This window comes from Trinickia diaoshuihuensis, assembly GCF_003390925.1.
GTDB lineage: Bacteria > Pseudomonadota > Gammaproteobacteria > Burkholderiales > Burkholderiaceae > Trinickia > Trinickia diaoshuihuensis.
This window is the reverse complement of sequence record NZ_QUBS01000075.1, coordinates 1-56742: the sequence shown is the minus strand read 5'-3', so window position 1 is coordinate 56742 and position 56742 is coordinate 1. Positions and strand designations below refer to the sequence as shown.

At 62.6% G+C, this 56742-nt stretch carries 51 protein-coding genes and 4 pseudogenes (1 of these 55 only partly in view); 18 read left to right on the top strand and 37 right to left on the bottom strand.

The features are described from left to right. Nucleotides 1-354 carry the 5' end (the start) of a YVTN family beta-propeller repeat protein gene (locus DXT59_RS15485; protein ID WP_338065175.1) on the bottom strand. Its footprint begins 675 nt before the window's first position, so only the first 354 of its 1029 coding nucleotides appear in the window; it begins with the start codon at nucleotides 352-354; the stop codon falls past the left edge of the window. 137 nt (nucleotides 355-491) lie between these two features. Beyond that, nucleotides 492-4556: an ATP-dependent RNA helicase HrpA gene (hrpA, locus tag DXT59_RS15480; protein ID WP_116137762.1), complete on the bottom strand. Its 4065-nt coding sequence runs from the start codon at nucleotides 4554-4556 to the stop codon at nucleotides 492-494. A 22-nt stretch (nucleotides 4557-4578) separates the two neighbouring features. On the opposite strand from hrpA, the gene argA reads away from it, so the two are divergent. Beyond that, entirely contained in the window at nucleotides 4579-5961 is a 1383-nt protein-coding gene (gene argA, locus DXT59_RS15475) for an amino-acid N-acetyltransferase (protein WP_116137793.1), read from the top strand. 51 nt (nucleotides 5962-6012) lie between these two features. Further along, a complete protein-coding gene (locus DXT59_RS15470; RefSeq protein WP_116137761.1) occupies nucleotides 6013-6288 on the top strand; it encodes an oxidative damage protection protein in 276 nt (91 codons plus the stop codon). 97 nt (nucleotides 6289-6385) lie between these two features. Here DXT59_RS15470 and DXT59_RS15465 read toward each other — a convergent pair whose 3' ends face one another. The 11 genes from DXT59_RS15465 to DXT59_RS15415 form a co-directional block, all read right to left on the bottom strand. Beyond that, nucleotides 6386-6856 carry a metallophosphoesterase family protein gene (locus DXT59_RS15465; RefSeq protein ID WP_116137760.1) on the bottom strand — a complete coding sequence of 157 codons (471 nt, stop codon included), beginning with the start codon at nucleotides 6854-6856 and terminating at the stop codon, nucleotides 6386-6388. After that, on the bottom strand, nucleotides 6853-7050 hold the full coding sequence (locus DXT59_RS15460; RefSeq protein WP_116137759.1) for a hypothetical protein: 198 nt from the start codon (nucleotides 7048-7050) through the stop codon (nucleotides 6853-6855). The genes DXT59_RS15465 and DXT59_RS15460 overlap by 4 nt, the downstream gene beginning before the upstream one ends. 135 nt (nucleotides 7051-7185) lie before the next feature. Then, nucleotides 7186-7809: a glutathione S-transferase family protein gene (locus DXT59_RS15455; protein ID WP_116137758.1), complete on the bottom strand. Its 624-nt coding sequence runs from the start codon at nucleotides 7807-7809 to the stop codon at nucleotides 7186-7188. 385 nt (nucleotides 7810-8194) lie between these two features. Further along, nucleotides 8195-8527 carry a DUF3579 domain-containing protein gene (locus DXT59_RS15450; RefSeq protein WP_116137757.1) on the bottom strand — a complete coding sequence of 111 codons (333 nt, stop codon included), beginning with the start codon at nucleotides 8525-8527 and terminating at the stop codon, nucleotides 8195-8197. A gap of 6 nt (nucleotides 8528-8533) precedes the next feature. Further along, nucleotides 8534-10150 (bottom strand): methyl-accepting chemotaxis protein, encoded by a 1617-nt coding sequence (locus DXT59_RS15445; protein ID WP_116137792.1) that lies wholly within the window; start codon nucleotides 10148-10150, stop codon nucleotides 8534-8536. Nucleotides 10151-10288: 138 nt separating this feature from the next. Then, nucleotides 10289-11476, bottom strand: a complete 1188-nt coding sequence (locus tag DXT59_RS15440; RefSeq protein WP_116137756.1) for a porin — start codon at nucleotides 11474-11476, stop codon at nucleotides 10289-10291. Between the two features lie 154 nt (nucleotides 11477-11630). After that, on the bottom strand, nucleotides 11631-12305 hold the full coding sequence (locus DXT59_RS15435; protein ID WP_116137755.1) for a response regulator: 675 nt from the start codon (nucleotides 12303-12305) through the stop codon (nucleotides 11631-11633). A 4-nt stretch (nucleotides 12306-12309) separates the two neighbouring features. Continuing rightward, nucleotides 12310-13680: a sensor histidine kinase gene (locus DXT59_RS15430; RefSeq protein WP_116137754.1), complete on the bottom strand. Its 1371-nt coding sequence runs from the start codon at nucleotides 13678-13680 to the stop codon at nucleotides 12310-12312. A gap of 103 nt (nucleotides 13681-13783) precedes the next feature. Then, on the bottom strand, nucleotides 13784-14644 hold the full coding sequence (locus tag DXT59_RS15425; protein ID WP_116137753.1) for an ABC transporter permease: 861 nt from the start codon (nucleotides 14642-14644) through the stop codon (nucleotides 13784-13786). Nucleotides 14645-14676: 32 nt separating this feature from the next. After that, nucleotides 14677-15474 carry an ABC transporter ATP-binding protein gene (locus DXT59_RS15420; protein ID WP_116137752.1) on the bottom strand — a complete coding sequence of 266 codons (798 nt, stop codon included), beginning with the start codon at nucleotides 15472-15474 and terminating at the stop codon, nucleotides 14677-14679. A 118-nt stretch (nucleotides 15475-15592) separates the two neighbouring features. Continuing rightward, nucleotides 15593-16606, bottom strand: a complete 1014-nt coding sequence (locus DXT59_RS15415) for an ABC transporter substrate-binding protein (RefSeq protein WP_116137751.1) — start codon at nucleotides 16604-16606, stop codon at nucleotides 15593-15595. Nucleotides 16607-16845: 239 nt separating this feature from the next. On the opposite strand from DXT59_RS15415, the gene DXT59_RS15410 reads away from it, so the two are divergent. Further along, nucleotides 16846-18171, top strand: coding sequence for an APC family permease (locus DXT59_RS15410; RefSeq protein ID WP_116137750.1), 1326 nt, complete (start codon nucleotides 16846-16848; stop codon nucleotides 18169-18171). 44 nt (nucleotides 18172-18215) lie between these two features. Here the strand turns inward: DXT59_RS15410 and DXT59_RS15405 are convergent, their stop codons facing one another. Next, nucleotides 18216-19607: an alkaline phosphatase family protein gene (locus DXT59_RS15405; RefSeq protein ID WP_240324527.1), complete on the bottom strand. Its 1392-nt coding sequence runs from the start codon at nucleotides 19605-19607 to the stop codon at nucleotides 18216-18218. A gap of 273 nt (nucleotides 19608-19880) precedes the next feature. Between DXT59_RS15405 and DXT59_RS15400 the strand changes: the two genes are divergently transcribed. Genes DXT59_RS15400 through DXT59_RS15390 form a run of 3 tightly spaced genes read left to right on the top strand, consistent with a single transcriptional unit; the run spans nucleotide 19881 to nucleotide 24344 of the window. Further along, nucleotides 19881-21911, top strand: a complete 2031-nt coding sequence (locus DXT59_RS15400) for a TonB-dependent receptor plug domain-containing protein (protein WP_420823393.1) — start codon at nucleotides 19881-19883, stop codon at nucleotides 21909-21911. Nucleotide 21912: 1 nt separating this feature from the next. Then, nucleotides 21913-22449: a YfiR family protein gene (locus DXT59_RS15395; protein WP_116137749.1), complete on the top strand. Its 537-nt coding sequence runs from the start codon at nucleotides 21913-21915 to the stop codon at nucleotides 22447-22449. Next, nucleotides 22446-24344: a putative bifunctional diguanylate cyclase/phosphodiesterase gene (locus DXT59_RS15390; RefSeq protein WP_116137748.1), complete on the top strand. Its 1899-nt coding sequence runs from the start codon at nucleotides 22446-22448 to the stop codon at nucleotides 24342-24344. Before DXT59_RS15395 ends, DXT59_RS15390 begins: the two co-directional genes overlap by 4 nt. 15 nt (nucleotides 24345-24359) lie before the next feature. Here DXT59_RS15390 and DXT59_RS15385 read toward each other — a convergent pair whose 3' ends face one another. Further along, a complete protein-coding gene (locus DXT59_RS15385; RefSeq protein ID WP_116137747.1) occupies nucleotides 24360-25685 on the bottom strand; it encodes a hypothetical protein in 1326 nt (441 codons plus the stop codon). Between the two features lie 267 nt (nucleotides 25686-25952). On the opposite strand from DXT59_RS15385, the gene DXT59_RS15380 reads away from it, so the two are divergent. Then, nucleotides 25953-26198: a DUF3820 family protein gene (locus DXT59_RS15380; protein WP_116137746.1), complete on the top strand. Its 246-nt coding sequence runs from the start codon at nucleotides 25953-25955 to the stop codon at nucleotides 26196-26198. On the opposite strand, the gene DXT59_RS15375 is transcribed toward DXT59_RS15380, so the two are convergent. Next, entirely contained in the window at nucleotides 26170-27267 is a 1098-nt protein-coding gene (locus DXT59_RS15375) for an aldose epimerase family protein (protein ID WP_116137745.1), read from the bottom strand. The genes DXT59_RS15380 and DXT59_RS15375 overlap by 29 nt on opposite strands. Nucleotides 27268-27713: 446 nt before the next feature. Here DXT59_RS15375 and DXT59_RS15370 point away from each other — a divergent pair. Together DXT59_RS15370 and DXT59_RS15365 are read left to right on the top strand one after the other, a co-directional pair. After that, nucleotides 27714-28196: pseudogene (locus DXT59_RS15370) on the top strand (ComEA family DNA-binding protein); the annotation flags it as partial. 100 nt (nucleotides 28197-28296) lie between these two features. Next, nucleotides 28297-28746 carry a YidB family protein gene (locus DXT59_RS15365; protein ID WP_116137743.1) on the top strand — a complete coding sequence of 150 codons (450 nt, stop codon included), beginning with the start codon at nucleotides 28297-28299 and terminating at the stop codon, nucleotides 28744-28746. A 91-nt stretch (nucleotides 28747-28837) separates the two neighbouring features. Here DXT59_RS15365 and DXT59_RS15360 read toward each other — a convergent pair whose 3' ends face one another. Together DXT59_RS15360 and gntR are read right to left on the bottom strand one after the other, a co-directional pair. Beyond that, nucleotides 28838-29509, bottom strand: a complete 672-nt coding sequence (locus DXT59_RS15360; protein WP_116137789.1) for a ProQ/FinO family protein — start codon at nucleotides 29507-29509, stop codon at nucleotides 28838-28840. Nucleotides 29510-29651: 142 nt separating this feature from the next. After that, nucleotides 29652-30722: an HTH-type transcriptional regulator GntR gene (gene gntR / locus DXT59_RS15355; RefSeq protein WP_116137742.1), complete on the bottom strand. Its 1071-nt coding sequence runs from the start codon at nucleotides 30720-30722 to the stop codon at nucleotides 29652-29654. Between the two features lie 161 nt (nucleotides 30723-30883). Between gntR and DXT59_RS15350 the strand changes: the two genes are divergently transcribed. After that, nucleotides 30884-32173 carry an ABC transporter substrate-binding protein gene (locus DXT59_RS15350; RefSeq protein ID WP_116137788.1) on the top strand — a complete coding sequence of 430 codons (1290 nt, stop codon included), beginning with the start codon at nucleotides 30884-30886 and terminating at the stop codon, nucleotides 32171-32173. Between the two features lie 43 nt (nucleotides 32174-32216). On the opposite strand, the gene DXT59_RS15345 is transcribed toward DXT59_RS15350, so the two are convergent. The 4 genes from DXT59_RS15345 to DXT59_RS15330 all read right to left on the bottom strand — a co-directional run bounded on the left by DXT59_RS15345 (nucleotide 32217) and on the right by DXT59_RS15330 (nucleotide 36360). Next, nucleotides 32217-33005, bottom strand: coding sequence for an ATP-binding cassette domain-containing protein (locus DXT59_RS15345; RefSeq protein ID WP_116137741.1), 789 nt, complete (start codon nucleotides 33003-33005; stop codon nucleotides 32217-32219). Next, entirely contained in the window at nucleotides 33005-34012 is a 1008-nt protein-coding gene (locus DXT59_RS15340; RefSeq protein WP_116137740.1) for an ABC transporter permease, read from the bottom strand. The genes DXT59_RS15345 and DXT59_RS15340 overlap by 1 nt, the downstream gene beginning before the upstream one ends. Then, a complete protein-coding gene (locus DXT59_RS15335; RefSeq protein WP_205417434.1) occupies nucleotides 34009-35115 on the bottom strand; it encodes a sugar ABC transporter substrate-binding protein in 1107 nt (368 codons plus the stop codon). Before DXT59_RS15335 ends, DXT59_RS15340 begins: the two co-directional genes overlap by 4 nt. Nucleotides 35116-35373: 258 nt before the next feature. After that, entirely contained in the window at nucleotides 35374-36360 is a 987-nt protein-coding gene (locus DXT59_RS15330; protein ID WP_116137739.1) for a response regulator, read from the bottom strand. Nucleotides 36361-36606: 246 nt separating this feature from the next. Between DXT59_RS15330 and DXT59_RS15325 the strand changes: the two genes are divergently transcribed. Further along, a complete protein-coding gene (locus DXT59_RS15325; RefSeq protein ID WP_116137786.1) occupies nucleotides 36607-37104 on the top strand; it encodes an acyl-CoA thioesterase in 498 nt (165 codons plus the stop codon). Between the two features lie 10 nt (nucleotides 37105-37114). On the opposite strand, the gene DXT59_RS15320 is transcribed toward DXT59_RS15325, so the two are convergent. The 6 genes and pseudogenes from DXT59_RS15320 to DXT59_RS15295 all read right to left on the bottom strand — a co-directional run. Beyond that, entirely contained in the window at nucleotides 37115-38554 is a 1440-nt protein-coding gene (locus DXT59_RS15320; protein ID WP_116137738.1) for a sensor histidine kinase, read from the bottom strand. A gap of 402 nt (nucleotides 38555-38956) precedes the next feature. Continuing rightward, nucleotides 38957-39790, bottom strand: a complete 834-nt coding sequence (locus tag DXT59_RS15315; RefSeq protein WP_116137737.1) for a methyltransferase domain-containing protein — start codon at nucleotides 39788-39790, stop codon at nucleotides 38957-38959. A gap of 91 nt (nucleotides 39791-39881) precedes the next feature. Further along, on the bottom strand, nucleotides 39882-40136 hold the full coding sequence (locus DXT59_RS15310) for an acyl carrier protein (protein ID WP_116137736.1): 255 nt from the start codon (nucleotides 40134-40136) through the stop codon (nucleotides 39882-39884). 54 nt (nucleotides 40137-40190) lie between these two features. Continuing rightward, a complete protein-coding gene (locus DXT59_RS15305; RefSeq protein WP_116137735.1) occupies nucleotides 40191-40937 on the bottom strand; it encodes a polyketide synthase in 747 nt (248 codons plus the stop codon). A gap of 1 nt (nucleotide 40938) precedes the next feature. Next, nucleotides 40939-41756 (bottom strand): annotated as a pseudogene (locus DXT59_RS15300) (enoyl-CoA hydratase/isomerase). After that, nucleotides 41753-42172 (bottom strand): annotated as a pseudogene (locus tag DXT59_RS15295) (hypothetical protein); the annotation flags it as partial. The pseudogenes DXT59_RS15295 and DXT59_RS15300, both read right to left, overlap by 4 nt. 414 nt (nucleotides 42173-42586) lie before the next feature. Here DXT59_RS15295 and DXT59_RS15290 point away from each other — a divergent pair. After that, nucleotides 42587-43879: a glycosyl hydrolase gene (locus DXT59_RS15290; protein ID WP_240324526.1), complete on the top strand. Its 1293-nt coding sequence runs from the start codon at nucleotides 42587-42589 to the stop codon at nucleotides 43877-43879. Nucleotides 43880-43965: 86 nt separating this feature from the next. On the opposite strand, the gene DXT59_RS15285 is transcribed toward DXT59_RS15290, so the two are convergent. Both DXT59_RS15285 and DXT59_RS15280 read right to left on the bottom strand, forming a co-directional pair. After that, entirely contained in the window at nucleotides 43966-44538 is a 573-nt protein-coding gene (locus tag DXT59_RS15285) for an ester cyclase (RefSeq protein ID WP_116137732.1), read from the bottom strand. Between the two features lie 129 nt (nucleotides 44539-44667). Beyond that, a pseudogene (locus DXT59_RS15280) lies at nucleotides 44668-45591 on the bottom strand (LysR family transcriptional regulator). Nucleotides 45592-45757: 166 nt separating this feature from the next. Between DXT59_RS15280 and frmR the strand changes: the two are divergent. Next, nucleotides 45758-46033 carry a formaldehyde-responsive transcriptional repressor FrmR gene (frmR, locus tag DXT59_RS15275; protein ID WP_116137731.1) on the top strand — a complete coding sequence of 92 codons (276 nt, stop codon included), beginning with the start codon at nucleotides 45758-45760 and terminating at the stop codon, nucleotides 46031-46033. Nucleotides 46034-46098: 65 nt separating this feature from the next. Further along, a complete protein-coding gene (locus tag DXT59_RS15270) occupies nucleotides 46099-47208 on the top strand; it encodes an S-(hydroxymethyl)glutathione dehydrogenase/class III alcohol dehydrogenase (RefSeq protein ID WP_116137730.1) in 1110 nt (369 codons plus the stop codon). Between the two features lie 28 nt (nucleotides 47209-47236). Here DXT59_RS15270 and DXT59_RS15265 read toward each other — a convergent pair whose 3' ends face one another. The 5 genes from DXT59_RS15265 to DXT59_RS15245 all read right to left on the bottom strand — a co-directional run bounded on the left by DXT59_RS15265 (nucleotide 47237) and on the right by DXT59_RS15245 (nucleotide 52256). Then, entirely contained in the window at nucleotides 47237-47602 is a 366-nt protein-coding gene (locus DXT59_RS15265; RefSeq protein WP_116137729.1) for a hypothetical protein, read from the bottom strand. Between the two features lie 11 nt (nucleotides 47603-47613). Beyond that, entirely contained in the window at nucleotides 47614-48285 is a 672-nt protein-coding gene (locus tag DXT59_RS15260) for a hypothetical protein (RefSeq protein WP_116137728.1), read from the bottom strand. A gap of 155 nt (nucleotides 48286-48440) precedes the next feature. Further along, nucleotides 48441-49739, bottom strand: a complete 1299-nt coding sequence (locus DXT59_RS15255; RefSeq protein WP_116137727.1) for an MFS transporter — start codon at nucleotides 49737-49739, stop codon at nucleotides 48441-48443. Nucleotides 49740-49886: 147 nt separating this feature from the next. Next, nucleotides 49887-50777 carry a LysR substrate-binding domain-containing protein gene (locus DXT59_RS15250; RefSeq protein WP_116137726.1) on the bottom strand — a complete coding sequence of 297 codons (891 nt, stop codon included), beginning with the start codon at nucleotides 50775-50777 and terminating at the stop codon, nucleotides 49887-49889. 318 nt (nucleotides 50778-51095) lie between these two features. After that, entirely contained in the window at nucleotides 51096-52256 is a 1161-nt protein-coding gene (locus DXT59_RS15245; protein WP_162878096.1) for a branched-chain amino acid ABC transporter substrate-binding protein, read from the bottom strand. A gap of 91 nt (nucleotides 52257-52347) precedes the next feature. Here DXT59_RS15245 and DXT59_RS15240 point away from each other — a divergent pair, with 91 nt between their 5' ends. The 3 genes from DXT59_RS15240 to trhA all read left to right on the top strand — a co-directional run bounded on the left by DXT59_RS15240 (nucleotide 52348) and on the right by trhA (nucleotide 54281). Continuing rightward, complete coding sequence (locus tag DXT59_RS15240) at nucleotides 52348-52599, top strand: hypothetical protein (protein WP_116137724.1); 252 nt, start codon at nucleotides 52348-52350, stop codon at nucleotides 52597-52599. Between the two features lie 72 nt (nucleotides 52600-52671). Further along, a complete protein-coding gene (locus DXT59_RS15235; RefSeq protein WP_116137723.1) occupies nucleotides 52672-53541 on the top strand; it encodes an alpha/beta hydrolase family protein in 870 nt (289 codons plus the stop codon). 119 nt (nucleotides 53542-53660) lie between these two features. Beyond that, nucleotides 53661-54281, top strand: coding sequence for a PAQR family membrane homeostasis protein TrhA (trhA, locus tag DXT59_RS15230; RefSeq protein WP_116137784.1), 621 nt, complete (start codon nucleotides 53661-53663; stop codon nucleotides 54279-54281). Nucleotides 54282-54290: 9 nt separating this feature from the next. Here trhA and DXT59_RS15225 read toward each other — a convergent pair whose 3' ends face one another. Together DXT59_RS15225 and DXT59_RS15220 are read right to left on the bottom strand one after the other, a co-directional pair. After that, nucleotides 54291-54992: a hypothetical protein gene (locus DXT59_RS15225; protein ID WP_116137722.1), complete on the bottom strand. Its 702-nt coding sequence runs from the start codon at nucleotides 54990-54992 to the stop codon at nucleotides 54291-54293. A 123-nt stretch (nucleotides 54993-55115) separates the two neighbouring features. Then, nucleotides 55116-56243 (bottom strand): AAA family ATPase, encoded by a 1128-nt coding sequence (locus DXT59_RS15220; protein ID WP_116137721.1) that lies wholly within the window; start codon nucleotides 56241-56243, stop codon nucleotides 55116-55118. A gap of 181 nt (nucleotides 56244-56424) precedes the next feature. Here DXT59_RS15220 and DXT59_RS15215 point away from each other — a divergent pair. Then, on the top strand, nucleotides 56425-56742 hold a 318-nt coding region (locus DXT59_RS15215), incomplete at its 3' end, for a hypothetical protein (RefSeq protein ID WP_116137783.1).

The window sequence follows — 56742 nt, the reverse complement described above, 5'->3', positions numbered from 1 at the left end:
ATCCGGCGAAAAACCGAGTTGATACGGATCTTCGATGTTTTCGAGGCGCTTTTGCAGCTTGCCCGTTTTCGGATCGACGAACATCAGATCGTTCGAAACCGAATCGGCCACGATCAGCGAGCGTCCGCCGGGGGCCAGCATCAAGTGGTGCGGCTCCTTGCCAGTCGGGATCTTGCCGCCGAGCACTTGCTGCGTCGCTTGGTCGATCAGCGAGAGCGTGGCCTCGCCCGAATTGAGGATCACGACGTCGTTCGCGCGTGCGGCGGGAGAGGCCGCCGCCATCAAGCAGGCGGCCGCAAACGCGCCGGCCAAGCGAGCGGCGTGGCGGGCGCGGGAAAAAAATGAGGTAAGCATGAGAACTCGTTCGAAAAAACCGCTGCCATCATAAAACGTTTGCGGGCAGGCGCGGTTGACGGGCGTCTAAAAAACATCGGCATATTAGATTGCAGCGGCGCGATCGATATAGGGCGCCATCGCGCCGCCCTACCCGCTTATCGCTGCATCGACTCCCACACTTTGTGCAGGCGCTTGACGGAGACCGGCATCGGCGTGCGCAGTTCCTGCGCGAAGAGCGAAACGCGCAATTCTTCGAGCAGCCAACGAAATTCGGCCAGCCGCGCATCGAGCACCCCGCCGCGCGCCGATTGCGCGCGCTGATACTGCACCAAAAGCGGCTGCATCTCGGCGAACGAGCGCGCATCGCGCGCCGGATCGGCCTTGAGTTTGTCGATGCGCTGCGCGATCGCCTTCAGATAGCGCGGAAAATGCACGAGCTGCGCGTAGGGGGTATCGACGATGAAACGCTTGCCGATCAACGCTTGGAGTTGCTGCTGCATGTCCGCGTAAGCCTGCGCGAACGGCTTGGCCTGCGCGAGCTTTTTCGTGACGGTGGCGTACTCCGTCAGGATTTGACCGGCCAGCCGGGCGATTTCCTGGGCGAGCAACGAGAGCCTGCCCTTGCCTTCGTCGCGACGGGCGTGGAAACTCGCGTCGTCGGTGGGTAGAGGATCTTGCAGACACGCGCGCTCGAGCGACGTCTCGATCAACTGGTCGCGCAGCGCCTCTTGGGTACCGAGCGGCATGAACTGCATCGCCATTTCGCGCAAGCCGGGCAGGTTCTTCTCCAAGTACTTGATCGGTTCGCGCAGTTGCAGCGCGAACAAGCGCCGCAGCCCCGCGCGATGAATGCGCGCCGCTTGCTCGGGCGAATCGAACACTTCCACGTCGCAGTGCGTCGTACGATCGACGAGCGCCGGGTAGCCGAACAGCGTTTGTCCGCCGCGCCGAATCTCGAGCAGCTCCGGCAGTTTGCCGAAATTCCAGGTCGTCAAATTGTCGTAGAGTGCCGTGGCAGCCTGCTCAGCCGGCGCTTCGTTCGGGGCGGCGCCCTTTTCCTCGCGGCCGGCGGCCCCCACTCGCGCCGGGCTCGGCGCAGCCGCGCCGTCCTGAGCGGAGCGCGCCGCGCCCGCGCCGGCCAGCGCAACGCCCGCGGCAAGCTTCTGGAAGTGCCGCTGTGCGTCCGCGCCCAATTCCGAGCGCAATTGCGCCAGGTTTCGGCCCATCGCCAACTGACGGCCGTGCTCGTCCACGACCTTGAAGTTCATGAACAAGTGCGCGGGCAGCGTTTCGAGCTTGAAATCGGTCGATTTCAAGGCGACCTGCGTTTGCTCGCGCACGTCCGCGATCAGCGCCTCGACCAGCCCGCCCTGACCGAAGAGTGGCTCTCGGCGCGCGGCGAACGCGGCCGCGTATTCGGGCAACGGCACGCAATGACGGCGCAGCTTCTGCGGCAGCGACTTGAGCAGTAGCTGCACCTTCTCCTTGAGCATGCCCGGTACGAGCCATTCCGCGCGGCGCGGATCGATCTGATTGAGGGCGTACAGCGGCACCGTCAACGTCACGCCATCGCGCGGCGAACCGGGCTCGAAGTGGTACCCGAGCCCCATTTCGCTGCCCGCCATCGCCATCCGTTTAGGGAACAGATCGGTCGTGACGCCCGCCGCCTCGTGACGCATGAGGTCGTCGCGCGACAAATAGAGCAGACGCAGCTTGTCCTCGGGCTGTCCGCTCTTTTTCACTTCGTCGCGGTACCAGCGTTCGAACGCCGCCCCGGTGTGGATGCCCGCGGGGATCGCTTGATCGTAAAAGCCGTGGATCAATTCGTCGTCGACGAGCACATCCTGCCTGCGCGATTTGTGCTCGAGTTGCTCGATGTCGTGCAACAGCTTGCGGTTATGCGCGAAAAAGGCCAGCTTCGTATCGAACTCGCCCTCGACGAGCGCGCCGCGGATGAATAGCTCCCGGGCCCGCGCCGGGTCCTGCTTGCCGAACGCCACCCGGCGCCGGTGGTAGACCGGCAGCCCATACAGCGTGGCGCGCTCGAACGCCGTCACTTGCGCCGCCCGCTTCTCCCAGTGCGGCTCGGACAGTTGTTTTTTCAGCAGATGTCCGGCCACCTTTTCGATCCATTCGGGCTCGATCTTGGCGAGAGCCCGCGCGTAGAGCCGGCTCGTTTCGACGAGCTCCCCGGCCATGACCCAGCGCCCCGCCTTCTTCACGAGCGTCGAGCCCGGCCACAGGAAGAACTTGATCCCGCGCGCGCCGAGATAGTGCGGCTCGTCGTCGGCCTTCAGACCCACGTTGCCGAGCAACCCCGTCAACAGCGCCAAATGGACTTGTTCGAACGTCGCCTCGCTCTCGTTCAAGCGCCATCCGTGCTCGCGCACGACGGTCAGCAATTGCGAATGGACGTCGCGCCATTCGCGCAATCGCAAGTGCGACAGGAATTGCGCACGGCAGGCGTCGATCAGTTGCCGGTTCGATTTTTTGTGCGCGACGGCTTCGCCGAACCACTTCCAAATACGCAGCCACTGCAGGAATTCGGAACGCTCGTCGGCGAAGCGCCGGTGCGCTTCGTCGGCTTGCTCTTGCGCGTCGGCGGGCCGCTCGCGCGGATCTTGCACCGATAGCGCACTGGCAATGATCAGTACTTCGCTCAGCGCTTGCTGCTCGCGCGCCGCCAAAATCATGCGTCCCACGCGGGGATCGAGCGGCAAGCGGGCCAGCTCGCGCCCGAGCGGGGTGAGCGCATTGTCGTCGTCGACGGCGCCAAGCTCGGCCAGTAGCTGATAGCCGTCCGCGATCGCGCGGCCCGGCGGCGGCTCGATAAACGGGAACGATTCGATCTCGGTCAGATGGAGCGATTTCATCCGCAGAATCACCGCGGCCAGCGACGAACGCAGGATCTCGGGATCGGTGAAGCGCGGCCGCGCCTGGAAGTCGGTTTCGTCGAACAGGCGGATGCAGACACCGTCGGCCACGCGGCCGCACCGCCCCGCGCGCTGATTCGCGGCAGCCTGCGAGATCGACTCCACCTGCAACTGCTCGACCTTGTTGCGGTACGAGTATCGCTTCACGCGCGCGAGCCCGGTATCCACGACGTAGCGAATGCCCGGCACCGTCAGCGACGTTTCGGCGACGTTCGTCGCGAGCACGAGCCGCCGCGCGTTCGATGCTTTGAACACGCGCGACTGCTCCTCGGCCGAGAGGCGCGCGAATAACGGCAGGATTTCGGTATGCGGCGGGTGGTGCTTGCGCAGCGCTTCGGCCGCTTCCCGGATTTCGCGTTCGCCGGGCAGAAACACGAGCACGTCGCCAGGCCCTTCCCGGCACAGCTCGTCCACGGCGTCGACGATCGCCTCCATGAGATCGCGGTCGGCATCGCGGGCGCTCTTCGCGCGCTCGGGACGGTCGGCCCGCTCGCGCCCCGTCGTCCCCTGCGCGGACTTGACCGCCGCGCTGAGTTCCTCGACGGGCCGATACCGGATCTCCACGGGATACAGACGCCCGCTGACCTCGATCACCGGGGCGGGCCGCGACTCGGTGCCGAAATGACGCGCAAAGCGCTGGGCATCGATCGTGGCCGACGTGACGATCAGTTTCAGATCGGGCCGCTTGGGCAAGATCTGCTTTAGATAACCGAGCAAAAAGTCGATGTTCAGACTGCGCTCGTGCGCCTCGTCGATGATCAGCGTGTCATAGGCGCGCAGCAGCGGATCGGTCTGCGTCTCGGCCAGCAAGATCCCGTCGGTCATCAGCTTGACCGATGCGCCGGGCGCCAGGTTGTCCGTGAACCGAACCTTATAGCCGACGACCTCGCCGAACGGCGTACCGAGTTCCTCGGCGATACGCCGCCCCGTGGCGGAGGCCGCGATCCGGCGCGGCTGCGTATGACCGATGAGCCCTGTGCCGCCGGCGCCGAGCCCGCGGCCGAGCGACAAGCAAATCTTCGGAAGCTGCGTGGTCTTGCCCGAGCCCGTCTCGCCCGACACGATCACGACCTGATTGTCGCGAATCGCGCGCGCGATCTCCTCGCGCCGTCCCGAGACGGGCAGCGCGGGCGGAAAATCGATCGGTGGAACGGGATTGGGCGGGACGGCGGGGCGGCGCGCGCCATCGGGCTTTCTTTGCGCGGCGGCCGGGCGCCCGTTCTCGCTGCGCGGCGCGCGCGGCCCTCGGACCTCACCGGCGGCCGGACTTTTAGATACGTTCGACATGGGGGCGCATTATAATCCCGGGATGAATTCTCGAACCGACCTCGCCCCCATGCCAGAGAGCGCCCCGGCGCGTTCCGCGGCGCCCGAATCCGACGCCGTCTCGCACGCCCAGTTCGTCGACTGGATGCGATCGGTCGCGCCTTATATTCATGCGTTCCGAAACAAGACGTTCGTCGTCGGGTTCGGCGGCGAAGTCGTCCACGAAGGGCTGCTGAGCGCGCTCGTGTCCGACATCGCGCTCTTGCAGGCCATGGGGATCCAGATCGTGCTCGTGCATGGATCGCGCCCGCAGGTCGAGGAACAGATGAATCTGCATGGCGTACAGTCGGAGTTTTCGCACGGCATGCGCATCACCGATGCGCGCGCGCTCGAATCGGCCAAGGAAGCGGCCGGCGAAGTGCGGCTCGATATCGAAGCGGCGATCAGCCAGGGGCTGCCGAACACGCCGATGGCGCACGCGCATATCAGCGTCGTCTCGGGCAATTTCGTCACGGCGCGGCCGGTCGGCATCCTCGACGGCGTCGATTTTCAGCATACGGGCATCGTGCGCAAGGTGGACGCCGAGTCGATCAAGCACTCGCTCGCGAGCCGCAAGCTCGTCCTGCTCTCGCCGCTCGGTTTTTCGCCCACCGGCGAGGCCTTCAATCTGTCGATGGAAGATGTCGCCTCCGCGGCGGCGATCGCGCTGCGCGCCGACAAGATCATCTTCCTGACCGAGACGCCGGGCCTCATGAACGATGCCGGCGAACTCACGCAGGAGCTTTCGCTCGACGACGCCTACAAGCTGCTCGACAGCGGCGAGGTCAAGGGCGACTCCGCGTTTTACTTGAAACACGCCGTGCGCGCATGCCGGGGCGGCGTGCCGCGCGCGCACATCATTCCCTATTCGCTCGACGGCAGCTTGCTGCTCGAACTGTTCCTGCACGACGGCGTCGGCACGATGATCTCGTACGAGAACCTCGAAAGCTTGCGCGAGGCCACGCCCGACGACGTCGGCGGCATTCTCACGCTGATCGAGCCGCTCGAATCGGACGGTACGCTCGTCAAGCGCGGGCGTCACCAGATCGAGCGCGATATCGACCATTTCTCGGTCATCGAGCACGACGGCGTGCTGTTCGGCTGCGCGGCACTCTACCCTTACCCGCAAGAACGAATCGGGGAAATGGCGTGCCTCACGGTTGCCCCGGATGCCCAAGGCGCGGGAGACGGCGAGCGGTTGCTCAAGCGAATCGAGCAGCGCGCGCGCGCGCGCGGGCTCACGCGTATTTTCGTGCTTACCACGCGGACCGAGCATTGGTTCCTCAAGCGCGGCTTCGTCAAGGCCACCGTCGACGACCTGCCGGAAGACCGCCGCCGCTTCTATAACTGGCAGCGCAAATCGCTCGTGCTGATGAAGCAGCTTTGAGCGACCTAGCCGCGCCGAATACCGCAATATCGACTACAGGAGAAATTCACGATGGCCCGCATGATTCAATGCGTCAAACTCGGCAAGGAAGCCGAAGGACTCGATTTTCCGCCGCTGCCCGGCGAACTCGGCAAGCGGATTTATGAAGGGGTCTCGAAAGAAGCTTGGCAGACGTGGCTCAAGCAGCAGACGATGCTCATCAACGAAAACCGCCTGAATATGGCCGATCCGCGCGCGCGCCAGTATTTGATGAAGCAAACGGAAAAATTCTTCTTCGGCGAAGGCGCCGATCAAGCGTCCGGTTACGTGCCGCCGGCGCAAGGCTGAACGCCCCCGCTGTTCCCCGCATTCGCCTCAGCCGCCGGCTACTCGCAACACGAGGGCCGGCGCGACATCCGCCTCGACACCCCGGTTGCTGTCTCGCTCAAAGTGTCGCCAACGTGTGAAACTCGACGTGGACGCGCCCCTGGTCGATGATCAGTTCGGCCGCCGACACGGGCAGTTTGAAGCGTCGCGGCCCAGCACTTCCCGGATTGACGAAAAGCACACCGTCGCGCGTCGCGGCCGACGGCTTGTGCGAATGTCCCGTCACGACGACGCGCGGCGGGGGCGCCGACGGATCGAGGGACAAATCGGCGATGTCATGAACCACATGGATCGAGATGCCGCCGAAGGCGACCGTCGTAGCCGCCGGTAGCGCGTCGGCCCAGCTACCGCGGTCGTTGTTGCCGCGCACGGCGGTAACGGGCGCAATCCGCGCCAGTGCGTCGAGTACCTCGGGCTTGCAAATGTCACCCGCATGCACGATCGCCTCGACACCGGCGAGCCACGCCAGCGCCTCGGGCCGCACGAGGTTGTGCGTGTCGGAAATGAGGCCGATGCGGACCGACTTCAAGCGGAAACCGCCGCGACCTGACGATGCGCGAGCAACCCGCGCGAGCGATGCAATGCCGCGCGCGCGCCGCGCGTCGCCATGACGGCGCCGACCTGCCCGAGATTGAAATCGAGCGACACCATCAATTCCATCAGTTCGACCATCGGCAAAACGATGGTCGGGTTGTACAGCCCTTGTTCGATGAGCTTCTTCATCGCGACTCTCCTGCGAGCGGAGCAGCCTATGCCCCGTCGTGCAATCTGAGTGCCATTGTAGGGATGCCCACGAACCCGATAAATGCAATAAATCGAAAGTCAGAAGTCGCGAGAAACGAACAATCGCCGCGGCGGTTATTCGAGCGGCGCGCCGGCGAATGGGGCCAGCGCCTCCGCCCGGTCGGACAATGCCGCGAGGGCCGGATATCGGCTCGGATCGATTTCTCCCGGCACGATGTATTGGGTGAAGCGCCAGGACACGGCCACGGTGATATCCGGTTGCATGAGGCGATCGCCGCATAACCAGGCCCCGGCGCGGGCCGCGCCGGCCACGTCGCGCTCGAGCGTGTCGAAGGCCGCCACGAGTTGGCTTCGAACGCGTTCGAGCCACGGGGCGTGACGCTTCTCCTCGGGCCTCAAATTCTGCTCATAGGCGATCTGCACGGTCTTCTCACAAGCCGCGAGCGCGTATCCGATCAGATGCAGCGCATCGCGGCGCGCCGCGAGCGCTTGCGGCATCAACCGAGCCTCGGGCGCGACGCGCTGGTCCAGGTAGTCGAGGATCAGCGTCGAGTCGATCAACTGCGTGCCGTCGTCGTCGATAAACGTGGGCGCTTTGACGACCGGGTTGATCTCGCGGAATCGGTCGAAATGCCGGAAAACGGAGACGGGCCGATGTTCGAACGGGATGTCGAGCACGGCCATGGAAACGGCCACGCGACGTACAAACGGAGAATCCATCATGCCGATGAGCTGCATCGATGCCTCTTTCTTTTTCGTGTAACGGGGACAGGGAAAACGTCGCCAGTTTGCCGGCTCGGGCCCGCGCCAGCAAGCACAGGCATGCAAATCGGCAGAAATAGAACGCTACGCGGGCGTCGCATGCTCGCGCGCGCGCGAACCGATAGGAAGGAAAGTCTCTTCCGCAACACAGCCGTCCTAGGCTAGTCAAACGGAGAACGGATTCCAATGGAGGGTGCCGGCGCAAGTGCTGGCGACGCAAAGGCCGCGGCTTCTGAGCGGCCCGTACTCGGACTACCCCACGCCCTGCACGGCACCCATCGTCCGTTGCAGGTCCGCGAGGTGACGCGCTCGATCGTGCTGGGAGGAACCGTCCCGCGCCATGGTGGTGACCTATCGCTCACTAGTACGTCTGGATCCGCAGTTCGTTGTCCTGGGCGAACCGCATGACGAATTCGAAAGCCTCGGGGCAAATCTGCGCAAGCTCGCCCGAGATCTTCAAGCATCTCACGCCATCTTCGACGAACGGCATCGCAAGCCAAGTGGATGCGGCGCGATAGCCCGGCCGACGCTCCTGGACGAACAGTGCGATGACGCCCGCCAACCGCTCCGCCCAGTCGCCTGGGCGAAACGTCTTGCCGCAGTAAGTGATGCCAACGATCCTATGGGCAGGGCTGCGATCAGCCGGGCTGCGATCCGCGGCGCTTCGATCCGCCCCGTGTTCGATAGTCGTCATACAAGGCTAAAGCGAGTGCGCCGGCAGAAGGCCATGCGATAGCGGCGTGCGCGTCGAAGCCGGGCGCTCGTGCGCGCGAAGCCGGAACGCCGCGACCGTTTCGTCGAGCATGCGGGCCTGCTCTTCGAGCGACGTCGCCGCCGCGGCTGCCTGTTCGACGAGCGCGGCGTTCTGCTGGGTCGTGCGATCCATGTGCGACACCACGGCGTTGATTTCGTCGATGCCCGACGATTGGCGCGTTGACGCCGCGCTGATCGCCGCGATGACTTCAGTCACTTCGCGCGCCGCATCGACCACCTCCGCCATCGTCGCGCGAGCGCGCTCGGCCACCTGCGTGCCGCTTCGCACTTTCGCGACGGACGCCGTCATCAGTTCGCGAATCTCTTTCGCGGCGACGGCGGAGCGCTGAGCCAGCGCCCGCACCTCGCCCGCGACGACGGCGAATCCCCGCCCCTGCTCTCCCGCGCGCGCGGCCTCCACAGCCGCATTGAGCGCGAGAATGTTCGTTTGAAACGCGATGCCCTCGATCGCACCAATGATGTCGACGATATGCTCGGAATCGGCCGACATATCGGCCACCGCGGCGACGATCTCGCTCACCGCCTCGCCGCCGCGCCGCGCCGTGGTAGACGCCGTCTCGGCCAATGCGCTTGCCTCGCTCGCATGGCGCGCGTTTTCCGCGACGGAGGCCGTGAGCGCCTCGAGGCTCGCGGCCGTCTGCTGGAGCGCCGCGGCCTGACGCTCGGTTCGCTCGGATAGATCCGCATTGCCCGTTGCCATATCGTGCACGCCGTGCCGAATTCGAGCCGTGCCCTCGCGCACGCGCGTCACCGCGGCGGCCAGGCTCTGCTGCATGCGCGCAAGCCCCGCCATGAGCCGGCCCATGTCGCCGCTGCCCGAGGTGTCGATCGTCGTCGTCAAATCGCCCTTGGCAATGCGCTCGAAATGATCGATGGCCGCCCCGATCGGCGCGATGATGGCCGCGCGCAAAAACGTACGCGCGAGCACGGCGAAGGCAACGGATGCGAGACCCACGACGGAAAATAACCACAGCAACGCGCGGAAACGATCGTGCATGGCCGTAAAGTGCCGGCTTTGCGCCTGCACCTCGAAATCCATCAATTGCCGCGCCGCTTCCTTGTAACCCGTGAAGATCGCCTCGGGCGCCTGCCGCTCGGTCATTCGGAACGACGCGAAGTCGTCCTGATCGAGCGCCGAGACCTCGGGCCTGATCACTTCCTTCATCAGCTTGCCGCGCGCCGCGTGAAATGCCGCCGCAAGCGAGACCTCCGCATCGTTCAACCGAGGCAGCGTATTGTACGTCGCAAGCGCACGCTCGCCGGCCGCCAGGGCGGCATGCACACGCTCGAGCGTCGGCCCCGTCGGCTTGCCCTGCGCGACGAGCGTCTCGTAGCCGCCGAGGTCGATTCGCGCCTGGGACAAGTTCTCGGTACTGTCGAGCAGTGCCGTCAATGCGGCGGTCTCGCCGTGATACATCTTCTCGAACGCGACGTTGGCCGATTGGAGCACCGCGATCGACGCGGCGATGACGAACACGAGCGCCCCGGTATAGCCTACGATCGTGAAGGTCAACGCAGCACGAATGTTGATCGTCCTTACCATGCTGTCTTCCTCGCTTTGCATGGGGCCGCAGTCAGTGCTGAAGCACCCGCTCAGGATGGAAAAAAAGGCGGCAAGCGAAGTGGCTCGCCGCCGCCTTTGAATGGCCGACCGCAATCGGCAACGTCGTGGAGCAGGGGATCAGAACCGGGTGCGGATGCCCGAAGTCAGTTCGAGCTGATTGGTCGCCCCAAACGTCGAGCCGACCGTGTATCCGCCGTGCAGCTTCATGTAGTCGCCGGCCACGTAAAGCTCCGTGCGCTTGGACAGGTGGTAGAACACCGACCCGTACAACGTTTCTTTGAAGCCGTTGTGCACGCCCTGCGTAGGATCGAACACGCCGCCGAGGTTGGCGTTCGGGATGTTGCCGTCCGCGTTGTACGCCGCATTGTGTACGCGCATTTGCTGATAGCCGAGCTCGTAATCGAGCGCGCCCTTCGGCGCGAGCTTGAACGAGACCGTCCACGCGTTGTCTTGACGCTGGCCGAGCGCGCCTTGATTGCCGAGATAACGGAAGTAGCCCGCGTTCAGGCGTGCAATGCCGAACGTATAGTTGCCGCCCACCGACCACGTTTGATCGGTGTTGCCGCGGTTGTTCACGTGATTGTAGAAACTCGACACGTTGAACGGACCGCCGTTGTAGCCGATGGCGGCCTGGTACGTGCTGCCCGTTGCGAACGCCGTCGAGTTGCTGAACGCGTAACCGGCGCTCAAGAACAGGCCGTTGTTGAACAACTTCTTCCAAGCAAGACCATTGTTGTAACGCGTGCCCGTGGCGGAGCCCGCATAAAAGATCATCTGCTTGAAGTTGTTCGAGTTCGTCCAACCGCCCTCTTCATAACGCAGCTTTGCGCTGCCGTACGGATCGCCGTAGATGGCCGAGGCGTCGCGCGCAATCGTGTTTTGGAAACCGGCCGTGAACTTACCGATCGTATCGCTCTCGAGCCCAACCCACGCATCGCGGTCGAAAATCTGACCCGGATCTTCCATTTGACCGTTGGCGACGACGTACTCGCTCTCCAACGTGAAGATCAGCTTATTGCCGCCGCCGAGGTCCTCGGAACCGCGCAGGCCCCAACGGCTGCCGCTGAACCACGGCTCGCCGTCGTTGCCCATGCCGAGCACGTGTTTGCCGTTCGCGTCGGCGTGCGTGATGTAGGTCGGCACGCTCAAATCCATCAAACCATAGAGCTGAACGCTCGATTGCGCGTGCGCGCCCGTTGCTACCAAGGCGCCTGCCGTCAGCGCCAATGTGCGATACGTCTTTTTCAAGATCGTCTCCTCTTTACTGCGTTGAAATTGTGTTCTCGCGCCCAGGGCGCCGTGCATCGAGCACCGCGCTTGGCATCGCCGCAATGGAGACAATCGTATGCGCCGCTATCCTTCACGCTCCTTTCGCGTGTCGTTAGTACAACTAAGTACTTTCACTGAAATCGTTGCAATGGATAGACATCTACGCCGACGCAACGAAATAAGCGCCCCTTTAAGATCCATCCTTCGCGCGCAAGACATAGCCGAGCCCGCGCAGCGTCATGATTTGGGCCGTCGAATGCGTCAAATGCTTTCGCAGGCGATGAATATAAATGTCGATTGCGTCGGCGCTCGGCTCGTCCTCCAAGCTATAGACGCTGTCCATCAGCGCGGTCTTCGATACGGTCTTGCCTTGCTTGAGCATCAACGCCTCGAGAATCGCGTGCTCGCGCCGGCGTAACGCCAGCGGCGTTTCGTTGTGACTGAACTCGCGCGTGTTCGCGTTGTAGTGCAGGTCACCGCAGACGAGCGAAACCGACTTGCCGCCCGCTTGACGCCTGATCAACGCCTTGATGCGCGCGACCAGCTCGCGCGCGTCGAACGGCTTGACCACGTAGTCGTCCGCGCCCGCGCTAAAACAATCGACCTTGTCCTCGATCGAACCGTGCGCCGTCAGCATCAGCACGGGGGCGTTGTCGCCGCGCCGCCGCAAGCGGGCAAGCACGTCCTTGCCGCTCATGCGCGGCAGCCGCATATCGAGCAGGATTACGTCGTAGCGTCCCGTGCGCAAGACGGCATCTGCGGTCTCGCCGTCGGGCACGCAATCGACCGCGAAGTTCTCGCCCTGCAACAAGTTGACGATCCAGTGCGACAGATCCGCGTTGTCTTCCACGAGCAGCAGCTTCATTGCTTCATTCCTTCCAAGCCGGCAACCGCACGGTGGCTACGAGCCCCACCCGTCCCTCGCCCGGCGCGACCTCGGCCGTGCCGCCGTGCGACTGCGCAATGCGCCGCACGATCGCGAGGCCCAGGCCCGTTCCTTCCACATCGGTCTTGCCGCGATAAAAGCGCTCGAAAACGTGAGCCCGGATTTCGGCGGGGATCCCGGGCCCGTTATCGACGACTTCCAATACCACCTCATTGCCGGCACGCCGGCAACGTGCGGTGACGCATCCGCCCGCCTGCGTATAGCGGATCGCGTTGTCGACGAGGTTCGCGACGAGCGCGGTCAATAACTGTTCGCTGCCGGCGACGCGCAGGTCCTCGCCCAATTCCGCGCCGAGATCGATCTCGCGCCGCTGCGCGGCAAGGATCAGTTCCGCGAGCACCGACGACACCACCTGCGCCATGTCCACCGGCACGTTCGACACCGGTGAAGGCGCCGATTCGGCACGCGCGAGCAACAGCAATTGGTTCGTCATTTCGGTCATCTTGCGGCTCGTGCGATGAATCGCGCCGAGCGCGTCCTCGAGCGCCGTTGCATCGCCCACGCTCTGGCGGGCGCACTGCACCTGGGTGTCGAGCAGCGTCAGCGGCGTGCGCAATTGATGCGCGGCGTCGGCAACGAACTGGCGCTGCGTGCTGGTATGCAGCTTCAGCCGGGCAATGCACTGATTGATCGCATCGACGATCGGCCGAAGCTCCGTCGGTAAATGATCGACGCGCACCGGTTCGAGCTGCATCGGATCGCGGTCGGCCACGTCGTCCTTCAGCTTCATGAGCGGCCGCAATTCGCTCGTGAGGCCGATCAGCACGAGCAGGACGGCGAGCACGAGCATGAGCCCCTGCCGAATCAATTGCGGGTGCCAAAGCTGCGCGAGCATCCCCTCGCGCGACGCCTGCGTTTTGCCGACGACGACCACGACGGGCAGCGCGGCGCCCGCGTTATACAGTTGGCGGCGGAACGCGACCGCGCGAATCGCTTGTCCGTCGAGCGTCGTGTCGTAGAACACGGGGTATGGCCGCTGCCCTTCCGGCAGCGAAAGTTCGGGCGTGCCGCCTAAAAGCCGGTCTTCTCCCGCCACGACTTTGTAGAACACATGGTCGTGGTACGGCGACTCGAAGATCTCCAACGCGGCCGGCGGGATGTCGGCCCGAAGCTCGCCGTTGCTCCATTCGACGTCTTCGCCGATCGTACGCGCCGAAGCGAGCAGCGCGTTGTCCTGCAACAGAGCGGCCGTCTGCCGCGCGGCGTCATAAGACATCAGGCCCGCGACGAACACGAACGCCGCGAGCGGTAACAACACCCACCACAGCAAGCGGGCGCGCAGACTATGCATCATCGATTGACGCCCTACAAATAAGTTTGGCCCGGCCCGCGCGACGCACGCGGCGTCGGCGCGGGACGAGCCGGCCCGGTCCACTGCGCCTTGGCGGCGCAATCCGTCAGAATGCGGCGGGTCTCCATTTCAGCAGACGCTTTTCCAGCCGGGTCAGCAAGTAGTCGCACGCCAACGCCACGACGGCCAACACGATCATCGCCGCAAACACCCCGCTCGCGTTGAACGCGCCTTGCGCCGTGGAGATCAAGAGGCCGATCCCTTGCTTCGAACCCAAGAACTCCCCGACGACCGCACCGACGAGTGCAAAGCCGAAGCTGACGTGCAAGCTCGCCAAGATCCAGGACAACGCCGACGGAATCACGACGGCCGTCGTCAGTTGCCGTTTCGACGCGCCGAGGATCTGCGCATTGGCGATCATATAACGGTCGGCTTCGCGCACACCTTGGAACGCATTGCCGAAGACCACGAAGAACACCATGACGACGGCGAGGGCCACCTTCGATGCCATGCCCAAGCCGAGCGCGATCACGAACACGGAGCCGAGCACGACCCGCGGGATCGAATTGGCGACCTGAATATAGATGCTGAACACGTCCGAGAGCAATTTGTTGCGCCCGAGCACGACGCCGCAGATCACGCCGGCGACCGAGCCGATCGCAAAGCCGAGCGCCGTTTCCTCGAGCGTCACCCACACTTGCATGAGCAGCGGCCCTTGGGAGGTGCCGTTCACGAACCAGTCGACGATCTGCGCGAAGATGAGCGAAGGCATCGAGAAGAAGAACGGGTCGATCCACTTCATCCTGCCGGAGAGCTCCCAGCCGCCGAGCCATACGGCCAGCACGAGCAGGCGCAGACCGATGATCAGTGCGCGACGCTGACGCAGCCGGCGCTGCGCCGCTTTTTCCACTTCGGCGAGCGACGCCTGAGCAGGGCTCGATTTGGGTTGTTCGAAGGTAGTAGCCATAGTAGACATCTCGGTCTTTCCGGTATTCAAGGTCAAGCAATCTGCACTTCTTCGCGCAGATCGTGCCAAATGTCGCGCGAGAGTTCGATGAAGCGCTGTTCGTAGCGAATTTCCGACGTGACGCGCGGGCGCGGCAGGTCGATTTCATAAACCTTTTTGAGCGTCGCGGGGCGCGCCGTCAGCACGAACACGCGGTCGGCGAGCGCGATCGCCTCTTCGAGATCGTGCGTGACGAATACGACCGAGCCCTTGTTGGCCGACCAGAGCTGCAGCAACTCGTCTTGCATGAGCGTACGCGTTTGCATGTCGAGCGCGGAAAACGGTTCGTCCATCAGCAAGATCTCCGGCTTGTTGATGAACGTCTGCGCGAGCGCGACGCGTTTGCGCATGCCGCCCGAAAGCTGATGCGGATAATGTCCGCCGAACTTCTCCAAGCCGACGCGGCGCAGCCAGTCTTTGGCCTCTTCGTAGGCGGCGGCTTTCGAACGACCGCGGAAGAGCGGGCCGGCCGCGACGTTGTCGAGGACAGAACGCCATGGAAATACCGCATCGGCTTGGAACACGAAGCCGATACGCGGATCGATGCCCGAAACCGGGTTGCCCATGACGCGCACGGTGCCGGTCGTCGGCTTGAGCAAACCGGTGATCATGCTGAGCGTCGTCGACTTGCCGCAGCCGGTCGGACCGACCACGGCGATGAATTCGCCCTTGGCGACGGACATGCTGAAATCGCGCAGCGCGATCGTAGCCTTGCCGTCGGGGGAGATGAAGCGGCATGACACCGAGTCGAATTCGATGACGGGTACGTCATGGGAAGCAGCGTGGTTCATCAGAGCAATCCAAGCGATTGGGTGGACGCCGCAACCGCGGCGCCCCGGGGCACGGCAAAACATTCAAAAATCGGTCAAACGGCCCGCTCCGCTCGCGCGGTTCGGGCCCGCCGGCGCATCACTTCGCGGCGACGAATTCGTTCGTATACGTTTTGGACAAATCGACGTGCTTGCCCTTGATCGACGGATTGAAGCCGGAAAGCACCTTGAGGACCGTCGCGGGGCCGTCGGCCGGCATCTTGCCGTCCGCCGTATACATCGGCAGCGACGCCTTCAACGCGGCAACGTACAGCGCCTTGTCCTTCTGATAATCGGCCGGCATCTTCGCCGCGATGTCCTCGGCGCTATGCGTATGGATGAACTGCATAGTGCGCACGAACGCATGGGCGAGCTTCGCGGCTTGATCCTTGTGCGCATCGGCCCATGCCGATTGGACGTAGAGGCTCGAAGCGGGATAGGTGCCGCCCAGCGCGGCCTTGGTGCCTTCCACCGAGCGCATGTCGACGAGCACCTTCGCATCGCCGGTTGCGAGCAGCTTCGAGACGGTCGGCTCCGTCGTCATGCCCGCGTCGATGCGCTCCTGCTTGATGGCCGCGATGAAGCTCGCGTCCGCGCCCACCGGCAGCATCGTGTATTGCGACGACGTGATCCCGTGCTGACCGGCCAGATACTGCGTCAGAAAACTCGTCGAGGAACCGAGGCCCGTGACGCCCAGCGTCTTGCCTTTGACGTCGGCCATCGACTTGATCGTGTCGGCCGCCTTCGTCGCGACCAGCTCCACCTCGCCCGGCACCTGGCCGAACACGGCGATGGTCTTTACATCCTTGCCCTTCGTCTGCAAATCGATCGTGTGATCGTAAAAGCCCACGACGCCTTGGACGGCGCCCGCGAGCAACTCGTTTTCCGCATCGACGCCGGCCGGCTGCGAGAGCAACTCCACATCGAGGCCTTCGTCCTTGAAGTAGCCCAGTTGCTCGGTCAGCTTCGCCGGCAAATAGATGAGCTTGGTGATGCCGCCGACCATGATCGTGATCTTGCCGCCGTCGGCGGCCATCGCGCCGTGCGATGCCAACGCGAACAACAGGGCCGGAGCGAGGGCGAAGGCGCGGATTTTGCGCGAGCTCGAATGCATGCGAGTGTCTCCTCTTTATATCGGCGCCTGGCGGCACCGGGTGGAATCGATGGAGCGATTCTAGGAGGAACAACCCTTCCCGAACCTTTCGCCGAGGCCGCCGGGACATACGGGATTACCATGACCAATCGACACGGCGACACCGTCGAGCAGCATCGCCGCGCAATTCATGCCATCCTTTGTCAGGTTTTCAGGACTATAACGATCGCACCGCATTTATTCGAGGATTGGCACACGAGATGAGCAATTCAAACGCCAGCGGCAGTCGCCGCGGCGGTCAGGCTGCGCCTCGCGCGCACGGCACGCTGACCGTGCTGCAAGGCGCGGCCCTTTACATAGGCGCCGTGCTCGGCACGGGCGTCATCGCCCTGCCGGCAATGGCCGCGGACGTTGCCGGGCCCGCTTCGTTGCTGGCTTGGCTCGCGCTCGTCGTCCTGTCGGCGCCGCTCGCCGCGACGTTCGCGGCACTGGGGGCGCGCTACCCCGACGCCGGGGGCGTGGCGACTTACGCGCGGCAGGCTTTCGGACCGCGCGCCTCAGCCATCGTCGGCTGGTGCTTTTATTTCGCCGTGCCCGCGGGCGCGCCGGCAGCGGCGATATTCGCGGGCGCGTACGTTGCCGCCGCCGTCGGGGGTGGCGAGCATACGGTCTGGTTGACGAGCGCCGCGCTGCTGACGGTCGTCACGGCCGCCAATGCGTTCGGCGTGACGATTTCCGGCCGCATGCAACTCGTCCTTTCCACGCTGCTCGTGGTCTTGCTGCTCACCGCGGTCGCCGCCTCCGCTCCCCATGCCGATGCGAGCAACCTGCGCCCGTTCGCGCCGCACGGCTGGCTCGCCGTGGTGCCCGCGGCCGCCCTGCTCGTTTGGAGCTTCGCGGGTTGGGAAGCGATCACGCATTTGGCCGGGGAGTTCAAGCATCCGTCGCGCGATCTGCCGCTCGCGTCCGCAATCGCCGTGGTCGTCGTCGGCGTGCTTTATCTGGCCGTGGCAGCGGCAAGCATCCTCGTGCTCGGTCCGTCGGCCGGCCGCTCCCGCGCCCCGCTGGCCGAGCTGCTCGTCGTCGGCGTCGGCGGCAATGTCCGTGTCTTGGCCGCGGGCGCGGCCCTGCTGTTGACGCTCGGGACGATGAACGCCTACTTCGCGGGCGCGGCCAAACTAGGCGCCGCCTTGGGCCGCGACGGCGCGCTGCCGTCATGGCTTGCGGCCGGCTCGCTCGCGGGAGACGTGCCGCGCCGCAGCCTCGGCGTGCTTTGCGCCTTGGCCGCGCTGAGCACGATCGCGGTCGCCATCGCCGGCGTCGGAGCCAAGCCGCTCGTGCTGCTCGCGACCGGCTCGTTCGTGACCGTCTATGCACTGGGCTGCGCGGCCGCCTTGCGTCTGCTGCCGCGCGGGACGGCGGCGCACCGGTGTGCTCAGGCCGCGCTCGTCTGCGTCGTCGCGCTATGCGCGGCGACGGGCTGGTTCTTGCTTTGGCCGCTCGTCATGAGCGGCTGCGCGCTTCTTTATCTGCGGTTCAATCGCCGGCGCGCGCGCCATCCGAACGTGCACTGCGACGTTTCTTAACGACTCTTCATGTTGGTGCGGCGAACGATCGCTACACTGCGCGCCTAAGCCGCGCGAGCACTCGTCCAGCCCAGCGTACGGAACGCCGCGGCGGCCCGGCCCGTATTGGCCGGCGGCTGCCCGGCCGCGAGCGGCAGAGCGTGCGGGCATGGATGAATGTCGGCGGCTTTGCGCGGGGCCGACAGCGTCAGCACCGAAGCAAAATCCGCCGCTTGCGCGAAGCGCGGCGTGTCGAGCAGCGGGGTACCATCTTGCCCGATGATGCGCGCGAGCGTCTTCGGGATCGACGCATGTTCGTAGAACGTGTGATCGATCGTCGCTTGCTTGACGTACGGTGAGATCACGAGCGCGGGCACCCGGCAGCCGAAGCGGTCGAAGCGGAAACCGCGCTTGGTCAACCCCGTGGGCGCGCACGGCGCAAGCGCCGGCATGCCGGCGACATATGAAGCATCGGGAATGACGTGATCGAAGAACCCGCCATGCTCGTCGAAGACGATCAGCAATACGCTCTCTTCCCAATAGGGCGAAGAAACGAGGGCGTTATAGACGCGCTCGACGAGCGCCTCGGCTGCGCGAACATCTCCGCACGGATGCATCGATTCGCCGGCCGCGAAATTGCCCACCGGATCGTAGCGCGGCTCGATGAAGACGAAGCTCGCGTCGAGGTTGCCGCTCGCGAGCGCCGAGAAGAAGTCCTCGTGCGTGCTCAAGCGGGCCGAATGCGCATCGACGCCCTTGATCGCCCACGCTTGCGGCATATCGCCGTGCGCGATCAGCCACTGATTCGGCGCAAGCCGCGTAAAGACGGAGTCGTTGCCATTACCGTATTTGGCCCCGTCGAGCAAGCTCGCCTCGATCGATTCGAGATCGCTCGGCGAATGATCGAGCCCCCAGGACGTGGCGGCCAACGCAAAGAAGCGATTCGGCCAGGTCGGCCCCGGAACGGAGGAAAACCAGCGGTCGCAAATCGCGAATTGCTGAGCGAGAAAGTTGAGCACCGGCAGTTGGTCGGGGGTGAAGCAACGTAGCGCCGACGCCACGTCGTACCCATGCGCTTCGAGATCGCGGGCGAAACCGAGATCGTTCGGGCTCGGTGCGCACGCCGGATAGGCGCCGCCCGTCAGCCCTGCGGAATCGTCGCGCGTGCAAGTGGCGAAAGCCCGGCTCTGGCTCGGCGCCGCCAGTTGCACGAGGGTGTCCGTGAACTCGTGCCCGGGATCGAAGGCAAGCCGGAACGGCGCGCCCTGCCCCACCGGATAGACGATGCCGTTCGCGCCCGCATTCGAAAACGGCGGCTTACCCGCGAGACCGTCGGCTCGAGTAGGCGCGCCGTCCGGCGTCCAGCCGCTCAAGTCGGACCAGCCGAATACATTGTCGTACGAGCGGTTCTCCAACATCAAAACGAACATCTTTTTGACATTTAGGACTGCCGACATTCTCTTCTCCGTCAGAATTCGCGCGATCGCGGCGCCCCATTCGTCTCGGACGCGCGACCGTGCAAGCGCTTGCACCCCATTTATTCAGTCGTTCCATTACTCGGCCGCCGGCGACCGTTTGCCCCCGAGCCGCCAAGCGCCGCACTACCGTCGCAACCTAGTTCACGAGTCGCCGCAAGTCAAGCTGGGGCGAGCCTCCCTCAAGCTTTGCATGCACCAGCCGATAAAGAGGCAGGCACACATCAAATAACGAACGCTGTCGTCGCTTGCTCCATGCTTTCGGAATACTTCCCTCGCGGGGTCAACCCGCACCCGCTGTGCCGCCTTGCGCTCGTGCTGTCGATCGTGTTCGCCGCCGGCCGCGCCGGTGCCGCGCAATTCGATGCGGCCGGCGCGGGCTCCGCCCCCGATCTCGCCTCGATGCCGCTCGAGGCGCTCATGCAAGTCAAAGTTAGGACTGCTACGCTGCTGAGCCAGTCCGTCGCCGACGCGCCCGCGGCGGTCGTCGTGCTGACGGCGAGCGACATTCAGGCCTTCGGCTGGCGCACGCTGGCCGACGCGCTGGCGTCGCTGCCCGGCCTTTACACCTCGTACGACCGGACCTATACCTATTTGGGCGGACGCGGCTTTCAGCGGCCCGGCGACTACAACAGCCGCTTTCTGCTACTGATCGACGGCATGCGCCTCAACGACGCGGTCTACGATCAGGCTCCGATCGGGGACGACTTTCCGCTCGACATGGATCTCGTCGAGCGCATCGAGTACGTGCCCGGACCCGGCTCGGCCGTCTACGGATCGAACGCCCTTTTCGGCGTGATCAACGTCGTCACGAAGAAAGGCGGCGATATCGACGGCGCACAAGCGGCCGGCTCGATCGGCAGCTTCGGCGAGAAGCGTGCGCGAGCGAGTTACGGCTGGCATGGCGAGAACGGCGCCGATCTCGTGTTGTCCGCGACGGCGTACGACCGCAGCGGACAAGATCTCTACTACCCTGAATTCGATACGCCGGATCAGAACAACGGGGTCGCCCACCATCTCGACTACGACCGCGCCCAATCCCTGTTCGCCAAGTTCGCCTACCAGGGCTTTAGGATCAGCGCGGGCTACGGGTCGCGCACGAAGGGCGTACCCACCGCGCCGTATCAATCCCTCTTCAATACACCGCAAGGCACGACCGATACGCACAGCTTCATCGACGTCACCTACAGCCGTGCCGTAACGAGTGGGATCGAGATCGCGTCGGAAGTGTATTGGGAGCGCTACGACTACGAAAACATCGGCCTGTACGGCGCACCGGCCGTGGCGAACGTCGACGGCGACAAGGCGATCTGGTACGGCGCCGACCTGCATGCCACGGTGACCACCGTACCGCGCAACAAGTTCGTCGTGGGCATCAGCACGATGCGCGACGCCGCCCGCGATCAATACAACTACAACGCCGATCCGTACCAACCGATGTTGGATGACCGGCGCAGCAGCAATTCCGTCGGCCTGTATGCCGAGGATGAAATTCAGTTGCCTTGGCACTTCACGTTGAATGCGGGCCTGCGCTTGGACCATGATTCGAATGCCGGCACCAACCTCAGCCCGCGTCTCGCGCTCAATTACAAACCGACGAACGCCGATACGTTCAAGCTCTTGTACGGACGCGCTTACCGCGCGCCGAACGCCTACGAACTCTATTACACGATCCCTGTGCCGGGTGGCCAGCTCGGCAACACGTCGCTGAAACCCGAGCGCATTTCGACGACGGAGTTCGTGTATGAACGCGCCCTGGGCGAAAACGCGCATGCAACGCTATCGCTGTTTCACTACGATGCTCACGATCTGATTACCGAAACGCCCGATCCATCAGGGCTGTTCATTTTCGACAATGTCGCTCACGCCACCGCAAACGGCGTCGAACTCGCCTACGAACAAAACATCGCCTCGGTCGCCCGAATCAGGGCGAGCTACTCGTGGCAACTCGCGCGCGATAGCGCGACGGGCGGTGTCTTGCAAAACTCGCCGCGCCACCTCGGCAAGCTCAACGTCACCGTGCCGCTCTTTCACCAAGCGGCGCGCGTGGGGGCCGAGCTGCGCTGCGAATCCGCGCGCTTGGCCGAAGCCGGCGCCGCGCCGGGGTATTGCCTCGGCAACCTGACGATCGGCAGCGGGCGTCTCATCCCGCACGCGGACGTCTCGTTCTCGATCTACAACGTCACGGACAAGCGTTACGCCGACCCGGCCGGCCCGAACTTCACGCAGAACGTGATCCCACAGCAGAGCCGGACGTTCGTGCTTAAGCTCGTCTACGGTTTCTGACATGCACGTTGCCAGAACCGCGCTCCATCGAACCGTGGCCCTCGTGCTCGCCGCATCCGCATGCACGCGGATGTCCGCCCACGCGCAGGTCGATCTGTATTCGCTCGAAGCCGCCTACATCTACAACTTCACGCAATTCACCGAGTGGCCGGCCGCGCGAGGCGACGGCGCCGCGCTGACCGTATGCGTCAATCCGCATTCTCCGCTCGGCGCGACGTTGGGCAAACTGACCGGACGCGCCGTATCGGGCAAGACCTGGAGCGTCAAGCCAATTCCCGAAGGCGCGGCCGTTTCGGCGTGCCAAGTGCTCATCGCCGACGACGCGAGCGCGAGCGCGGTGGCCAAAACCACAGCCGCTCGCGATCTGCCGATCCTCATCGTACGCCCGGCCGACGTCGACGGGGGCGACGCACGCAATGTCATCACGCTGTTTCGTGACGGCGATCGCCTGCGATTCGATATCGACAACACCGAAGCGGCGCGCCGCCATCTCACACTGAGCTCGAAGCTGCTCCGCTTGGCAAGGAATGTCACATGAACGAAAGCGCGGACCACACGCCAAGCCCGCTCAAGGAAACGGCGCGCGTCAAGCTCGCCGGATTCGGCGTCGCCCTCTTGATTTCGGGCCTCGTCCTGCTCGGCTACCAAGCATTTTCGTTACGCGCTTCGTTGACGGCGAGTGCGAACGTGCAAGCCGACATGATCGCCGAGAACGTATCGGCATCCGTCCTGTTCGATGACGTGCGCTCCGCTCAAGAAACGCTGCACGCGCTGCGCAAGGTCCCTTACGTGGAAAGCGCGATGATCTATAACGCGGCGGGGAAGGTTTTCTCTGGCTACATACGTCCGGGCGTGCCCGCGCGCGAGATGCTGGAGGCGCAGCCCAAGAACGCCGAGGGCGCCAACCGGCGCTTCTTGTTCGACGACGTCTACGTCGCTTCGAGCATCACGCAAAACGGCAAGACGCTGGGCTCGGTCGTCGTCGTGGCGAGCACCGAGCAGATCGCGGCCGAACTCGCGCACTTCGCCCTCTTCATTCTGGCCGCGTCGCTCTGCGCGCTGTGGATCGCGTTCGTGATCACCTCGCGCATGAGCGCGCGCATCGCGCAGGCCGAGAAAAAGCTCGAGTACTTGGCCTCGACCGATCCGCTCACGGGTTTGCCGAACCGGCGCGCCTTCTACGAAGCGCTGAACGATCGATTGCAGCGCGGCACGCAAAGCTGCTCGCGCGCCGCCTTGATTCTCGTCGACCTGGACGACTTCAAGAACGTCAACGACACGCTCGGTCATGGCGCGGGCGACGAATTGCTCAAGCACGTCGCCGTGGCGCTACGGCAAAGCGTACGGCTGGCCGACCTCGTGAGCCGCATCGGGGGCGACGAATTCGCCGTGCTCGTGGCGATCGCGAAAGAAAAAGCCGAAGGTATCCGCACGGCCGAACGCATTGCGCGCGCCCTCGCGCGTCCGTTCGATTTGCCACGTGCCAGCGTCGTCGCCAGCGCGAGCGTGGGCGTGAGCGTCTATCCCGACGATGCCGCCGATGTGGCCGCACTGGTCAGCAGCGCCGACATCGCGCTGTATGCCGCCAAGAGCACCGGGAAAAATGCGGCCGTCGAGTTTCATCCGAGCATGACCGTCGAGGCGCGACGCCGTGCGCGGCTCGAGACGGAACTGCGCAAGGCGATCGAGACCGATGCGCTCAGTCTCGCTTATCAGCCGCAATTCGATTGCCGAACGGGCCGACTGATCGGCGTGGAGGCGCTCGCGCGGTGGGTGCATCCCGCCGACGGCGAGATCTCCCCCGTTGAATTCGTGCCCGTGGCCGAGGACAGCGAGCTGATCGTCGCGCTGGGACAATGGGTGCTGCGCCGGGCGTGCCGCGACGCAGCACGCTGGAACGCGGATTCCGAGGTCCCAATATACGTGGCCGTCAATGTTTCGGCGCGTCAATTGCGCCAAACGCAATACAGCGAAAACGTGAAGGCGGTGCTCGCCGAAAGTGGCCTTTCTCCGCATTTGCTCGAACTCGAGCTGACGGAGAGCCAACTGATGGCGAACATGACCGCCGGGGTCGAGGCAATGCGCCAATTGCGCGCGGCCGGTATCCGTCTATCGCTCGACGATTTCGGTACGGGCTATTCCTCGCTGTCGTATCTGCAGTCGTTCCCGGTGAACAATCTGAAGATCGATCGCGCCTTCGTGAAGCCGTTGCCGCAATCGGGACAACCGATCGTCACGGCCATCATCTCGATGGCGCACAGCTTCGGTATCGCCGTCGTCGCCGAAGGCGTGGAAGAGCCGGCACAACTCGCTTGGCTGACAGATGCGGGCTGCGACATCGTGCAAGGCTACCTCACGGGCAAGCCCATGCCGTTCGAGCGCATCACCGAACTATTACGCAGCGAATGCGAGGACTCGGAACCGCTCGCCTAGCGCCGCGCACGGTGCCTACAAATCGGCGTTCGCCGCGGTAAATGCGCTGAACGCCGTGTGGGTCGGCTGAATCGGCGCGAGATCGTTCATCACGATCCCGAACGTTTGGTCGCCGCTGATCAAGTCGTAGTACATCACCGCCTGGATACCTTCCGTTTTGCGCGCCGCGTAAAAGCGCTGCATCTTTTGTTGTACGTACGTCGCTCGGAACTGCTCGTTTTCCTCCGGCGCCGCATTCCACTCGGTGATCATGAACGGCACACCGTAACGGGCCTTGCAGTAGGCCGGCAAATTGAATCCGGGGCCGGCGCCGTCGATGCCGATCTCGAAGATGTCGCCGTAGGGCTGGTAGTTGTGCCAAGTCGTAATGTCCCAGCGCATCGGCCGATAGCCGCCCGAGCCGTCGGGCTGCTCGCCATCCCAGAGCAAATCGGACGCACCGATATCCGCGACGGTGAAGTTTACGGCGCATTTGGCGTTCGGCTGGACCGACTTCACGCCGTCGATCATGCCTTGGATAGCACCACGCAAGATCGGCCAATTGGCGTTATTGAAATCGCGCGGCCCCGTGCCCGCGGACGTGGAATTCAAAATGATCGCGCTGTCGCGCGTGAGTTCGTTGCCGCACTCGTACATCGTCACGCCATGCGGCGCGAGCGCGCGCGCAATCGTTGCCGCCCCGGCGCGGTTCGCGAAATAGGCGGCCGCCTCGTTCGGATACAAATGGCCGTTGCCGTCGCGCAAGCCGAAATTGATGAGCGGCAGCAAGGTGAAATTCACCGAGCGAAAGGCGTCCGCAAGCCCGATCATCGCATTCAGTTGCTTGGCCGAGGCGTCGCAGCCGACGCGATAACTCGTACAGCCGAGCGCCTGCAAGGTGGCGACGATCTGCTGCGGCGTATACGGATAGTCGTAGTGGCCGTTGATTCCGTAGAACGCACCCGCCGGTGCTGCTAACGGGATGCGCGGGTCGGCGCACGGAAGCCAACGATTGGCCCAGGTCAACACGTAGAACTGACCGCCGGTGCCGCGTTGGTAGATCATGCCGCCGTACCACAGCAGCAGGCTGACGTTGTACGAGTCTTTGTCTTTTACACCGTTCTTGTAAATGAAGCCGTTATTGACGGTCCATACGTTCAAGAGCCGATCGACGATCGCACCGGCGGAAGGAATGACCGTACCGTCGACGGATGTCGTAATTGCGGCAGTCTTTGCCGAGACCGTGCCGGCAACGTTGCTTGCCGCGATAGCTTCGTCTGCTTCCAAGGCGCCCAATGCAACCAACACATGACTACCGGCTAGGGCAGCCACTTGGCCCAGGAATCGACGTCTCTTCATCATCACGTAAAAATCTCCATGATCGAGTAGCAAATGAGTAGGTACGACCCTTGCGAGGTCGGCCACTCTGACCATGGGGTGCGTCAAAGAGTTCGGTGCAATTGCCGGATTTCGTCGAGTAAAGGGCAAATTGGACGCATTGGCCCGCATCGTGAAAATGGGGACCTGTCCTCGGTTTTCGTATCGTGAGGCGCGAGGGCGTATGATGCGGGCGTCGATCATGCAACGTTGCGATCCGCGATCGACGAACTACTTCGCTATTTTGCTTTTATGGATGCGCGCGACCTCGAACGCCTCGTGACCCTTGCCATGCCGTTCGGCAAATACAAAGGCAGGCTCATGGCCGACTTGCCCGGCCACTACCTCAACTGGTTTGCACGCGAGGGCTTTCCCCCCGGCGAAATCGGCCGTTTGCTCGCGCTCATGCAAGAACTCGATCACAACGGCTTGCGTCCGCTGCTCGATCCGCTGCGAGCGCGTGCCGATCTCAGCGCACGCCCAGCCTCCACACGGTGACTTCGTGCAGCGTCTGCCCGGGTTTCAATTCGGTGGTGGGGAACGCCGGGTGATTCGGCGAATCGGGAAAATGCTCCGCTTCGAGCGCGAACGCATCGCCTTGGCGATAAGCGCGTCCCGAGGTGCCTACGACGCTGCCGTTCAAACCATTCGCCGTATAGAACTGCAACCCCGGCTGCGTGGTGTAGACATCGAGTACGCGGCCCGAATCGGGATCGTAGGCGCGCGCGGCAAACGCCGGACTGCTCTGCCCGGCGTTATCCAATACCCAGTTTTGATCGTAGCCGTGCGCCCATAGCAACTGTGCGAAGCCGTCGCGCAAATGCGCCCCCATCGGCGTCGGCGCGCGCAAATCCATCGGCGTGTCCGCGACATCGCTGATTTCTCCGGTCGGAATCGATTTGTCATCCGTCGGCGTGTAATGCGACGCGGCAATCTCGATCAATTGCCGCTCCACGCTACCGCTCGATTCGCCGGCCAAATTGAAATAGCTGTGATTCGTGAGATTGACGACCGTGTCTCTATCGGTCGTCGCCCGATACTCGATGCGGACCGCATCGTCGTCCGTGAGCGTATAGGTCACGTCGGCCGTCAATTTTCCGGGAAAGCCGTTCTCGCCGTCGGGACTAACGTAGCGCAACTGCACGCCGGCTTGCGTTGCACCGCTGAATACGCGCACCGGCGTCCATACTTTGGAATCGAAGCTGTTGGGACCGCCATGCAGCGTATTGGGACCGTCGTTCGTCGGCAACTCGTAAAGCGCGCCATCTAGCTTGAAGCGTCCGTTCGCGATGCGATTCGCGTAACGCCCGATCAACGCACCGAAATGGATATTGCCGTTATAGCGCTCGTAACCGGCCAACGAGGCGAAGCCTAAAACGATATTGGCCACGCGCCCTTGCCGATCGGGCGCATCGAGTTCCGCGACGATGCCGCCGTAGGTGATGATCTTCAGCGTCACGCCGTGGCGATTGGCGAGCGTGTATTCGCGTACGGCTTGCCCTGTTTGGGTAACGCCGTAGTTCGACTCCGAGACCGACACCGTCGCCGCCGACGCGTAAGCGCACATAAGCGACGCGAGGACAGCCGCCAGCGCACCGGCGATACGACGCGAGATGAAAGGTCGGCGAAACGTTCTCATGGTTCGTGGGGCGCGCAAAGGAAAGTCGACATTGAGCGAGCAGGCAGCACGGCACATGCCAAGACGGCCTTCGCAACCCAAGCGGCTCTATCCGCGCCGCTCCCGATGCGGTACGCTCATCGCGGTGGCGCGCACGCCGCCGCCATCGCTTGAAAGGCGCTTGGAGGCACCACATAGTGGCCACACCGCGCGGCACGAACAATTGGCCATGCGCATTGCGTGAGTTATCCCCACTTTCTGTTGGCAATGCTGTGGACAAGCTGCAAATTAACAGCGTAAGTTGTTGATTGCATTAAGAGGCGGATCCGCTGCACGCAATTGAGTGCACGGGTCTATCCAGTTGCCGTTTGCTTTGTCGATCGGGAGTCATAGCCATGCTCAAAAAGCTTGTATTGCTACTCACCGCATTCGTCTTAACGATGTCGGCCGCATTCGCGGCACCCGTCGACGTGAATCGCGCCGACCAAGCAACGCTCGAATCGCTGAAGGGTATCGGCCCGGTCAAGTCCAAAGCCATTATCGACGAACGCACCAAGAACGGCCCATTCAAAGATGCCGACGATTTAGCTCGCCGCGTGAAGGGTCTCGGCGCGAAATCGGTCGCGAAACTCGAAAGTGAAGGACTGACGATCAGCGGCACGTCCGCGCCACCGACCGCCGCGAACGACAAGCACGAAAAGAATTCGTCGGCGCCGGCGTCATCGACGACTCAACCGTCGGCTAAAGCGGCTCCAACGGCCTCGCCCGCAACCACGGCGCAGGCGTCCGCGGCCCAAGCAACGGCAGCTTCCGCTACTCAAGACTCGAAAGCAAAGAAGAAAAAGAAAGGCAAAGCAACGGCGGCCGCCGCGGCATCGGGCGCTTGATGCCTACCGCGTCCGCTTCAATCCGCGCCCTCCGGCGCATCGCATCGGCGTCCCGTTGGCGGGCAACGCCGCACTTAGCAGGAGCATCACCATGGGTCTATTCGATGTCGTGGGTTCCCTACTCGGCGGGCAAAATGCCGGTGGACAGCAACAGAACGTGCTCGCGGCCGTCACCGAGTTCGTCAACAATCAACCGGGCGGATTACAAGGACTCATTCAACAATTCGAATCGCAAGGGGCCGGCGGCCTGATTCGATCGTGGATCGGCACAGGGGCGAACCAAGCGGTCTCACCCGGTACGCTCCAGAGCGTGGTCGGGTCGGGTGCGCTGAGCGAGTTAGCGGGCAAGCTCGGCGTATCGCCGGAACAAGCGTCGGGGTTGCTCGCGCAGATCTTGCCGCATGTGGTGGACCATGCCACGCCGGGCGGCGAAGTGCCGCAGACCGGGCAAATCGACACAGGCAACGTGCTTGAGTCGATCGGGAAAGCCGGCGGCCTCGGTTCGCTCGTCGAGGGATGGCTGGGGAAACAGGAAGGCTGAGCGGCGCGGCGCGCGGGCAGTGAATGCCCAGCCCACGCCGCTGCGATCTGCGAAGCCCATTGCCTACGAAAAAAGGAGTGCGTCCGGGCGCTTAATTCGGGGACGCGTCCTCGCCCGCTGGCGCGCTTTCCGATTCGGTGGGCTTCGCCGGTTCGTGGGCCGCGGCAGCGTCGTGATCGGGCGCTGCCTGCGCCTGAGTGCCTTCGCGTTGCCCCGCACTCGCCTTGGCATGCGGCTTACGACGCCCGCCCTGGCCGCCCTTCGCCTGATTGCGCGCGAATGCGGCGTCGCGCGCCGTCACCGTGCCCGCCGGCTCGCCCGCTAGATCCACCCGTGCCGCGCCATCGGTCAAACAGGCCCAGTAACGGCTGCCTCGGCACCACGTGCTCACGGCCTCGCGAATCTCGGCTTCCGTCAACTGCAGCTCCGGTCCCTGCGCGATCAAATCGGCCAGAATGCCCACCTTCAGCGGCACTTTCGGGGCCGGATTCTTCGGAAATGCGGCCGGGAAGCGCTTTTGCAGCTTGCCGATCACGCGCACGACGGGATCGACGGGCGGCGTCTTCTCGTTCGCCCGCGCCTGAGCGCCGGGACGCGCCGGGCGCTCTCCCTTCGCAGCAGGCTTTCCGGCGGGCTTACCGCCCGGCTTCGCCGCTTGCTTCGCAGCGGGCGCGGGCTTCTCGGCCGGGCGCTCCTGCTGCTTTTTCAATTTCGCTTCCTTCGTTAGCTGCGCCTTGAGCGCCGCCAGTTGCTCGAAACCCATGCTCTGTCCTGTCACCGCAAACCTGAATCGGACGACAATAGTATCAGCGTCGACGCCGAGTTGCCGCACGCGCGAGCATTTGCGTATGAAGATTTCGCGCAATGGGCGCACCGCACAACCCATCGCGCATGACACATTCCGATCAACCGCTTTCGCGGACCACGAGCTCAAACCCCAAATCGATGCGGTTTTGCCGGGGCGCATCGCCCTCCACGATTCGCAGCAGCATGCGGGCCGCTTCGAATCCGACCGCGTAGCGCGGCGTGGCCACCGTCGTGATCGATGGCGTGGCGACCGCCGCAAACGGTAAGTCGTTGAATCCGACGATCGCCAAATCGCGCGGCACGTCGATCTTCAACCGCTGGCATTCGAATAACGCACCGAGCGCGAGATCGTCGTTGCAGCAAAATACCGCATCGCAATCGGGGGCCTGCGCGAGCAACGCGCGCAGCAACGTGCAGCCGAGATCGACGCTCGACGGCGCCTCGGTCAGTATCTCCGGTCCGGGCCCCAAGCCGGCCTCGCGCAATGCGCGCCGGTAGCCCGCGCGCCGCTGCATCGTGCGCGGATCGAGCTGCGCCGCGATGAACCCCGGGCGCCGCGCGCCGCGCGCCGCCAAATGCGCACCGATCGCATGCCCCGCTTTGCGCTGCGAAAACCCGACGGCCCACTCCCCCCGCGGCACGAGGTCGAACATATGAACGAGCGGAACGCCCGATGCTTTCAAGTGTTCACGGATCGCATTCGAGTCGTCGATACCGGCCACGAGAAAACCATCCGGCGCATGCGCGAGATACGCGGATAACAATTGAGCCTGCCGCGCGGGCGAATAGCCGGTATTGCCGATCAGCAATTGGTACCCGGCTGGGCCCACGCAGTCTTGCACCCCTGCCAGGGTTTCGACGAACACCGCGTTCGATAACGAAGGCACCAGTACGCCGATCAACTTCGAGCGCGCGGAAGCCAGCGTACTCGCGGCCCGGTTGGGGATATAGCCGAGCGCGTGTACCGCGGCGTCGATCCTTGCGCGGGCCGCCGGCGAGACCAGAGACGGATCGCGCAATGCGCGCGACACCGTCATCGTGCTGACCTCGGCCCGGCGCGCGACATCCTCGAGCGTCGCGCGGCCGCTAGGCCGGCGCCTGCCGCCAACCGCAGCCGGTCTCGCGTCGCGAAACCCAGGCGCCGGTATCGTTTGCTTGGTCTTTGTCATGGCGAGAGTATCGCCGGTTTGCGCGCAAGCCAAAACTCGCGCCGGGCTTGCAGGGTTCCTCCTAGTGGGGACATCCGGATGTTAGCGCTACCATCAGTCGCCGGAAATCCTCCGATCAAATCAACCATATGCGCCGCGCGCCGGCGATGGGAGAACCTTTCATGCGTTCGACACAGCATTCGCGCAGCGCTCGCGCGCGCCGGATTTTCGCCACGTTGACGGCTTGCGCGGCGGCCGTGGCCGCCTTTGCATCGAGCGGCGCGCACGCGGCACCGGTCGAGGTCCTCCACTACTGGACCTCGGGCGGCGAGGCGAAATCGGCGCAGTTGCTCAAGCAGATGCTCGAACAAAAAGGCGACACGTGGGTGGACTTCGCCGTGGCGGGCGGTGGCGGCGGCAACGCGATGACGGCGCTCAAAACGCGCGTGGTGGCGGGCAATCCTCCCGCCGCCGCGCAGATCAAAGGCCCCGCCATCAAGGAATGGGCCGATCAAGACGTACTGCTGCCGATCGACGATGTCGCCAAAGCCGGCAACTGGGATCGTCTATTGCCGCCTGAAATCGCCGGCATCATGAAATACAACGGCCAGTACGTGGGTGCGCCCGTCAACGTGCATCGCGTGAACTGGCTCTGGATCAATGCGGCGGCGTTGAATAAGGTGGGCGCGCAACCGCCCGTCACCTGGGACGACTTCTTCAAGGTGGCCGACGCGCTGAAGAAAGCCGGCATCACTCCCGTTGCGATCGGCGGACAGCCTTGGCAGGAGGCCGAGACGTTCGAATCGGTCGCCCTCGGCGTGGGCGGCCCCGCGTTCTATAAGAAAGCATTCGTCCAACTCGACCAGGCCACCTTGAGAGGCCCGACGATGGTCAAGGCGCTGGAGACGTTCAAACGGATCAAGGCCTACACGGACGAAGGGCAAGTGGGACGCGATTGGAACATGGCCACCGCCATGGTCATCAACGGCAAAGCCGCCATGCAATTCATGGGCGATTGGGCCAAGGGCGAATTCACGGTTGCCGGCAAAGCTCCCGGCAAAGACTATCTATGCGTGGCGGCCCCGGGCTCGCAGAAAGACTTCACGTTCAACGTCGATAGCTTCGTCTTCTTCAAGGTGAAAACGCCGGGCGTCGAGAAGGGGCAAAAGGACATGGCGGGCCTGCTCATGAGCCCCGCTTTCCAAGAAGCGTTCAACTTGAACAAAGGCTCGATCCCGGTCCGTCAGGATTTGAGCTTGGCCAAATTCGACGACTGCGCCAAGAAATCGTCCGCCGACTTCAAATCGGCGGGTGCATCGGGCGGCCTCGTGCCTTCATGGGCGCATGACATGCTCGTCACACCCGCGGTGGAAGGCGCGTTCTACGACGTCATCGGCAACTACTGGGTCAGCAAGGATGAAACCGCCCAGCAAGCGGCCGATAAGCTAGCCGCGGCGGCCAAGACGAACTGATTGATAGCAGCCCGGGCTCGGGCTGCGCTCCGCTATCGCGCGATCAAGCGCTCGCGCCGTTCGTGGCCTCCCGCATCGCGCGGTATTCGCGGCGGACGATTTCCATGAGTTCGGGCACCGAGGTATTCGCGCTGCGTTGCTCGTAGGTCACGCGCCCGCGCTGCATCAGCATGATGCGATCGGCGATATCGAGCGTCTGCGCATAGTTATGCATGATCATGACGATCGAAAGAGCGCCCTTGTCCTTGAGCCGCAAGATCAAATCGATGATCAGGCTCGCCTCGCGCGCCCCCATCGCGGCAAGCGGTTCGTCGAGCAACAAGATCCTCGCATTGGAATTGACCGCGCGCGCCACGGCGATCGCCTGCCGCTGGCCGCCCGAGAGACGCTCGACGGGCATCGTCACCGAGGGCACGTGTACGCCGATGTCCTCTAGGCATTGCGCCGCGCGCTCGCGCATCGCGCGATGATTCAGAAAGCGGATCGGCCCGGGGTAGACGATCTCCCGGTTCAAGAACATGTTGTGATAGATGCTCAGCGAATTGGCCAGTGCCAAGTCCTGATAAACGCATTCGATGCCGAGCGAACGCGCATGATCCACGGAGCGCAGCAACGTATGCTCGCCGCGAATCGACAATTCGCCGCTCGTTTGCTGATGGAAACCGGTGAGAATTTTGATCAGCGTCGACTTGCCGGCGCCGTTGTCGCCGAGGATGCCGAGAATCTCGCCCTCCGCGAGTTGCAGCGAGACGCCGTCGAGCGCCGTCACCGCGCCGAAGCGTTTGACGATGTTGTGTGCTCGCAGCGCGAGCGGTGCCTCGTTCGCGGCCATCACGATCTCCCGCGCCGGCCGAGCCGCGCCACATGGATGTTGAAGATCATTGCGGCGAGAATCGCGGCGCCGAGGATGATGTTGAACGTAAAGGCATTGATGCCGATCAGTGTGAAGCCGTCGTTCAACATGCCGAGCACCGCCGCGCCGATCAGCCCGCCGACGATCGTACCCGAGCCCCCCGTCAGCGGCGTACCGCCGATGACGGCGGCGGCCACCGCCAAGAACATGATTTGATTGCCGCCCGCCTGCGGATCGATCGAGGTAATGCGAACGCCTTCGAGGATGCCCGTGAGACCGGCCAGCACAGCCGCCAAGATGAAGTTGCCGAGCTTCAAGCGGTTCACGTGGATGCCGGCCTCCGATGCGCCGAGCGGATTCGCGCCGCTGGCCACTGTATGCAGTCCCCAGCGCGTGTGCCTCAGCATGACGTGCATCAAGACCGCGATGACGACGGCCCAGCAAATTTCGCTGTAGCCCCAGCCGCCCATCACGGCCGTGAATACGGGCCCGCCCGGCGTCGAGACAGGCGTTCCATGCGAGATCGTCAGCGTAATCCCGTTGATGAGGAATAACGTCCCCAGTGTCGTGACGAACGAAGGCAAGCGCAAAAATACCGTCACCGCGCCGTTGACGAACCCGACGAGGCCCGCCGCCGCGAGACCTGCCGCGACGGCGAGCCACATCGGCGCGCCCGCATCTTGCGCGAACGCCATGATGAAAGGCGCGAACGCGAACACCATGCCCGCGGAGAGGTCGATTTCGCCGCCGATCATGAGCATGATCTCGCCGAACGCGATGATCGCCGCGGGCGCAACGAACTGCGACAAGTTTTGCAGGCTCGCGCTCGTCAGCAAGAAGTCGTGATTGGCAGTTTCGAAATACGCGCCCACCGCCACGGCCACGAGCAAGATGCGCAACTCGGCCGACCATGCGAACGCGCCGAGCCTCGCGCGCGGGCGCGAGGCGACGGGACTTGCTTGCGCGTGCTTCACGCTATCGCTCATGACTTGATGGCGCCCGAGCGCGGCACGATCTGCGCCTTCGTGCTCTTGCCTTCATAACGCGTCGAGGTGTTCAGGTAAGGATCGACACTCGACTTCGTCACGAACTTCAGCCCGGTATTGATGTTCGCCGGCCCGACCAAGCCGCCCGACGACAAGTAGATAAACGCTTCCATCGCCGTGTAGAACCCTTGCACGTAGGGCTGCTGATCGATCGTGAAATCGAGGAAACCTTCGTGAATCAATTGAATCGTGGTCGGCAGCAAATCGAATCCGCCGCCATGCACGCCCTTCTCCGTGAGCTTCGATTCCTTGATGACTTGCGCGACGCCTTGGGTGCTGCCCGCATCGACGGCGAACATGCCTTTCAAATCCTGGTGGCCCAGGTAAAACGCCTTGATCTTGGATAGTTCTTCGTTGACGGTGGCGCCCGTGGCGATCATCTGTGCGTCGATTTTCTTGCCGGACTTTTTGATCGCGTCCATCGCGCCGTCCAAACGCGGCTGAATATTGAGCTGGCCCGGTGTGGCAATGAACAGCGCGACGAGCCCGCTGTCGATCATGCTCACGATACGCTCGCCCATTTGATAACCGGACAGATAGAGGTCCTGACCGATATAGGCGAGTCTCGTATTGGTACTGCCGCGCGGTGCGTCGGCGTTGTAGGCGAATACGGGGATGCCCGCGTCCAGCGCCTTTTCGATCGGCTTGTCGAATGCTTTCGGATCGACGATGGGCACCGCGATGGCATCGGCTTTGGCGGCGATCGCCGCGTTCATCGCATTGACCATTTCGCCGACGTCGGCATTGGCCGACCCGGTCCACTGATAGTCCATGTTGAACATGCCGCACGCGTCTTGGATGCCGTATTGCGTCGGCACGAAAAACGGATTTGTCGTCACGTGATTGACGAAAACGATCTTCCAACGCTTGTGCGAGGGAAACGGCGCCTCGGCCGCCTGCGCGGGAGAGACCAGGCCGCCCATCATCGCCAATGCGGCGCCTAGCCCGGCACCTTGCAGCAATCCTCGCCGCGTTCGATTCTCCACCGTCTCGCCGGCCGGCTCTTGCGACATTTCCCGCGCATCGTCTCGCTCGCTCGTCATCACATCCTCCATCGTTTTCGTTGGTTGAATGCTCTTTGCGAAACGGCGCGCACCGTTGCCGGCTGGCGCCGGTCTTCGCCCCGGCGCGCCCCGCGCGCAAAAACGGCAAACCGCGCGGTGGCCAATGCATGAACGCAGCCATGCTAGCTCAGCGGGCAAGCGACCTTAATACATAGATACCCTTAAACTAGTCGGACTATTTAAGCGGACGGGCCGAGCGCTGATCGATCTCGCCAATGAATGAGAGCATTAGTAAAACTATAGACGCGCCCCGCTTGAACTCGCCGCCCCGGTCAGGCGGATTTGGCGCCATTGGGCGAAGCTCAGCGTAGCGGGCTCGAGTTCCGATCGATCCAGCGGCGTCACACTGTAAAAGGCACCTGGCCAATCGGGAATCGGATGAAACTCCGTGGTTCGGATTCGGGCGAGATCTGGGCGATATGCCTCCTCCGGCCAAAACAACGGCATGACTCGCCGCTCGGTCATCGCTTGGTGCAGCCACTGGGGGCCGCCGGCATCGGTGACGGTGTCGCACTGAAACGCCCACTCTTGCTCATCCCACGCGACGAAGACGCTAGCGTCGCCCTGTGCGTCGAACATCAGCACGGCGTTTTGGCCGGCTCGCCAGTAGTACTCGACGATGCCGTCCCGAGCCGCGAGTTCGTCGAGTAAACGCTTGACTCGGGGGTCGCGATAGGTGGTGCCGACGTTGTGCACGCTCACTTGCCCCCGTTGCTCGCAATAGCGCTTTTGCGCATCCGCCAAGAGGTTCGTCAGCTTTTGGGGCATCTCCGCGTCGGTCTTGCGCAGGTAAAAATCAATAAGGTTCGAGTTGAATGCGTCAACTGCCTCCCGGTTTCCCGCGACGCCCGTCAACAAGATCTTGGTGCAAGGAAGGTCGCGAATCGACGAAAGAAAGCGGATACCGTCCATTTCCGGCATCTCGTAATCGACTACAACGGCGGCGATCTCTTCGAACCGCTCGGCGTCGGGCAACCGGTCTTTTCCCAATGCGTTGCTTGGGCCTCGTTCGATCGCCAAGCAATCCGCGCCCGATAGCTCATCGCCATGTATGGCGCCGCTATATGACTCGATATAGTCAAGCGCGGCTTTGGGGTTTGTGAAAAAACGATTCACAGCCCGATCGCAAAAGATCCCGCGCAAACCGTTAAGGAAATCCTCGTTATCGTCGACAAAGAGAACCGACAGAGGATGGAAGAGCGGCTGCTTGACAAAGGAACTCATGTGGTAAGCCTCTAGCAAGATTTTTCCCTTTCGACCGCAGCTTCGCCAATGCTCGCACTGAGCATCAACAGGTCGCGGCAACGATTATTGCATAGACGCCGGCACGACGCTTCCTGGAGATCGATTTCCTCCAGGCCGTGGCCGCGCAAAATCAGCGGATAAATCTAGCCAGTAACAATCACGTATTCGCCAAAACCTGGGCGAATGCGCGCTACCGCTCGTAGCAACTGTTTCAAGGAATTTGTTATGTTACCCACACGCGATGCACTCGGCCCTCGGGAAATCCAGACGGCCCTTTTCACCGAAGGCGTGCTCGACCTGTCAAACTGCCAGACGTTCCATCATGTGATCGACATATACCTGAAGGACTCCAATGCGTTCGCCAACACGTACTTTGCCAGGTACTTCGAGTGGCAGGGCGTATGCCGCGAACGATGGTTTTTTGAGTGTATCGACAACAACCTGCTCGGTGCGGGCGGCACGTTCATCACTAAGCGGGCTCATCAAGAATACGTTCAGGAGACGTTTCCTTTCCAGAGAGTCGACTGCTATCTGAACACATTCAAAGTCAGGCAGTGTTCGGCCTATCTGCTGTTTCGCTTCTACGTCGACGGCCGCGCCGTTTCCGTCGGCTACCAGCAAATTTTGTTTGCCGGGCACGATAAGCGGATACGGCGCTTCCCCGCCGACATCATCGAGCGCGTCAAGCAATACGAGGTAACTTTGCAAGACACGGCAAGCTAACCCGCTTGCTTTAACCTAAGCCGTATCTCGGCGGGGGCAGATCGTGCTTCGCACGGACTGCCCCCGAAGCCGGTTCCGGCAATCGCAAGGTAAATGTCGTACGCGCGCCGAGCACGGAATCGCACGAGATGCTGCCACCCAACGCGTCGCAGACACGACGGCAAAACGTTAGCCCCACACCGGCTCCGCGCCCGTATGCTTTCGTGGAGAAAAAGGGGTCGAAAATCTGAGGCAACACCTCTGGTGCAATTCCCGGTCCCGTATCGCTAAAGCGCAGCACGCAAAATCCGCTTGCACGGTACGCCTCGATCTCGATATTTCCTTTGCCGACGGACGCAATCGCTTGCAGCGCGTTCTTCAGCAGATTGATCAACACGAAGATCAACAGGGAATCCGAGCCCCAAAAAATAATATCGGGCTCGATGGACGCCACCACCACTAATTCTCGTTCTCCTGAACGGAAGGGGAAGCGATGCAGCGCGGATTGAATGCACCCACTGACCGAATGCGCGCCGAAGCTGCGCTTATCCAACCGGCCCAGGGTAAGCGACGCCATCGACATTTCGATTACAGTGCTGGTGCTGTCCACTTGACGCCTGATAGCCGAGGCGAGAGCAGGCACTCGGTCGGGCTCGGCCGCCATGGACAACCTATCGGCGCATAAGCCGTAGCTGACCGCAAGCTTGTAGCCGCGTAGGAGTTCGGGTAACACGCGGTATAGCTCGTCGGCATGTAAGCCAATCGTGGCAAGCGGCGACGCCACTTCATGCGCGACCGTCGCAAGCATTAGCCGGGGACCCATTAGACCGTAGCGCACGATCGAAACGGCCAGGATTCCAAGGCTGACGGCCACAAAAACGGCGCCGAACGGATAAAAATCAAAGCCGTAATTGACCGCATAATCGCTGGCGGCGATCGAGTACAAGCCCAGGCTCGTCAAGCATAAATTAAGTAGCCTGCGGGAACTGGAAGCCCCCGCATGTCGCTTCGCGCGCAAAATCAGCCAACCACTTCGCCCGGCCAGGAGAACCGTCTGCACCACATGAATAGGGTGTAGAAGACCAGCCCTCGGATAATATCCAAACGAGTGGACGGAAAATCCATCGACGACCTCCCGACCCACCACCAAAATAATTGCGAGCACCGCAGAAAGTCCGTACGAACTCACCAAAAACTTCCGCTCACTTCGCGCCGAGACTACTTCCACGAGAAAGTGATAAAACGTGGTGGGCAAAAATAAAATGGCGAAATACCCTATCTTGACCAGTAAGTTTCCAACGCTCGGGTTTGTCGTTTGAAAAAGAAATGCCCAAGTTCCCTGCCACACGAAGGTCGTCGCACACATGGCGACGAACGGCGTAGACACCCTTGTCCCGCCCACGGCAACCAACACATAGACACCGAACCCAAAAAACAGCGCCGATACAAACGCGGGCAATAAGGAGTACATGGCAAGCTGGCCTCGCAACTACTTCGGGATTCATGCGATTCGCATCGACCCGCAGCGAGCGAGCCGCCACCTAACACGGCTCCATCTAGCCCTCAGTGGCACCTCGACGGGCATCGCTCCGAATTCAGGTAAGAGCGCCTACTTCGCCGCCTGCGTGTCGTCTAAGCGAAAGCGGGTATCATAACGCATCTGAAAGCCCGCCCCGCTGATTTAACGAACAGCATGACCGGTTTCCCATTCGCCCAGACCGGTCGGTATTTTTCGGCGGTCATCTATCGAATAATAAAAATCAATGGATAGCGCGACAATCTATACGAATGCCGCGCTATCACTCAAATACCTACAGACGATCAATGTTTCACTCCCGCTTTTCCGCGAGAAAGGCGAGCCAAGCATTCGCCGCTACGCCGAGGCATGCGCCCCAGCCGCGCTTTTACGCGCCGTCAGCATGATGTAACCGAGATTCTCGCTCATATACTGGAAGAGCTTGATCCAGCGTGCAATAAACACTTCTCCCGCATCGGCGTCAATCGCCCGCACCTCCCGCCGATGCACTTCAAATGCTTCTTTGAGCTTCGGCACAATCCACGGCATCACGTTTTCGGTGATATCGGTCATCTCCACCAACTCCATCCCTGCGTCGTGCAACAGCGCGGGCCAAGCCTCCTTCGTCACGTAGTTGCATTTGAAGCGTTCGCGGCTGTACTCCTTGAACTGCTCGGACGTATGGTCGAGGAGCGGCAAATCCGTCAACAGCAAAAGCGCACCCGGCTTCAATACCCGGCTCGCCTCGCGCAACGCCCGCTCGTGTCCCATGTGAAAAATCGACTCGAAGAACCACCCGCCGCCATAGCTTCGATCCTCGAACGGCAACTCCAACGCGCTGCCGTGCACGAACCTCACCTTGTCTTGCAAGCCGTCCGCTTGCGCAAGACGGCTAGCTTCGAGTTGCTGCACCTTGCTGATCGTAATCCCGTTGAGGTCGCATCCTTTTTCTTTCGCGAGCAACATTCCCGAGCGGCCGAAGCCGCAACCGAGGTCGATAAACTTCTTGCCCGGGCCGATCTCGGCTTTCTCGATCATCATCTGTGCGAGCCGCTCCGCCGCGGCGGCAAAGCTCGCATCGGCATGAGCGGCATCCCAATAGCCCCAATGCATGTGGCCACCGAATAGAATCGGCCCGACCTGACCATCGAGCGAATCGTAAACCTCGGCTGCCCTCGCTTCAGCTTCCATATGCTCCTCTCCTATCGACTTGTGAGTCATCGCGGCGCCCGGCTTGCATCGATCCGCCGTTCATAACGACATATCGTTGCCGCCGTGAGCGTCATGCCGCGCGCGCTTCGAGTCTCGAATGAATCAAATCCGCCAGCTCGCCTACGTTGCTGGGCCCGAACAGCTCGACGCGCGCGATGGTGAGCGACAGCGATTCCAGCACGAGCATGGCGATCTCCGCGCGATCCAGCGAATTGGCGCCGAGATCGCGCAAGCGATCGCTGTCCTTGAATACGTGGTCTTTTAGATCGGGTAGTACCTCTCGCGCACGGTCGGCAATGAGTTGAAACACATCCTCTCGCGTCATGAAAACACCTCTCTTTGTTGGATTGCACCTATCGATAATGCCTACTCGCGACAATCAATGGTCGAATAAATTCTTGATACGGTCTTGCACCTCCGGATGACGAAAGGTCTGCTCGTGCATGACGAGTTCGCGTTCGGCGACGCCGGGCAGTGCCTCGCGCAATCGCGCCGTCATATGCGCCTTCAAGGTCACGAGCGAATGACGCGGCTTGGCCGATAGCTGCCTCGCGGTTTCGATCGCGTGTTCGATCACTCGCGCCCGCGGCACTACCGGAAAACCGATGCCTCTCGCGCTCAACTCCTCGCCGCGGTAGCTCGCCGTCGTCATCAAGAGCTCCTGCGCGAGCGGCAGTCCGAATTTCTCCTGTATGACGAGCGTCGAGCCGAATCCCGGCGTGAATCCGTACTTCATAAAGTTCGCGGTATAGACGCACTCGCGCCCCAGCACGGCGAAATCGGAAAACAGTCCGAAGGCGAGCCCCCCGCCGACCGCGTGCCCTTGCATGGCCGATATGACCGGGATATCGCATATCAGCGGCAGGTTATAGATGGGAAAATCGGTGAATCGGCCCTGCCCCTTCGACAGCTTGAGCAGCATCTCTTGCGTGCCGCCGGTACAGAAATAACTGTCGTATCCCGTGATGATCACCGCCTTGTATGCGGTATTTCCGGTCACGGCTCGGAACGCGGCCATGAGCCCCGAGAGCAGCGCATCGGAAAACGCGTTCTTATGAACGCGATCTTCCATCGTGATTTGCACGATGCCGGGCTCGATCTCCATCGCATGCACGACGCCGCTCATATCAAACGCGCTCCCACGGAAAGGCCCCGGTTTCGACATAACGCACGATTCCGGCGAGGTTCTCCGGATCCGAGAACACTTGCCGGTTCGCCGCGAGCGCCTTGGCCCGGTCATCCTCGATCGACCCGCCGAGTGCCGCGAAAAACCGCTTATAGCGCGCGATGCCCGTGCGCGACACCCGCCTGAGCCGCAGCAGATGCGTGCGCAACAGCGAAACGCTATCGGCCTCGTATGCATCGACGAGTCCCCATGCCGCAGCCTGCGCCACGCCGACCGGCTGCGTCGTCAACGTCATGTAATGCAACCGTTGAAAGCCTATGCGCCGAACCAGAAACGGCACCACGCAGGCCGGCATCAAACCGAACAACAACTCCGACAGGCTAAAGAGCGCGGTTTCGTCCGCGATCACGATATCGCTCCCCGCGACGAACCCTACGCCGCCCGCGGTCGCCTTCCCGCGCACATGCGAGACGACGATGAACGGGCCCGTCACAAGGCGCGTCCATAAGTCGTAGAGCCTCTCGGGATCGAGCGCGACGCTGCGCTCGCGCGACGCGATGCGGGCAGCGGCCGCATCCGTGCCCGTATCCGCCAGACTCGCCTCGCGCAGTGCCGCGAAGTCGGCTCCGAAACAAAACACATCGGCTAGTCCCTCCAGCACCAGTACTGTGACCGATTCGTCCAGCCGATTCAGCACTTCGCTCAATTCGACGACCATAGTTCGTCGATCGCATTGTTGGCCTCGGGACGATGCAATTGCACGTAGCACACCGTGTCGTGATGCCTTACCTTCAGCGTTCGATAAACGACGTCGTTCAACCCATCCTCCGCTCAATCCGATCAGAAATGAATTCGATAGGCGCCAGCGGCGGGGGGACGATTGCCGCATCCGGCGCTTCGCCTAAAACACGGCCATATCCCGCGCGCAGAGAGCGAACGGTCGCGTTCATCAGCGCGAGCGCGATCGTATGCACGTGGCGCTGCGTCCAAGGCTCGAGCGGCGTGCCCTTGACCCATTGATTGAACGCACCGAGCGCCGGGCCTGTATGCACTTGATAGTTGGCCTGATCCCCAGTCGAGCCGCTGAACGCGATCCGGCTCGAATAGGCGAAATACCACCGAAACACGCGCGCCATCCGCACCTTCGCGCTCGCGCGCGCCGCGGCGATCGCTTTCGTACGCCCGCCCGCCTCCAGGTAGCGGAGCACCTCTTCCCAGATCCAATCGATGCTGCGCTTGAAATAGGTCTATTCGAGTTGGGTGCGCACGGAAGTCATTCCATACGTCCACTTGCGCCTAGCCGCGTTGAGCGGTGCGTCGTGGGCCGATCTGTCAATAGTTGAGGTAGCACTTCCCGATTCCGTGCGGCAACGCGCATTTCCACGCTCTCGTTTTTACCGCCCCTCAATCCATAATTTCAAAAATAACCTACCAAAAACGGTTGACTTTGGAACCGGTATTCAAAAAACCTTTTTCAAGCACCTATGATTGGTCTCGGCATCGAATTCGGATGCCGACTCGGCGCATTCATCTTTAAGTCAACGCAACGCTTTAAGGAGGGCATGGAAATGAAGAAAGAAGGTTGTGCATTCGTCATGCGACCAGCTTTGAATTTTCTATCGCTGGTTTTACTCGCATCGTCGCCATTCATGGCCGATTCCGCTTCCGCACAGACATCCTGCGCCGCGGCCTGGAGCGCCACGCAGGTCTACACGCAAGGCAATGTCGCCTCCACGGGCGGGGAAAACTATCAGGCCAATTGGTGGACGCAAAACCAGAATCCCGCCACGAACAACGGCCCCGCCGGAAGCGGCCAACCGTGGACGGCAACCGGCGCCTGCTCGGGTGGCTCGGGTGGGTCAGGCGGCTCGGGTGGGTCAGGCGGCTCGGGTGGTTCGGGCGGTTCCGGTGGGTCGGGCGGCACCGGTACTGCCGCCGGATTCATCTATAGCCCGTACAAGGATGCAACCATCTCACTCAATTGGAATACGAACGTCATCTCGACGAACGTCACCGGGCAGATCAGCCCGGTGCTATCCGTGCTCCCGTCGAGCGTTCATACGATGACGCTGGCTTTCGCCACCGGCGAATGCGGTAGCGAAAACTGGGGCGGCCTGAGCGGCGCGGCCCTCGCCTCCGCGAACGTGCCTTTGTTTACGGCTGCGAACGTCAACTACATCGTTTCCACCGGCGGTGCGGCGGGATCGTTTACCTGCGGTACGGACGCGGGGATGACGACGTTCATCAACCGCTATGCCTCGAAGAACCTCGTCGGCATCGACTTCGATATCGAAGCCGGGCAAACGCAACAGGTGATCAACGATCTCGTGCAACGCGTGGCCGTGGCCCAGCGCAGCTACCCCAACCTGCGCTTTAGCTTCACCCTCGCGACGCTCGCCCCCTCGCAAGCCGGTTCGTCGACGGCCGTCTCCTTGGGTGCGAACGCGCAAGACAGCTTCAATGTCTACGGTGACTGGGTCATGCAGGCGATCCGAACATACGGGCTCCAGAATTACACGATCGATCTGATGACGATGGATTACGGCTCGGCGGGTCCGGGCAATTGCGTCGTCGCGAACGGCACTTGCGAGATGGGCCAATCGGCGATTCAAGCCGCGATGAACCTACACGACCATTGGGGCGTGCCGTATAGCCAGATCGAGGTGACGCCGATGATCGGCGGCAACGACACGGCGGGCGAAACGTTCACGCCCGCCGATGCCGATGCCGTCTCGGCGTTCGTTAAGCAGTATGGACTCGCGGGCCTGCATTTCTGGTCGTTCGATCGCGACGTCGATTGCGCGCCCGGCTCCGCCTCGCCGACCTGTAACTCGATCGGCGGCGTCGGCACGCTGGGTTATACGAATCGATTCGCGAGCGATCTCGGCACGAGCGGTACGGTGCTGCTGAAGACGAAGGCCAAAGTCAAATCGAGCCGGTAACGCGGCATCGTTAGCGGCCAGGCTCGCTCGATAAGGCCATCGCGGCGCGCGGCGCGAAGTATGCTCCGCGCGCCGCGGCTTCGGCTCTACATGTTCACGATGCCCAATTGCTGCAGCAACGTCAGGTTGTCCTCGATATGCCAGTTATCGGCGATCTTGCCGTCGCGGATACGGTAGATATCCGTCGCAATGAAATCGATCGGCTGGCCTGCGCCGTGCACGCCGTTGAAGGTACCCGTAAAGTGCCCGGTAAAGCGCAGATGGGCGATCACGCGATCGCCGGCCACGATCATCTGCTCCACATCGCAGCGCACGTCGGGCACCGCGGCATGGAACGTTTTGGATGCCGCGAGCGGGCCTTCGATTCCTTGCACGCGCCCTCGCGGCAGCGTCCTATCGATGAAATCGGGCGCGAGGGCGGCACGCGCCATTTCGGGTTCCCCCGTGGTCCAAAACGTATCGTACCGGCGAGCGGCCAAGATCTGCCGCTGCGCTTGCGCGGCCGGCAAGCGCTTATCGACGATCAATTCCTTGGGTTGCACGAGCTCTTGTGCCCCGGCCGTGAGAGGCGCCAACCATGCGAATGCCCCGGCGATCGCAACCAGGCGCAATGTCCGCGTCGCGCCGTTGCGAGTGGATGGGTGCAGTACGTTTGCCATAAATGAAATTCGCAGCGAATGAAGGGATGGGCTGCATTGTGGACAGGCCCCGTCGCTTCGATAAGAGGGCCCCCGCTTGAATGAATTTCAATGCGGACAGAAAGATGCCGGCCCACTCGCCTGCGACGCTCAGCGTAAAAACGGCAACAACGCTTGCGCCGCATCGCCAAATCGCTGCTCGAGAAAGTCGAGCAGCGCGCGTACCCGCGGCGCCATGTACTGCGTGCGCTGAAACAGCGCGTGCACCGGCGCGTCGGGACAACGCCATTCGGGCGCGACGATCCTCAATGTGCCCGCATGCAGATCGTCGCCAACGTCCCAGAGCGACTTCATCACCGCGCCTCGTCCTTCGACGGCCCACTCGCGCGCGATCGCGCCGTCGTTGGTCAGCCGCGCTCGCTCGACCGGCGCCGTAAAGCCCACCGTTTCGCCGTCGCGCGCGAACTGCCATTGATTGGCGATCCCGGAGGCCGACGTCAGCAGCACGAAATCCCAATCGCGCAAATCGTCAGGGTGCGTGGGCATGCCGCGCGCATCGATATACGCGGGCTATGCGCATAACACTCGGCGATTGTCGGCGAGCCGTTTGGCAATCATCGAACTATCGGTCGGCACGCCGAAACGAATGGCGAGATCGATGTCGTCTTGCAGCAAGTGAGAAAGCGAATCGGACAACACCAGCGTGAAGTGCACTTGCGGATGCAATTGGTTGAACTCGTCGAGCCAATGTCTGAGCACCGAGCGCCCGAAATCCGATGTGGCCGATACGCGCAACGCGCCGCTGACGGACGCGCGCCCGAGTTGCAGCGCGGCGCGCGCGTCGTCCAAGGTCTGCAGCGCATGCTGACAATGGGCCAAATACATGCGGCCTTCGTCGGTCAGCCTGAGCATCCGCGTCGATCGTTCGAAGAGTTGCGTACGCAGTTGGCTCTCGAGCTTGACGAGTCGCGCGCTCGCCGCCGCGGGCGACAGCCCGAGCTTGCGGCCCGCCGCCGAAAGGCTGCCTTGGAGCGCGGCTTCCACGAAGAGCCTAATGTCGCCGAGATTGTCCATGGTTCAAAAGCGCAAGGGAAAGCGCGATCGCCTTAGCGCCGCGAAAGCCCGAGAATTTAGCATGCGTCGAGGCTTGCGGGCCACTCGCGATATGCGATTTGCACTGCATGAGACGGTATGCTACCGTGTACTCCCCCCCAGTATCTTAACGCCGAATAAGCAGACCATGCCGCATACCGCCGAAGAGAAAAAACGCGTCCTAGCCCGCGTGCGCCGCGTGCGGGGGCAGATCGATGCGCTCGAGCGCGCACTCGAGGAAGGCGCGGACTGCGGCCCGATTCTTCAGCAGATTGCCGCCGTGCGCGGCGCGATCAACGGGTTGATGGCGGGGGTCCTCGAGAGCCACCTTCGAGAAGAGTTTTCGCATGTCGCGCAAGCGAACGGCGCGCAGCAAGGATCGATCGACGATGTGCTCTCCCTCGTGCGCTCCTACCTTCGGTAATTGTTCGTCCAGCGGCCGTCGCACCGGTTGGCTGACTTTTCCCTTCTTTCGCCCCAAGGACTGACATGAAATCACGTGCCGCCGTTGCATTCGGGCCCGGCAAACCCCTCGAGATCGTGGAGATCGACGTCGAACCGCCTCGCAAGGGCGAGGTGCTCGTAAAGATCACGCACACCGGCGTATGCCACACCGACGCGTTCACGCTCTCGGGCGACGACCCCGAGGGGCTCTTCCCGGCCGTGCTCGGCCACGAAGGCGCCGGCATCGTGGTGCAAGTCGGCGAAGGCGTGACGAGCGTCAAGCCCGGCGACCACGTCATCCCGCTCTATACCGCCGAGTGCGGCGAGTGCTTGTTCTGCAAGAGCGGCAAAACAAACCTTTGCGTGGCCGTGCGCGCCACGCAGGGCAAGGGCGTGATGCCCGACGGCACCACCCGCTTCAGCTATAACGGCCAGCCGGTCTATCACTACATGGGCTGCTCGACGTTCAGCGAATACACCGTCGTCGCGGAAGTGTCGCTGGCGAAGATCCACCCGGACGCGAACCCCGAGCAGGTCTGCTTGCTCGGCTGCGGCGTGACCACGGGCCTGGGCGCCGTGAAGAACACCGCCAAGGTCCAGGAAGGCGATACGGTGGCGGTGTTCGGCTTGGGCGGCATCGGTCTGGCCGTCATTCAGGGCGCCAAACTCGCGAAGGCAGGCCGCATCATCGCCATCGATACGAACCCGGGCAAGTTCGAGCTGGCCCGCGTTTTCGGCGCAACCGATTGCGTCAACCCCAAGGACCACGAAAAGCCGATTCAGCAAGTCATCGTGGAGATGACGGGCTGGGGCGTGGACCATAGCTTCGAGTGCATCGGCAACGTGAACGTCATGCGTGCCGCGCTGGAGTGCGCGCACCGGGGCTGGGGTCAGTCGGTGATTATCGGCGTGGCGGGCGCCGGGCAAGAGATTTCCACCCGTCCGTTCCAGCTCGTGACGGGGCGCCGCTGGCTGGGCACCGCCTTCGGCGGCGTCAAGGGCCGCTCGCAATTGCCGGGCATGGTGGAAGACGCGATGGCAGGCAAGATCCAATTGGCGCCGTTCGTCACCCACACGAAGACGCTCTCCGAGATCAACGAGGCGTTCGACCTCATGCATGAAGGCAAGTCGATCCGCACCGTCGTCCACTATTGACCGCGGCGCGCATGGCACGGGCGCCGCGCTAATTGCTTCGGTTCTCGAGCAATTCGAGCACGGTGTCCGTGTAATTGCGCAACGCCGTATAGTGCATGACCGACTGGTTGCCGCCATCGGCCTGCGCGATCGCCTCTTGCATCGCGTGCCGCAACGATGCGGCGATCGCTTCACGCTGCGGGAGCGTCAGGTGCGCCAACGCCGCATCGAGAAAGCGACTCAATACCGTCGTACGCGCGCCGAGGTGCGACACCGCATCGGCATAGGCTCGAAGCGAGCGCAATAGCGCCGGCCGCGCCTCGCTCGGCAGATCGATGTCGCCCGCCCGATCGCCGGGCGCGATCACGAACCCTCCGCCATCGGAGATCGGCGCAGCGCAATGGGCGTTCGTCATCGATCAGAGCCTCAGTGGTCGAGGCCGCATTCGGACGCGTCGGCCGGTGAATCGAACTCGCCGGGCGCGGCCCGATCGAGTACGCAAGCCCAATATCGCATCCGCGCTAGCTCAGCATCGTCCGGCGCGTGCCGCAGGGCGTCGGCCACGATATTGCGTTCGTAGGCATGCCGCGCCGCCTCGGGCCAGTCCTCGGCATCGCGCAGCGCGTCGCGACGCAGCGCGACGAGCGTCGCGGCAGCCTCCGGATGAAGACGCGCGAATCGGCGCTCCACTTCGCGGTCCGCCCGCGCCCGCCGCATGGCTTGCTTGGCGATTTCGAACACCACGTCGAACGCGCTGTCATAGTCGTCCTCGTCCAGCTTCGATGCCTCGAAGCGCGTCGTCACGCCCAATTGCGCGTCGCTCGCGCCCTCGCGCGCCAGTTTTATCGCGCGGCTGAGCGGTTTGACGTGTTGCGCCGTCAAGCGCGCCAGCGCGATATCGAGCCCTCGCGCATAGTCGATCAAATCGGCCCGGGACATTTCCTCGACCGTCGCGGTACCGTCATCGCCATGGCGATCGTTCGACGAAGGCGCCGGCCGCTCGAGACGCTGTACTCGGTTGGTGAAGCTTCGGTATGACGTGCCCATTTTCAAAGTGAATTCACCTGTTTTCGAGTCGTTAAGCAAAACAAACGACATCGTTGCCGATCGGACAACGCGGCAGATCGATTGCTCGGATACTGAGTCGACGGCGCGATTTCATCGAACGTAAAAATCGCCCTTTCCTACGCCGCACGAACGTGCGCGCAGCGGCAAACGCGGCGCGGCCGCCGCGCTTGCCCTTCAATCCATGATCAGCGCAACTCGGCTTGCGGCGCGGGGCGCCACGCGATAGCGGCGACCAAGCTCAACGCGGCAGTGACGATCACATAAACGGCCGGTGCCAGGTTGTTATGCGTTGCCGCGATCGCCCAAGTGATGATCGTGGCGGAAAAACCGCCGAACGTAATCACCGCCAAGTTATACGCGATACAAATACCCGTCGATTGAATGCGCGCCGGGAACAATTCGCTGATCGCAGCCAGTACCGGCCCCTCGTAACACGCAATCACGAGACCGAATACGAACTGAAACAACATGAGCGATCCAAGGCCGGGGTGCCGGTTGATATAGGCAAACAGCGGATACGCCAACACGATGGCGGCGATCGTTGCCCCCACCAAGAACGGCTTGCGCCCGAAACGGTCCGACAGGTGCCCGATAAACGGCGTCACGACCAGCACGAGGCTCGCCCCGACGAGCACGGCGATGAATCCGGCGGACGACTCGAGCTTCAACGCCTTGACCGCGTACGTCGGGATGTAAAACAGAAGCACGTACGAGCAAACGGTCCAGAAGATCACGAGACCGAACCCGCGCAGGATCGGAGAAAACCCGTTACGCACGATATCGATGAGCGGCGCCGACTCGGCCGCGCCCCGTTCGAGGCGATCGGATTCGACCAGGTTGCTGCGGATATACATGCCGACCGGGCCCAGCATCAAGCCGACGAGGAACGGAATACGCCAGCCCCACGATTCGATCTGCGCCGCCGACAAATAATTCAAGATCCACGTGCCGAGCGCGGCGCTCAAAATGATGGCGAAGCCGATACTCGCCTGGATCCAGCTCGTGTAGTAACCGCGTTGCGCCCCCGGCACGCGGTCCATCAGGTAAGCGGTCGCACCGCCCATCTCCCCGCCCGCCGAAAATCCTTGCAGAAGCCGGGCCAAGACGATAACCGCGGGGGCGACCAAGCCGGCCTGCTGGTAGGTCGGCGCGAAGCTGATCAGCGCCGTCCCCATCGTCATCAGCAAGATGGTGATCGTGAGCGCGGCCTTACGGCCCGCCTTGTCGGCCAACGCGCCCAGAACGAGGCCGCCCACCGGACGCATCAAGAAACCCACGCCGACGGTCGATACCGACAGCAAGAGCGAAATGTTGCGATCCCCGACCGGGAAGAAGAGCTTCGCGATGATGATCGCGAAGAAGCTATAGGAAATGAAATCGAACCATTCGAAGCCATTTCCGATAATCACTGCCAGTACGGCTCGCCGCCGTGCACCCTCGTCGCTCGACGCGGCGTTATCCAAATACAGTGATGCGTTTTGCATAGAAACCCTTCTTTAATATTGTCACTAGCTCTCTCAGGAATCTGCAGTTGCAGATGCTATGGCATTCGGGTTAGATCTGACTCGGAAATATTTTCGGTCTGCTCCGACAAAAAGGAATGGTTGTGAAAGCGCGTTCGAATCGCATGACTATTTGTTTTCAAGGATCCAATTTTTGAATGCGCGTACGGCGGCGGTATCCCGGCGCTCGGCCGGCCACAGCAGGTGATAGGCGCCGCCATACGTCGCGGTTGCCTCGGACGCGCGGACTAATTGCCCCGATGCCACATGAGGAGTGATCATCTTATCCCAGCCTAAAATGATCCCTTGCCCGCGTAAAGCCAGGTTTAGCAACAACGGATAACTGTTGCAGGTAATCGTTTTCTTCGGCCGCGTCGATTTGGCGCCCGTCAGCTTGAGCCAGTTGTGCCAGCCCATCCATTGACGTTGCTGCTCGTCTGCGACGAGCAACGTTTGTTCGAGCAACTCGTCGGGTTGCAGCAGCGCGCCGCCCAGGAACGACGGCGTGCAGTAGGCGCCGACTTCCTCCTCGATGATGCGCGTACCCGCGAGGCCCGGCGGAATTACGTCCCGCACGTAGTAGATTCCGACGTCGAATTCGGAAGTATTCAAATGCACCAAGCCGTCGCGGACCAAGATGCGGACGGTGATGTCGGGGTGCGCTTGGCTAAACGACGTGACCCTTTGAATGAGAAACATATTGGCCGTCCCGGATGCCGACGCGATGGTCAACTCCTGCGGCCCGGGGTCTTTCATGAGTTTGGCCGTGAATTCGGAGCAATCGACGAGCATTTCGTGGACGAATTGCGCGTATTGCTGCCCGGCCATCGTCAGCCGCAAAGAGTGACCGTCCCGGATGAACAGCGCCACACCGAGGAAGTTCTCTAATTTCATGACCGCTTTGCTGACGGCGCCCTGCGTGACATTGAGTTCGTCGCCCGCGCGGGTGAAGTTGCCCAGTCTCGCCGCGGCATCGAACGAAACGAGACATTGAAGCGGAGGGAGAGGATTGATTCTCATCTGACCGTGCCCTAGTCGCGTAGCCGCACCGCATGGCTGCGGAGCCGGACAAGCGCCGCCACGATCAGACGGATGGCGGCGCGTGCACCCTGCTACCCAATATTCATTTTTGGCAAAAATATGCGGATCATTACCTACCATCCCCCGATCCGTGACCTGTCAACTTTGGCAGGTCTTATTCGTGCAAGCGCCGGCGCCGGCTTTCACCTGAAGCGTGACCCTCGGCGCGGCTCGCCAATTGCTCCGGCACGCAATGTATCGCATACCTAAATCGTATGCCAGTGCCGCCGCTCGATTCGCGCCTTGGCAATCGGGGATTCATTTCATCGATACCCACCGCCCGCTGGCGTCGAGATACGCATAAGGGAGAAATCGCCCGCCCTTGACGGTCACGGCCATGAAAACCGGTTTGATGCGATCGCCCTTTTCGTCGAAGGCGATCTCGCCCGTTGCGCCGTCGTGCCGCCTGAGCGCATGCAATGCCGCCGAGATGTCCTCGGGCTTGGTGGATCTCGCCTGTTCGATGGCGCGAGCGATGACGTGAACCGCATCGTATTCGTAGATCGAGTACGGCCCCGGCGCATGCCCGTATGCCGACTGGTAAGCCTGCCGATAGTGCCGCGCGCCCGGGCCGTTCATGAATTGCGGCAATGGCGAGGTCGTCACGATCATGCCCTCGACCGCTTCGCCGCCGTTCGCGATCAACGACGGATCGGCCGTTCCATTGCCGAGAAAGTGTTTGATCGTCGAGTTCGGCGCGCGCAGATTCTTAGCGAGCACCGCCGCCTCGGTGTAGTAGCCGGTGAAGTAGACCACATCGGGGTGGGAATCGGCCGCGGCCTTTGCCACCTCTGCGTAATCCTTTTGCCCCGGCGTCAGCGCACTGTCGTAGACCACCTTGACGCCGTCGCGCTGCAACGCGCCGACCGTGCTCGCCGCGAGCCCTTGCGAATAAGTGCTCCCGTCGTTGAGAACCGCGGCTCGCGTCGCGTGCAGCAAATGCTTCATGAGCGCCGCGGCATATGCGCCCTGTACATCCGTTCTACCGATCGTGCGAAAGACATCCTGCCAGCCGTGCTCAGTCAGCGCGGGATGCGTCGAGGCGTCCAGTACGTAAGGAATCTTCGTCGTGTGCAAGATGCGCAACTCGGGTAACGCGGCGCTCGAGCAATAGCCGCCCGCAACCGCCACGACGCCCGCCGCGACGAGTTCAGTCGCGGCATTCGCGGCTTGGTCCGGATTGCAGGCGTCGTCGCGCTGCACGAGCTGGACTTTTTTGCCGAGTACACCGCCGGCCCCATTGATCTCATCGAGCGCGAGCTTGGCGCCGTTCACGATATCGGCACCCGAGCTTTGGTAGCTGCCCGACAACGGCGCCAGCACACCGATCGACACGTGCTCTTGAGAACCGGCCTGCCCGGACGATAAGCCCAACGCCAGTACGATCGTCACGGCGATCGGGCGGGATGCGTATGCCATGGCCATACCTCCGTATCGAATGGCATTTATACCGGAGCCAGGCCGATCGTGCACGCCTACACTGCCTTCTCTCAATCAGCCAGGAGCGAATATGCGCGCCGAAGACGTTCTTCCCGATTCAACCAATCACGTCACGATCGATGGCCGATTGCTGCGCAAGGGCACGGTGGCGGCCTTCCTCGCCAATGCGCGAGTGTGGCTCGACGACGGCGCAGCCGCGGCCCAGCACACGCAAGCCGAAATCGACATGGCGGAGGCACTGCCCGCGTTGCGCGCCCTCGGGTTATTCGAACTCATGGAGGTACGCGACGCGAAGCTGCGCGCCTGGCTCCTGGGTCGATGAAATCCATTTACAGGGGGTAAGGGGTTCATTTACGCTAGCGCCTTCACTTATTTAGACAATCCGAGTCCCGCCATGCGCCTCGTCTGGCTTTGCCTTCTGCTGTGCGTCACCACTGCCGTACATGGGGAGCAACTCCGGGCGGATCTTCACGAATCGGTTGCGACCATCGACGTGACGGTCAAGGACTTCTACGGGCGCGAGCAAACCGGCAAAGTCGCGATCACACAATTCGCCCCGGACGGCGATGGCCCCTTTCCCATCCTGATTCTGAATCATGGGCGAGCCGTGTCGGATCGCGGCACACCGCCGCGATTCCGCTACACCCAGCAAGTCGCGTATTTCTTGAAACGGGGATTTGCGGTGTTCGAGCCCACGCGCATCGGCTACGGTCAATTGGGCACTGAGTTCGATCCCGAATACAGCGGCACCTGTCGTCAAAAAGACTACGCACCCATGATCGATGCGGCCCGCCTCGAAGAGTCCGCCGTGCTGGACTACGCAAGACGGCAGCCGCACGTCGATCCGCACCGGATCGTCATCGTCGGTCAATCGGTCGGCGGGTTCGTGACGACCGCCGTGGCGGCCGACAACCCCGACGGCGTAGTGGCGGCGATCAACTTTGCAGGAGGGTCGGGAGGCGACCCGGCCGAGCATCCGGGCGTACCGTGCCAAAGCGAACGGCTCGAGGCCATGTATGCCCGGTTCGGCAAGACGGCGCGCGTGCCGATGCTATGGATCTACACACAGAATGACCGCTTCTTCGCGCCGCAATACACCAGCGCCTGGCACGGCGCGTTCGTGAAGGCGGGCGGCAACGCCGATTACCGCTTGCTTGCTCCGTTTGGCGATAATGGACACATGCTGTTCGCGCGCGGCACCGACGTTTGGGAGCCCGTTGTTTCCGAATTTCTCGATCGCCAAGGCTTTCCGGCAACGCGATAGCCTCGCCTGACCGTGCGTTTTCGCTCGCGCCGCGCTGCGGCCGGCCACCGTCTTGCCATCGCGGCCGGTATCATGGCGCTATTCGGATGAACGAGAATTTGGCGCGGGAGAGTTGTGTCATGCATGCCGGTGAGCGCTTCAACAGCATTACCCATCTAGTCGGCGCGGTGTTGTCGGTCGCGGGGCTTTGCGCACTCGTATCGATCGCCGCGCTTCACGGCGATGCCTACAAGATCGTCAGCCTCAGCGTGTACGGCGCCATGCTTTGCACGCTGTATGCCATCTCGACGCTCTATCACAGCGTGCGCAGTCCGAAGCTCAAAGCCGTGCTGCAGAAATGCGATCACGCGGCAATCTATTTGCTGATTGCGGGCAGCTATACCCCTTTCACGCTCGTGACGCTGCGGGGGCCGTGGGGATGGTCGCTGTTCGGCGTCAGTTGGGGGCTTGCGGCATTCGGTATCGCGCAGGAACTCACGCTCGGCCGCCGTACCCGTATCGTTTCGATGACGCTGTACGTCCTCATGGGCTGGCTTGCACTCGTCGCCATTCGTCCGCTGGTCCATTCGCTGCCCGCGGCGGGAACGGCCTGGCTCCTCGCGGGCGGCATCATCTATAGCGTCGGCATCTACTTCTTCATCAACGACGAGCGCATTCGCCATGGTCACGGCATCTGGCACCTGTTCGTGCTCGGCGGCAGCGTGTGTCAGTTCGTCAGCGTGGCGCGGTATGTGGCCTGAACAACAGGCTCATAACGGATTGGCCGCCCCCGCCTGCGACAGCAGCGCCACCGCCGCCGGATCGGGCATTCCATTCGCGTCGATCGCCCCGGCGTTCGCGAGCGTCGCGAGATCGGCATCTTCGGCGGAGAGCCCGACCGTGAACGGCGTCGTCAAGAACGCGGCGGTCGTCAGCTTAACCGCGTAGCGTTGCTGCAAGTTTGCGACGACGGCGCCTTGCGCGGCCGATACGGCACTTTGGCTTTCCAACACTTGCTGATAGTGCCCGTTGCTCGGCAAGTTCCTGATGAGATGGGCCGTATCGGTGCCCAATTGCGCGGCCAGATACACGAGCATCAACTCCGTTTCGGGCGTCGTGTTGAACGTGCCGCCGGCAAATGCCAGCGAATGCAGCGTGGTGCCGCCCAGGTTTGCCGTGAGCACGCACGGCAGCGCGGCGGCAAAGGTCAGGCTGTAATTGCCGTTGCCGTCGGAGATCGTCGCCCCGGATCCCTCGGCGCAGTCGGCGCGGACCGCCGCGCTGGCCAAGGCGGGGCCGCCCACGGCTGCCGTGCCGGACAACGCGATCGTTTGCACGCCGTTATCGCTGAAACATCCGTCGAAACCGGCGCAAAAACTTCCATGGCAAGAAGAAAGAAAAAGCGTTGCGAGCGAGGCGGCGCAGAAAGCGCCTCCGATCGGGCGAACGAGACGTTTGCGATATGCGTTCATGGCGGCTGCCGTCGATAGAAAGAAACCGATGACCGATTGCGCCGGAGCATTGGCGCGACGTGCCCTTATTCTAGAAGGTGCGCACGCAAATGGCCCGAAACACGCGGCGCCGTCACCGCGCGATCAATCGACGATATTACGAACCCAGTCGGCAAAGCTCTCGTTTTCGAACTCGTAGACATCGCGCGGACTCTTCGCCACGACGGTTTTGTCCGCGAGGCGTCCTATGGCTTTTTGAACATGAGTGGCCTGCAAGTCTTCGATGCCGACGCGCTTGCGAATCTTGACGAGCGTCGCCTTGGCGAACGGCTTCATCGACGGATCGTCGGCGAACATCCGCACGAGCACGCGTTCGGTTGCGTCGAGCGAATTCCAAGTCCCCTCGTGATTCTCGGTACGCGCGAGCTTCTCTTGTTGCATCGCAATGGCGTCGGCGAACGTGAGCGTTGGACTCATCATCAAGGCGAGCACCGTTTCCATCAGCGGCTCGGGACGCCTTCCAAACACATCGAATGCCTCGCGCGCGAGCCGCGTATCGAGCTTGCGCTTGGTCGATTCCTTGAACCGGCGTGCGATGTAGTCGACGAAATCGTCGCCGAGCAACGGGAAGTCTTGCACCACGCTGGCGGCCGAATAGAGCGGCGCATTCGCGTTCGTGAAGACATGCCCGAGTTTCGTACGCGAGGAGCCGGTAAAGAGCATGCGAAGCCTGCGCTGATGCTTGGTCAACGTCGTACGCAGCGCGCGCGCCATTTCCTCGCCCTCTTTGCTGCGGCCCAGCGCTTGCGCTTCGTCTATCAGAAACAGAACCGGCCGGCGCTTCGTCAGTTCGGCAACGAGCGCGTCGAGCAAAAGCGCGGCGTCCGCGATTTCCCATTTCCGGTCGTCCCCCAGCTCGATCTGCCCCTCGAGCTTCGTACCGGCGAACTCGGCCTTGGCTTTCAGCGCCTTGACCGGTACTTGCAGGCGAGCGACGATCTTCTCCAGCAGCGAACGAGGCTCGAGCGCCTCTTCGAGCGCGCGGATAAGCGCCGCCCCAGGCGTTTGCCGTGTCTGCCAAAGATCGCCGTAGACCACCGTATATCCCTCGGCCTGCGCGAGCGGTTTCAGATCGCGCAAGAGAAACGCCGTCTTCCCGGTGCGCCGCGGCGCGAAGATCGTCGTCGACGTGACCAGTCCGGCATTGAGCGTCGCCAGATAGGCTCTGGCCAACTCCGGCCGCGGGAAGTGCCACAACTCGGTCAGTTCCATCGAACTATCCAAAATTATCGATCGATTGGATAATTATACCTATCCGGTATAATTCCGGATAATCAATGACGAAATCGGATTTGGTTACATCTCTTACCGGGCCAGAACGAACGAGGCGCATCGATGTTGCCGCGCCTCGGTATACTCCGCGCCATTACTCACAACAGGCACGATGGTTGAAATGCTGAAGAAGAACGTTCGCACCACCCTCTTAGCAGCTTTGCTGGCGTTGGCCGGATCGGTTTCGGGACCGGCTTTCGCAAGCGACTTGAACAACGCGCTCGGGGGCGCGCTCGGCGGTGCGGCAGGCGCTGCCCTGGGCGGCGCGGTCGGGGGCAGTACCGGCTCCATTATCGGCGGCGCCGTAGGCGGCGGCGCCGGGGGCGCCGTGACATCGAATCGCCGCGAGCGCACCGGCGCAATCGTCGGCGGCGCACTGGGCGGCGGCGCGGGGGCGGCGGCCGGCAATGCGATGGGCGGCCCGGCGGGCGGCATCATC

Bases quoted from the DNA above. Each gene is read 5' to 3' on its own strand.
- DXT59_RS15335 (WP_205417434.1), bottom strand. From the start codon at position 35,115: ATGACGAGCGAGCGAGACGATGCGCGGGAAATGTCGCAAGAGCCGGCC.
- DXT59_RS15310 (WP_116137736.1), bottom strand. From the start codon at position 40,136: ATGACGCGAGAGGATGTGTTTCAACTCATTGCCGACCGTGCGCGAGAG.
- DXT59_RS15290 (WP_240324526.1), top strand. From the start codon at position 42,587: ATGGCCGATTCCGCTTCCGCACAGACATCCTGCGCCGCGGCCTGGAGC.
- DXT59_RS15220 (WP_116137721.1), bottom strand. From the start codon at position 56,243: ATGGAACTGACCGAGTTGTGGCACTTCCCGCGGCCGGAGTTGGCCAGA.
- gntR (WP_116137742.1), bottom strand. From the start codon at position 30,722: ATGACAAAGACCAAGCAAACGATACCGGCGCCTGGGTTTCGCGACGCG.
- DXT59_RS15225 (WP_116137722.1), bottom strand. From the start codon at position 54,992: ATGAACGCATATCGCAAACGTCTCGTTCGCCCGATCGGAGGCGCTTTC.
- trhA (WP_116137784.1), top strand. From the start codon at position 53,661: ATGCATGCCGGTGAGCGCTTCAACAGCATTACCCATCTAGTCGGCGCG.
- DXT59_RS15320 (WP_116137738.1), bottom strand. From the start codon at position 38,554: ATGTACTCCTTATTGCCCGCGTTTGTATCGGCGCTGTTTTTTGGGTTC.
- DXT59_RS15325 (WP_116137786.1), top strand. From the start codon at position 36,607: ATGTTACCCACACGCGATGCACTCGGCCCTCGGGAAATCCAGACGGCC.
- argA (WP_116137793.1), top strand. From the start codon at position 4,579: ATGAATTCTCGAACCGACCTCGCCCCCATGCCAGAGAGCGCCCCGGCG.
- DXT59_RS15345 (WP_116137741.1), bottom strand. From the start codon at position 33,005: ATGGCCGCGAACGAGGCACCGCTCGCGCTGCGAGCACACAACATCGTC.
- DXT59_RS15340 (WP_116137740.1), bottom strand. From the start codon at position 34,012: ATGAGCGATAGCGTGAAGCACGCGCAAGCAAGTCCCGTCGCCTCGCGC.
- DXT59_RS15440 (WP_116137756.1), bottom strand. From the start codon at position 11,476: ATGCACGGCGCCCTGGGCGCGAGAACACAATTTCAACGCAGTAAAGAG.
- DXT59_RS15405 (WP_240324527.1), bottom strand. From the start codon at position 19,607: ATGTCGGCAGTCCTAAATGTCAAAAAGATGTTCGTTTTGATGTTGGAG.
- DXT59_RS15390 (WP_116137748.1), top strand. From the start codon at position 22,446: ATGAACGAAAGCGCGGACCACACGCCAAGCCCGCTCAAGGAAACGGCG.
- DXT59_RS15460 (WP_116137759.1), bottom strand. From the start codon at position 7,050: ATGAAGAAGCTCATCGAACAAGGGCTGTACAACCCGACCATCGTTTTG.
- DXT59_RS15240 (WP_116137724.1), top strand. From the start codon at position 52,348: ATGCGCGCCGAAGACGTTCTTCCCGATTCAACCAATCACGTCACGATC.
- DXT59_RS15375 (WP_116137745.1), bottom strand. From the start codon at position 27,267: ATGTGCGCTTACGCGTCGGCGGCGACGGTGTCGGTCTCGGAGTCGAAC.
- DXT59_RS15420 (WP_116137752.1), bottom strand. From the start codon at position 15,474: ATGAACCACGCTGCTTCCCATGACGTACCCGTCATCGAATTCGACTCG.
- DXT59_RS15470 (WP_116137761.1), top strand. From the start codon at position 6,013: ATGGCCCGCATGATTCAATGCGTCAAACTCGGCAAGGAAGCCGAAGGA.
- DXT59_RS15305 (WP_116137735.1), bottom strand. From the start codon at position 40,937: ATGAGCGGCGTCGTGCATGCGATGGAGATCGAGCCCGGCATCGTGCAA.
- DXT59_RS15425 (WP_116137753.1), bottom strand. From the start codon at position 14,644: ATGGCTACTACCTTCGAACAACCCAAATCGAGCCCTGCTCAGGCGTCG.
- DXT59_RS15385 (WP_116137747.1), bottom strand. From the start codon at position 25,685: ATGATGAAGAGACGTCGATTCCTGGGCCAAGTGGCTGCCCTAGCCGGT.
- DXT59_RS15445 (WP_116137792.1), bottom strand. From the start codon at position 10,150: ATGGTAAGGACGATCAACATTCGTGCTGCGTTGACCTTCACGATCGTA.
- DXT59_RS15365 (WP_116137743.1), top strand. From the start codon at position 28,297: ATGGGTCTATTCGATGTCGTGGGTTCCCTACTCGGCGGGCAAAATGCC.
- DXT59_RS15455 (WP_116137758.1), bottom strand. From the start codon at position 7,809: ATGCAGCTCATCGGCATGATGGATTCTCCGTTTGTACGTCGCGTGGCC.
- DXT59_RS15245 (WP_162878096.1), bottom strand. From the start codon at position 52,256: ATGGCATACGCATCCCGCCCGATCGCCGTGACGATCGTACTGGCGTTG.
- DXT59_RS15395 (WP_116137749.1), top strand. From the start codon at position 21,913: ATGCACGTTGCCAGAACCGCGCTCCATCGAACCGTGGCCCTCGTGCTC.
- DXT59_RS15255 (WP_116137727.1), bottom strand. From the start codon at position 49,739: ATGCAAAACGCATCACTGTATTTGGATAACGCCGCGTCGAGCGACGAG.
- DXT59_RS15430 (WP_116137754.1), bottom strand. From the start codon at position 13,680: ATGATGCATAGTCTGCGCGCCCGCTTGCTGTGGTGGGTGTTGTTACCG.
- DXT59_RS15315 (WP_116137737.1), bottom strand. From the start codon at position 39,790: ATGGAAGCTGAAGCGAGGGCAGCCGAGGTTTACGATTCGCTCGATGGT.
- DXT59_RS15270 (WP_116137730.1), top strand. From the start codon at position 46,099: ATGAAATCACGTGCCGCCGTTGCATTCGGGCCCGGCAAACCCCTCGAG.
- DXT59_RS15415 (WP_116137751.1), bottom strand. From the start codon at position 16,606: ATGCATTCGAGCTCGCGCAAAATCCGCGCCTTCGCCCTCGCTCCGGCC.
- DXT59_RS15285 (WP_116137732.1), bottom strand. From the start codon at position 44,538: ATGGCAAACGTACTGCACCCATCCACTCGCAACGGCGCGACGCGGACA.
- DXT59_RS15360 (WP_116137789.1), bottom strand. From the start codon at position 29,509: ATGGGTTTCGAGCAACTGGCGGCGCTCAAGGCGCAGCTAACGAAGGAA.
- DXT59_RS15260 (WP_116137728.1), bottom strand. From the start codon at position 48,285: ATGTCGTTTGTTTTGCTTAACGACTCGAAAACAGGTGAATTCACTTTG.
- DXT59_RS15400 (WP_420823393.1), top strand. From the start codon at position 19,881: ATGCTTTCGGAATACTTCCCTCGCGGGGTCAACCCGCACCCGCTGTGC.
- DXT59_RS15410 (WP_116137750.1), top strand. From the start codon at position 16,846: ATGAGCAATTCAAACGCCAGCGGCAGTCGCCGCGGCGGTCAGGCTGCG.
- DXT59_RS15235 (WP_116137723.1), top strand. From the start codon at position 52,672: ATGCGCCTCGTCTGGCTTTGCCTTCTGCTGTGCGTCACCACTGCCGTA.
- DXT59_RS15265 (WP_116137729.1), bottom strand. From the start codon at position 47,602: ATGACGAACGCCCATTGCGCTGCGCCGATCTCCGATGGCGGAGGGTTC.
- DXT59_RS15250 (WP_116137726.1), bottom strand. From the start codon at position 50,777: ATGAGAATCAATCCTCTCCCTCCGCTTCAATGTCTCGTTTCGTTCGAT.
- DXT59_RS15450 (WP_116137757.1), bottom strand. From the start codon at position 8,527: ATGACGACTATCGAACACGGGGCGGATCGAAGCGCCGCGGATCGCAGC.
- DXT59_RS15380 (WP_116137746.1), top strand. From the start codon at position 25,953: ATGGATGCGCGCGACCTCGAACGCCTCGTGACCCTTGCCATGCCGTTC.
- DXT59_RS15350 (WP_116137788.1), top strand. From the start codon at position 30,884: ATGCGTTCGACACAGCATTCGCGCAGCGCTCGCGCGCGCCGGATTTTC.
- frmR (WP_116137731.1), top strand. From the start codon at position 45,758: ATGCCGCATACCGCCGAAGAGAAAAAACGCGTCCTAGCCCGCGTGCGC.
- DXT59_RS15435 (WP_116137755.1), bottom strand. From the start codon at position 12,305: ATGAAGCTGCTGCTCGTGGAAGACAACGCGGATCTGTCGCACTGGATC.
- hrpA (WP_116137762.1), bottom strand. From the start codon at position 4,556: ATGTCGAACGTATCTAAAAGTCCGGCCGCCGGTGAGGTCCGAGGGCCG.
- DXT59_RS15330 (WP_116137739.1), bottom strand. From the start codon at position 36,360: ATGAGTTCCTTTGTCAAGCAGCCGCTCTTCCATCCTCTGTCGGTTCTC.